Origin of the sequence: Ferrovibrio sp. (genome assembly GCF_002796975.1) — a bacterium.
Classification (GTDB): domain Bacteria; phylum Pseudomonadota; class Alphaproteobacteria; order Ferrovibrionales; family Ferrovibrionaceae; genus Ferrovibrio.
The window spans coordinates 54,605-99,232 of record NZ_PEKV01000008.1 but is presented as its reverse complement, the minus strand read 5'-3'; the positions used below and the strand labels follow the sequence as shown (position 1 = coordinate 99,232).

Genomic DNA, 44,628 nt, shown 5'->3' with positions numbered 1-44,628 from the left:
TTCGTTGCCTTCGGCGGCAAGCTGGCGCGCGATGGTGGACCCGACCAGGCCGGCGCCGCAGACAATGACTTTCATGGCGCGACCATTCCTAGCCGCCGTTGCGGTCGAGAGTGATCACTCCGAGCGCCTTCAGCTTGCGGTGCAGCGCCGAACGTTCCATGCCTATGAAGCTGGCGGTGCGCGAAACATTGCCGCCGAAACGGGTGATCTGCGCCAGCAGGTATTCGCGCTCGAACATCTCGCGTGCATCGCGCAGCGGCAGGCCCATCACCTCGGTAGTGGTTTCAGGCCGCAGCGCCACCGGCGGCGTGGCACCGAGATCGGACGGCATCATATCGGCATGGATCGCCGCGTTCTTCTGGTCGGCCGGCAGCATGATCAGCAGACGGGCGATGGCGTTACGCAGCTCGCGCACATTGCCGGGCCATTCGGCGGACTGCAGGGCGAGCAGTGCATCTTCGGCTAGCTCCCGCACCGAGACACCCTGACGCTGGGCCTCGATCAGGATGAACTGTCTGGCCAGCATCGGAATATCTTCGCGGCGGTCGCGCAATGCCGGCACTTTCAATGGGACGACATTAAGGCGATGGAACAGATCCTGCCGGAACTGGCTCTGCCCGACGCGCACCGTCAGATCATGCACCGTGCCAGATATAATGCGCACATCGACCTGCACTCGGGTGCGGCCGCCGACGCGCTCGAAGCTCTGCTCGGTCAGCACGCGCAGCAGCTTGGCCTGCGCCTCGGGCGACATCTCCGCCACTTCGTCGATGAACAGTGTGCCGCCATGCGCCTCTTCCAGCACACCGATCTTGTGCTGGCGCTGGCCATTGATCTGTTCTTCGATGCCAAACAGTTGACGCTCGATGCTGTCTGCCGTCATCGCAGCCACGTTCAGCAGCACGAAAGGCCCGCCGGCGCGGCGCGAGCGTTGATGCAGCAGCCGCGCGACCAGTTCCTTGCCCGCACCCGGCGGGCCGGAGATCAGTACGCGGCTATTGGTCGGCGCGATCCGTTCGATGGCCTGACGCAGGGCGACGATGGCCGGCGACGCACCGATCAGTTCGGCGATATTGCCTGAGCGCTGGCGCAAGTCTTCGTTCTCGCGCTTGAGGCGCGCCTGTTCCAGCGCGCGCTCGACCAGCAGCAGCAGGCGGTCGCTCTTGAAAGGCTTCTCGATATAGTCGTAGGCGCCACGTTTGATCGCCGATACGGCGGTTTCGATATTGCCGTGGCCCGAAATCATGATCACTGGCACACTGCTGTGATCCCGCATGATACGGTCGAGGATTTCCAGCCCGTCCATCTTGCTGCCCTGCAGCCAGATGTCGAGGATCACCGCACTCGGCCGCCGCGCTTCCAGTTCGCGCAACGCACCGTCGGAATCTCCCACCATACGGGTTTCGTAGCCCTCGTCCTGCAGGATACCTGCAATCAGATTACGAATGTCCGCTTCGTCATCGACGATGAGAATGTCACGCGCCATGACCGCCCGACCCTAACAACTTCCGCACTGTGGTTTGTGATTCCGCGCTAACAGAGGCTGCCGCGTTTTCCGCCGGCAGATCGCCGGACAGGACGCCCGGCAGGTGAATGCGCGCCAAGCTACCATTTTTCAGCGCCGGATCAAACAGCGTGGCATCGGTCAGCGCAATGGTGCCACCATGCTCCTCGATGATCTTTTTCACGATGGCAAGGCCAAGTCCGGTTCCCTTGGTACGCGTGGTGACATAAGGCTCGAACAGGCGATCGCGATTTTCGACCGGCAGACCGCGGCCATTGTCCAGCACCGTGATATCCGCCACGACGCCATTCACGCGCAGGCCGACGGAAATATGGCCGAGCGGCGGGGTCAAACCGGGCACGCGGTCGCGCCCGTCAATGGCATCCACCGCATTCTGCAGGATATTGGTGAACACCTGCGCCAGCTGGCGAGCATCCACATTCATACGCACCGGCGTCGACGGCAGGTCCATATCGAACTGGATATCCGAGCGAGCCACCTGCTGCAGGAACACGCCCTGGCGTAGCAGCTGGGTCAGGTCTTCCTCGCGATAGACTGGCCGCGGCATGCGCGCAAAGGTGGAAAATTCATCCACCATACGGCCGATATCGCCAACCTGGCGGATGATCGTATCCGTGCACTGGGCGAAGATTTCCGGATCGGTCTGCACTTCCTTCATGTACTTACGCTTCAGCCGCTCGGCCGAAAGCTGGATCGGAGTGAGCGGATTTTTGATTTCATGCGCAATGCGGCGCGCGATATCGGCCCAGGCTGCATTGCGCTGCGCCGCCACCAGTTCGGACACATCATCGAAAGTGGCGACATAGCCGAGCAGTTCGTTGTCGGTGACTTCGCGCGCAACACGCACCAGCAGCGTGCGCGCGCCATCGCCACGCTGCACCACCACCTGCCCGCGTTCGACACCTTCGGCCGGACGCTGCTCCAGCCGATTGAACAATTCCGCCATCTCCGGCGCGACTTCGACGAACGGCCGCCCGACCATATCGCCAAAGCTTTGCTGCAACATCATCTGCGCTGACGGATTGGGCAGTGTCACCATACCCTGCGGATCGACACCGATCACGCCGGCCGACACGCCGGACAATACGGTTTCGGTAAACCGGCGACGTTCATCCAGCTGGCGGTTCGCGGCGATCAGTTCCGCCTGCTGCGCGGCCAGCTGTCCGGTCATGCGATTGAAGGTACGGCCCAGTGTGGCAATTTCATCTTCATCGGCGCGCTCGGTGACACGCGCCGACAGATCGCCACCGCGGATGCGTTCGGCCGCAGTCACCACTTCGCCGATCGGTGTGACGAGGCGATTGGCGATCAGCAAGGCGAACCAGATGGCTGCCAGCAGCAGCAGCAGCGAAACCAGCAGGAACAGGATGGCGAAGTTAATCTCCAGCGTGGCACGGGCGCGTTCCAGACGGTTGTACTGCTGCGCCGCCTGCCGTGTGCGCTCCAGTTCCGCCTGCACCTTAGCATCGATGAAGCGACCAACATAAAGATAGGCATCGAGATAGCCGTCGAGTCGCACCAGCGCGCGCACACGATCATCGGTTTCGGCGGTAATGATCACCACCTGGCCGGCATTGGCATCCTCGATGGCGCGCGGCGGCACACGGTCGAATTCCATCAGCAGACTGAGCTCGTTACGAGCAAGGATTTCGCCTGTCGAAGTAAACACGATGGCCTCGCCCAGGCCGCGGATACGCGAGAGCTGGCGCACCGCCTGCTGGAAGGCATAGGGGTTGCGTGTCAGGTTCGGCGCGGCACGGTTAAGATCGACCGCCATGGCCAGTACGTCGGCGCGGATGGTCTTGCGGTGCTCCTGGATATAGGCCTCGGCAATCGCCACCGACGCGTTCACAGCAGCATTGACGCGTTCGCTGAACCAGGTCTGCAGGCCGAGATTGAAGAACAGCACGGCGAACAGTGTCATCAACACGGTCGGCAACGCCGTGACGCCGGCGAACAGCATCACCATGCGGGCGTGCAGGCGCGAGCCGGCCGCACCACGCCGGCGCTGCATCCACAGTACCACCATGCGACGGGCGACAAGGCTGGTCAGACTGAGCAGGATGATCAGGTCGGCCAGCAACAGGATCTGGACTTCGCGCGGCGTCAGGTCGCGGTTGGCGCCTGGTGTCATCGCCAGATAGGTCAGTGTACCGGCCACCAGCGCTGCAATGGCGAGCGCGATCTCAAGCTGGCGCAACAGGTGGTGTCGGCGCGACCAGTCGAGCAGACTACGCAGCAGCCGGCGGCCCGGCGTGACAGTCTCAACTGTCGCGCCAGAGGCGTCGCCGGAAGCGGGACTGGTCTCGCCTGCCCTGTCGGGGGTCATGCCCAGTGAGATATTCTGTGAATCGAATACGCGGCCATCGGCAGATCATAGCCTAGCTGCAGCCGGCCGGCACCCGTTCCGGGGCTGTCGCCTAACCGGTTTAAGGCCGGCTTTCCGGCCGATTCCCGAACCGGAATGCAACCGGGCCTATTTCAGGCCCCGGATCACCTGGATGTTATGGTCGCGGATCTTCTTGCGTAGCGTATTGCGGTTCAGGCCCAGCATATGCGCGGCCTTGATCTGGTTGCCCCGGGTCGCTGCCAGGCTGAGCGAGATCAACGGGATTTCCAGTTCGCGCAGCATACGGTCATACAGGCCCGGCGGCGGCAGGTCGTCGCCCTGGGCCGAGAAGAACGTGGTCAGGTGCCGCTCGATGCTGCCCGTGAGGGTTTCTTCCTCGCTCGGCTCGGCGCTGCGCGGCGCCTGCGGCGGCTCGGCCAGTTCGGTCTCGATCACCTCAAGGCCGATCACGTCGTCGGCATAGAGCGCGGCCAGGCGGCGGACCAGGTTTTCGAGTTCACGCACATTGCCGGGCCAGCGATAGCGGCGGATGCGCTCCATCGCATCGGCCGAGATCGTCTTGGTCGGCAAGCCCTGTGCGGCCGACTGATTCAGGAAATGGCGCACCAGATCCGCGATGTCGTCGCTGCGCTCGCGCAGCGGCGGCAGGCGCAGCGGCACAACGTTGAGGCGGTAGAACAGATCTTCGCGGAACAGGCCCTGGTTCACCGCCTGCCGCAGGTCGCGGTTGGTGGCGGCAACAATGCGTACATCGGTGCGGATCGGCGTGCGGCCACCTACCGTGGTGTATTCGCCCTGCTGCAGCACGCGCAACAGACGCGTCTGGGCTTCGATCGGCATGTCACCGATTTCATCAAGGAACAGTGTGCCGCCCTCGGCCTGTTCAAAACGGCCGGCATACCGATTGGCCGCGCCGGTGAAAGCGCCTTTTTCATGGCCGAACAATTCGGATTCAATCAGTTCGCGCGGGATCGCGGCCATGTTGAGGGCGACGAACGGCCCGTTGCGGCGCTTGCCGTAATCGTGCAGCGCACGCGCTACCAGCTCCTTGCCAGTGCCGCTCTCGCCATAGATCAGCACGGTGAGGTCGGTGCCCATCAGGCGCGCCATCACACGGTAGATTTCCTGCATTGCCGGCGAGCGGCCGATCAGCGGCAGCTTCTCTTCGTCCGCGGCCGCTTCGGCTTCTTCTGACAGCACCGGCTTGGGCTGGTTCATCGCGCGTTCGACCACGCGCAGCAGTTCTTTCAGGTCAAACGGCTTGGGCAGATAATCGTAGGCGCCGCGTTCGGCCGCCTTGACGGCGGTCAGCAGCGTCTTCTGCGCGCTCATCACGATGATCGGCAGTTCAGGGCGGATCCGCTTCAGGCGCGGTAGCAGGTCGAGGCCGTTCTCGTCGGGCATCACCACATCGGTGATGATCAGCTCGCCCTCGCCTTCCGACGCCCAGCGCCAGAGCGTGGCAGCATTGCCGGTCGAGCGCACCTGATAGCCGACGCGGCCCAGCGCCTGATCCAGGACGGTGCGGATCGAGCGATCATCGTCGGCAACGAGAATGGTGCCCTTGTTACTCATTCGTCAAACTCTCCGGCTTCATCCGCCCCCAGGCTGTGAACTGGCAGGCGGGCACTGAAAACTGTCCGGCGCGGGCGACTGTCACATTCGATGACGCCGCCGTGATCGCCAATGATCTTGGCAACCAATGCAAGACCGAGGCCAGAACCGCTGACCTTGGTGGAGACGAAAGGATCGAACAGGTAAGGGCGGATGTCCTCGGGCACGCCGGGGCCGTTATCCTGCACCGTCACCTCCAGTGGCAGGTGCAGACGCTCGCGCGACCCGCCCACAGCGAGTCGCACGCCATGGCGGTACGCCGTGGTGAGGATGATCTCCCCATTCGGATCGTCGCCCAGCGCCTCGGCCGCGTTTTTCACCAGATTGAGGAAGACCTGCACCAGCTGGTCGCGGCTGCCATTCACAGGTGGCAACGAGGGATCGTAGCGTTCGACAAAACGCACGGTCTTGCCGAAACCGGCCTGCGCCACCTTGCGCACATGTTCCAGCACCTGGTGGATGTTCACCGGACCGCGCTCAATGCGCTTGTCGGAAAACACTTCCATGCTGTCGACCAGCGCACAGATGCGGTCGGTCTCATCGCAGATCAGGCGCGTCAGTTCGCGGTCGGCCTGGCTGCAATTGGCTTCGAGCAATTGCGCCGCGCCTCGGATGCCGCTGAGCGGATTTTTCACTTCATGCGCCAGCACGGCGGCCATACCGGTAACAGACCGGGCTGCGCCGCGATGGGTCAGCGCGCGGTCGATCCTGGCCGCCATGGTGCGCTCGTCCAGCCGCACGATCACATGGTCCTGCGCTTCCGGCACCGGTGAAACCTGCACATCGACCAGCCGTTCGCCGATGCGTGGCGAGCCGAGGTCGACGTCGTATTCCGCCACGCTGTAGCGCTCGCGGAATACCTGCGCAAACAGCTGCAGCACCGGGCTGCCGAACGGCACCAGATCGCGCAGGTTCTGACGGCACAGCACGGCCGCGCCGCTGTCGAAGAACTGTTCCGCGGCAGGATTGGCGTAAGAGATGTCGCCCTGGCGGCCGACAACGAGGATGGGATTGGGAATGGCGCCCAGTACCTGGGCAGCGTCGATGGCGTTACTTTCGTAGCTGTCTGCCGACGCCATCATGCAGCCAGCCGGTCCAGCTGCGGCGCATAGAAATCATGGATCGCATCGCGGACCCGATGCGGCTCTTCCAGCTGCATGATGCGGGTGCGGAAGTCGGCCGAGCCCGGCAGGCCCTTGGAATACCAGGCGACATGCTTGCGGCCGATCTTCAGGCCGGTCGAGACGCCGTAATGAGCCAGCATGGCGTCGTAATGCTCCAGCACAGTGGTCTGCTGCTCGGCCAGCGCCGGGTCGGGCAGACGTTCGCCGGTCTTGAGGAATTCGATCACCTGGCGCAGGAACCACGGCCGACCATAGGCACCGCGGCCGATCATCACGCCATCGGCGCCTGAATGCTCCAGTGCAGTCTTGGCTTCGTCCAGCGTGGTGATATCGCCATTGACGATCACCGGCAGCTTGGTAGCTTCCTTCACCTTGCGCACGAAGGCCCAATCGGCATGGCCGTTATATAACTGATTGCGCGTGCGACCATGCACGGTGAGCATCCGGATGCCCTCGCCTTCAGCGATCTTCGCCAGTTCCGGCGCATTGCGGTTGGCATCGTCCCAGCCGGTACGCATCTTCAAGGTCACCGGCAGCTTCACGGCCTTCACGGTCGCGGTCAGCAGCGTCCTGGCATGCTCGAGGTCGCGCATCAGTGCGGAACCGGCATGGCCGTTGACCACCTTCTTCACCGGGCAGCCCATGTTGATGTCGATAATGGCGGCGCCGCTGTCTTCATTCAGCTTCGCAGCCTCGGCCATCACATGGCCTTCGCAGCCGGCAAGCTGCACCGACATCGGGAATTCTTCCGGCACATTCTCGGCCATCTTCAGCGACTGGCGCGAGGCGCGCACCATGGCTTCGGAAGCGATCATTTCAGAGACGACGAGGCCTGCACCGCTGCGTTTGACGAGGCGGCGGAACGGCAGGTCCGAGACTCCCGACATGGGAGCCAGGATGACCGGATCAGCGATGGTGACGGGACCGACGTGAATGCTCATTTTTTACACAATTCTTGGGATTGCCCAGTTGTTGGTCAGAATAATGAGTTTTTTACTGCGCTGCAACATCCTTCCGAATGCCGCCACACCCGGCCTTTGCCTCGCCGATCCGGCTCGGTTAGGTTGCCTGAGATGACAACCGCCGCGCTGATCGTTGCGGCCGGTCGCGGCAGCCGCGCCGGCGGAGAAAAACCCAAGCAGTACCAAATGCTTGGGGGAAAGCCCTTGTTGCGCTACAGCCTTGAGACCCTGCTGGGGTACGCGGCTGTAGCACGGGTCGCGGTTGTGATCCACCCCGATGATTCGCAGGCCTATGCCGAGGCCATCGGCGATCTGACCGGCCATCCCCGCCTCTCTCCGCCCAGCCTGGGTGGTGCCGCCCGGCAGGACAGCGTCCGGCTCGGCTTGGAGGCTTTGGCACAGGATCAGCCCAATCATGTGCTTATTCATGATGCAGCACGCCCATTTATTAGGCATATTCATATTGACCGCCTGATCGAGATGCTGGCCCAGGCTCCCGGCGCCGTGTTGGCCATCCCGGTGGTCGATACCTTGAAACGTGATGACGGCGGCTATGCCCGCAGCGGCGTGGAGCGTCAGGGCCTGTGGCGGGTTCAGACCCCGCAAGCGTTTCGCTTCGCCGATATCCTGACCGCGCATCGGCAATGCGCCGGCCTGGCGCTGACCGACGATGCCGCGGTCGCCGAACAGGCCGGCCTCGCTGTGAAGCTGGTGCCGGGCAGTGAGGAGAATTTCAAAGTGACCGAACCGGATGACTTCGCCCGTGCCGAACGCCAGCTGATGCAGCGGCTGGGCGATATCCGCACCGGCCAGGGGTTCGACGTGCATGCCTTCAGCGACGAGGCCGGTCGAAAGCTGACCATCGGCGGCCTGGTGATCCCGCATGACAAGGGCCTCGCCGGCCATTCCGATGCCGATGTCGCGCTGCATGCGCTGACCGATGCGATCCTCGGCGCATTGGGCGACGGCGATATCGGCCAGCATTTCCCACCGTCTGACTCGCGCTGGAAGAATGCTGACAGCGCTGCCTTCCTGAAATATGCCGTCGATCTGGTGACGAAGCGCGGCGGCATGCTGGCGCATTGCGATGTCACCATCATCTGCGAGGCACCGAAGATCGGGCCGCATCGCGACGCCATGCGCGCACGCATCGCGGTGATCGCCGGTGTCACGATCGACCGTGTCAGCGTGAAAGCGACGACGACGGAAAAACTCGGCTTCACCGGCCGGCGTGAAGGCATCGCCGCGCAGGCCATCGCAACCGTACGGCTGCCAGCATGAACATGTACGCGCTGCCCTTCGTACTCTGCACCTGGTTCGGCCTCGGCAAGATGAAGCCGGCGCCGGGCACCTGGGGCTCGGCCGGGGCGCTGCCGTTCGCGTGGTTCCTGCAGATCTATGGCGGCTGGTGGGCGGTTGCTGTTGCGGCCGCGGTGATCGCCCTGGTCGCACTCTGGGCGATCCGGCTGTTCCTCGTCCGCTGGCCCGGCGAGGATCCGGGCGAAGTGGTGATCGACGAAGTGGCCGGTCAGTGGCTGACACTGATCTTCGTGCCGCCCGATCCGGTACTGTATCTGATCGGCTTTGCTGTCTTCCGTTTCTTCGACACGACGAAAATCTGGCCGGCCTCCTGGGCCGATAACACCCTGACCGGCGCCCCGGGCGTGCTGATCGACGACCTCTTCGCCGGACTCTACGGCATGATCGTCATGCTGCTGGTCGTACATTTCTTCTGGGCCTGATCATGGACGACACTCTGCTTCGCCTCGCCGAAACCCTGCTGCAACGCTGCCGCGACGCGAAGGTGATGCTGGCCACGGCGGAATCCTGCACTGGCGGGCTGATCGCGGCCACGCTGACCGAGATCGCCGGCTCGTCGGATGTGGTCGAGCGCGGCTATGTCACCTACTCGAACGATGCCAAGATTTATGCGCTCGGCGTGCCGGCCGAGATCGTCGCCGGCCATGGCGCGGTTTCTGAACCTGTCGCGCGTGCGATGGCGGAAGGTGCCTTGCGCAAGAGTAATGCCGATATCGCGATTGCCTGCACCGGCATCGCCGGTCCCGGCGGCGGTACACCGACCAAGCCGGTCGGGCTGGTGCATATCGCAGTCGCCGCGCATGGCCAGGAAACCATGCATCAACGCATGACCTATGGCGAGACTGGCCGCAGCGCCGTACGCCTCGCCACGGTGGAAGACGCGCTCAACCTCGCTGGCGAAATGCTCTCGCAGATGATCGCCAGCAAAGACTGATCAGAAGTCAGCCTGGCGGCGCACCTCGCCCGAGGCGGCAATCGTGCCATCGTGCACGAAGCGCTCATGATTCTGGTCGATATCGTCCAGCCGGTAAAGATAGTTCACCATCAGGCCGGCCGACTGTTTCAGGCCGTTACGCGAACGGTCGCCCATCCAGTTAAGGCGATACACTTCGGCGCCGTTGCTCAAATGAAAACGCGCCACCGGATCGAGCGGCTTGTTCTTCTTGTCGGTGCTGAGCAGGTAGCGCGCACTCAGCCGCAGCAGAACCGGCTTCAGCGCATCGGTCAGCGCTGCATTGTCGGTCCAGGCGTGATCCTTCAGCAGCGTCGGCAGCATACCCTTGGCAAACCGCTGGCCCAGCGCATGGCTCAGATCGTCACGGGCGCGCCCATCGACCAGATCGGGTGTGCCCTCGGTTACCGTCTCTTCCAGCCATTTGCGGAAACCGGGGATCGGCGACAAGGTCGAGAACTGCTTCAGATTCGGCAGGTCGCGACTGAGATCATCCACCACGCGCTTGATCAGGAAGTTGCCAAACGAAATGCCGCGCAGGCCGGTCTGCGTGTTGGAAATCGAATAGAAGATCGCCGTGTCGGCCTCCTGCGGGTCCATCACCGGCTGCGCCTGATCAAGCAACGCCTGCACATTGCCGGCTATGCCCCTGACCAGCGCGACCTCGACGAAGATCAACGGCTCCAGCGGCATGCGTGGATGGAAGAAGGCGTAGCAGCGCCGGTCGGCATCGAGCCGGTTGCGCAGGTCGTCCCAGCTTTCGATGGCATGCACGGCTTCGTAGGCGATCAGCTTTTCCAGCAAAGCCGCAGGGCTATTCCACGAGATGCGCTGCAGTTCGAGGAAGCCAACATCGAACCAGCCCACGAACAGGTCTTCCAGACCAGCCTCGACGATGGCCAGCTCGGGTGCTTCCTTGCGGAAGCGCAGGGCGTCGGCGCGCATGTCGACCAGGAATTTCACGCCCTGCGGCAGCGCCGTGAACTGGGTGAGCAGCCGCTGTCGCGGCGGCGTCAGCGCCGCCCGCAACACGCGCTGCGCCTTGTGCCGGGTTGCCGGCTCGGCGGCACGCTGCACATCGGCGATGGCCTTGTCCAAGGCCACTTCATCGGCGGAGAAACCATTGGCCAGTGCCTGCAGGAAGGCCTTCTTGCCGGCATCGTCGAAACCCAGATAGAGCCGACCGAGCGCCGCCGCACGGGCGCGGGCCGACACTTCACCGCCCCGCGCTTCCAGACATTCGACGAACAATGCGCGCAGGCGTTCGACGCCTTTCGGATCGGTCAGGCCGTCACGGGCCAGTTGGGCAGTTTCGTCGCCGCCGGCAATACCGCGCCAGGCGCCGACCAGGCTGCGCAGGCCGCGCTCCAGCAACGTGCCGGAAATCGAGATATTGGGAAGCGTAGGCAAGGCCACCATACTGAACTCCTTCAAGGGTTCAGCAGTAACGGCCGAACCGGGTCAGAGTGCCGTGATCGTAGCATTGGGCGGCAGGGATAATCCATTCTCGCCGTAAAGCTGCTTCGCCCGCGTCTCAAAGGCGGCAACCATGCGTTTGACGGCTTCGTTGAACAGCAGCTCGATGGTTTTTTGCAGCAATTTCGAACGAAACTCGAAATCGACATAGAACTCGATCTCGCAGCCCTGCGGATGCGGGTGGAAGATCCAGTGATTCTTCAGGTATTTGAATGGCCCGTCGGTATATTCGACGTCGATCCGCCTGCCCTCGGGGTCGAGCGTCACCCGGCTGGTGAAGCGTTCGCGGAACACCTTGAAGCCGATGATCAGATCGGCCACCACCATATTGGTGGTGCGCTCACGAATGCGGGCACCGACACACCAGGGCAGGAATTTCGGATAGTGTTCAATCCCGGCAACCAGCGCATACAGCTGGTCGGGCCGATACGGCAGGATGCGTTTTTCGGCGTGGGTCGGCACAGGCTGCTTAAGCCGACTTGGCCGCGAACTTGGCTTCGCGAGCGGCGCGCAGACGGGCAAAGTCGTCGCCGGCGTGATGCGAAGAGCGCGTCAGCGGCGAGGCTGACACCATCAGAAAACCCTTGGCATTGGCGATCGTGGTATAGGTGGCGAACTCATCGGGCGTGACGAAGCTCTTCACCTCGGCATGCTTGCGGGTCGGCTGCAGATACTGGCCGATGGTGATGAAGTCGACATCGGCGGCGCGCATGTCATCCATGACCTGCATGATCTCGATCTTCTCTTCGCCCAGGCCCACCATCAAGCCAGACTTGGTGAACATCGCCGGATCGAGTTCCTTCACTCGCGCCAGCAGTTGCAGCGAATTGAAATAGCGCGCGCCCGGCCGGATGTTCGGATAGAGCCGCGGCACAGTCTCGAGATTGTGGTTGAAGACGTCCGGCCTGGCGGCGACCACCGCCTCGATGGCGCCGGGCTTGCGGATGAAATCGGGCGTGAGAATCTCAATCGTGGTGGTGGGCGAAGCCTTGCGGATTTCTTCGATGGTGCGGATGAACTGCATCGCACCGCCATCCTCCAGATCGTCGCGGTCGACCGAGGTGATCACCACATGATGCAGGCCGAGCTGGCCGACAGCCTCCGCGACATTCTTCGGCTCATCCGGGTCAGTCGGCAGCGGCTTGCCGGTGGCGACATTGCAGAAGGCGCAGGCCCGGGTGCAGATCGCGCCCAGGATCATGAAGGTGGCGTGTTTCTGCTTCCAGCATTCGCCCAGATTCGGACAGGCAGCTTCTTCGCAGACGGTATGCAGCTTCAGTTCGCGCATCAGCCGGCGCGTCTCGGCGGCTTCCGCCGAGGTTGGCGCTTTTACGCGGATCCAGTCCGGCTTGCGCAGCATCGGCGTGTCGGGCTTGTGAGCCTTCTCGGGATGGCGGACCGGCAGGGGATGAACGTTGATGGTCACGACTGAACCCTTTTACCTACCACTGGGACTGAGGTAGCGCCCAGGCAGTATACAGAAAAGCCCCCGCCTGGGCACCAGCCCGGGAATCCTAGAAATTCAGCGCCTTGCCGTAAGCGTCCAGCACCGATTCATGCATCATTTCCGACAGTGTCGGATGCGGGAAAATGGCATGCATCAGCTCGGCTTCCGTTGTTTCCAGCGTCTTGGCAATACCGAAACCCTGGATCATCTCGGTCACTTCGGCGCCGATCATATGGGCGCCGAGCAGCTCGCCGGTCTTCTTGTCGAACACCGTCTTGACCAGGCCTTCCGGCTCGCCCAGCGCGATGGCCTTGCCATTCGCCATGAAAGGATAGCGGCCGACGCGAACCTCGTGGCCCTTGGCCTTGGCCGCCGCCTCAGTCAGGCCGACGCTGGCGATCTGCGGCGTACAATACGTGCAGCCCGGAATGTTGGAGACGTTGAGCGGATGTACGTCCTTCTCGCCAGCGATCTTCTCGACGCAGATCACGCCTTCATGGCCAGCCTTGTGCGCCAGCCAGGGCGGGCCGGTCAGGTCGCCGATGGCATAGATGCCCGGCTCCGCCGTGCGGCTGTATTCATCCGTCACCACATGGGTCTTCTCGACCTTCACTTTGGTGGTCTCAAGCCCGATGTTTTCAACATTGCCGACAATACCGACGGCGAGGATCACGCGCTCGACCGTGATCTCGGATTCCTTGCCGGCCTTGTCCTTCAGCACGGCGGTGACGGTATCGATGCCCTTCTTGAGCGCCGTCACAGTCGTGCCGAGATGGATTTTCATACCCTGCTTCTCGAAAGCCTTTTTGGCCAGGCCCGAGATTTCCTCATCCTCGACCGGCAGCACGCGGTCCATCACTTCGACGACAGTGACGTCCGACCCAAGCTGGCGATAGAAGCTGGCGAATTCGATACCGATGGCGCCCGAGCCGATGACGAGCAGGCTCTTCGGCAGCGCCGGCGGCACCATGGCTTCCTTGTAGGTCCAGACCAGCTTGCCATCTGGCTCCAGGCCGGGCAGCGATCGCGCACGCGCGCCGGTGGCGAGGATGATGTGCTTGGCGGTCAGCTCGGCGACCGGCTTGTCATCCTTGGTGACTTTCACCTTGCCGGCACCATTGAGAATACCATGGCCGTCGAAGACCGTGATCTTGTTCTTCTTCATCAGGTGCTTCACGCCGCCCGACAGCTGCGCGGCCACCTTGCGCGACCGCTCGACCACCTTCTTGGTGTCGATGCTGACTTTGCCTTCGACGGTGAAACCGAAAGCTTCGGCATGTTTGATGTTCGAGTAAATCTCCGCCGAGCGCAGCAAAGCCTTGGTCGGGATACAACCCCAGTTCAGGCAGATGCCGCCAAGATGCTCGCGTTCGATGATCGCGGTCTTCATGCCGAGCTGGGCGCCGCGGATGGCGGTGGTGTAGCCGCCCGGGCCGCTGCCGACGACGATCAGATCGAAACTGGTATCAGCCATGGGAGCCTCTTCTCAAACAGACCGCGTGATGCCGCCGTCGACGCGGATATTCTGACCGGTGATGTAGCTTGCCTGCTCCGACAGCAGGAAGGCGACGGTGTCTGCGATCTCGCGCACCGTGCCGTAGCGTTTCATCGGAATGCGCGCGACGCGCTCGTCCTTGGCCGGCAGACTGTCGATGAAGCCGGGCAGCACATTGTTCATGCGAATGCCCTGCGCCGCATACTGGTCGGCATAGACTTTCGAGAATGCCGCCACCGCGGCGCGCACTGGGCCCGAGATCGGGAAATCGCTTTCAGGCTCAAACGTCGCGTAGGTCAGCAGGTTGACGAAAGCGCCGCCCGTCTTCTGCTGCAGCATCACTGGCGTCACCAGCCGCACCATGCGGATCACTGCCAGATGCACCAGTTCGAACCCGGTGGTCCAGGCAGCGTCATCTAGTTCGAGCAGCTTGCCCTTGGGCGGATGGCCGGTGTTGTTCACCACCGCATCGATCCGGCCGTATTTCGAGAGCGTGAGATCGACCAGCGCCTTGACGTCTTCCGCCCTGGCATTCGATCCCGCCGTGCCGACGCCACCGAGACTCTCGGCGAGAGTCTTGGCGGCGCCCGAGGGCGACATCGCCGCGACTTTATAGCCGTCAGCGGCGAGCTTCTTCAGGATGCCGGCGCCCATACCCTTGCCGGCGCCGGTAACGATTGCGACTTTCGCTTCAGCCATCGTCACTGCCTCACAGCAGCATGGTGAGCGGGTCGTCGATGAAGCCCTTGAAGGCCTGCAGGAACTGCGCGCCCACCGCGCCGTCCACCGCGCGATGATCGACCGACAGCGTGCAGGTCATGATCGTGGCGGGCACGATCTGGCCGTTCTTCACCACTGGACGCTGTTCGCCCATGCCGATGGCAAGGATGCAGCCCTGCGGCGGATTGATCACCGCCTCGAACTGCTTGATGCCGAACATGCCGAGATTCGAGATCGAGAAGGTGCCGCCCTGGAATTCGTCAGGCTTCAGCTTGCCATCGCGGGCGCGGGCAGCAAGGTCCTTCATCTCGCTCGCAATCTGCGTCAGGCCCTTGCCCTCTGCCTGCTTGATGATCGGGGTGATCAGGCCGTTCGGTGTCGCCACGGCGACGGAGATATCGGCATGTTCGTAATACATCATGCCGCTATCGTCATAAGAGGCATTGGCGGTCGGTACTTTCTTCAGGGCCAGCGCCACGGCACGGATGACAAAATCATTCACGCTGATCTTGGCATCGGTCTTGTCGTTGAGCCGCTTGCGAAGCGACAGCAGCTCGTCGATCTCGGTGTCGATGGTCAGATAGAAATGCGGCACCGTCTGCTTGGACTCGGTCAGGCGGCGCGCGATGGTCCTGCGCATCCCCGACAACGGTTCCAGCTTGTAGGGCATCTTGAGCAGGTCGGCGAGTTGACGCGCGCCGGGGCCGCTGGCCACCGGAGCCGCTGTCTTGCCGGCCGCAGCCGCCGGAGCTGCTGCGCTGCCTTTCGGGGCCTTCTCCACGTCGGCCTTGACGATGCGGCCATGCGGACCGCTGCCCTGCACGGCTTTCAGGTCGATGCCGGCCTGGTCGGCCATACGGCGGGCCAGCGGGGAGGCGAAGACGCGATCACCGCTTTTCGCAGCGGGCGCGGGAGCAGCAGCCGGTTTTTCGGCGGCCTTCGGTGCCTCGGCCTTCTTCTCTTCCTGCTTCGGAGCCTCAGCCTTGGGCTCAGGCTTCTTCTCTTCCTTCTTCGGTGCAGCCTTCACGTCAGAGGCGCTTTCGCCCTCTTCCAGCAGCACGGCAATCGGCGTGTTCACAGCAACGCCCTCAGAGCCTTCGGCGACCAGGATCTTGCCGAGCTTGCCCTCGTCGACGGCTTCGAATTCCATCGTCGCCTTGTCGGTCTCGATCTCGGCAATGATGTCACCGGCCTTGATCTCGTCGCCTTCCTGCTTGTGCCACTTGGCCAGCTTGCCCTCGGTCATCGTGGGCGAGAGGGCCGGCATCAGGATATCGATCGGCATCCTTCGGCCCTCCTTACTTGCGGTAGCAGACGGCTTTCGCCGCTGCGACGATTTCCGGCACCGTGACCAGCGCCAGCTTTTCCAGATTGGCGGCATAGGGCATCGGCACATCCTTGCCATGCACGCGCACCACCGGCGCATCGAGATGATCGAAGGCCTTTTCCATGATCACGGCGGCGATTTCGGCGCCGATGCCAGACTGCGGGAAGCCCTCCTCCACCGTGACGATGCGGTTGGTCTTCTGCACCGACCTGATGATGGTCTCGTGGTCCATCGGGCGGATGGTGCGCAGGTCGATCACCTCGGCCTCGATGCCCTCTTCCGCCAGCTTCTCGGCCGCCGCCAGCGCATGGCCGACCGCGATGGAATAACCCACCAGCGTGACATCCTTGCCTTCGCGAGCGACACGCGCCTTGCCGATCGGCACGACGTAATCGTCCAGTTTCGGCACCTCGAAGCTGCGACCGTAGAGGATTTCGTTTTCCAGGAAGATGACAGGATTCGGATCGCGGATCGCCGCCTTGATCAGGCCCTTGAAGTCGGCAGCAGAATATGGCGCCACCACTTTCAGGCCCGGGATATGCGAATACCAGGCAGCATAGCATTGCGAATGCTGCGCGCCGACGCGGGCCGCAGCGCCGTTCGGGCCGCGGAACACGATGGGGCTGCCCATCTGGCCACCCGACATATACAGCGTCTTGGCCGCCGAATTGACGATCTGGTCGATGGCCTGCATTGAGAAGTTAAACGTCATGAATTCGACGATCGGACGCAAGCCGCCGAAAGCGGCGCCGACACCGAGACCGGCAAAGCCCTGCTCGGTGATCGGCGTATCGATCACGCGGTCGGGGCCGAATTCATCCAGCATGCCTTGGCTGATCTTGTAGGCACCCTGATACTGCGCCACTTCCTCGCCCATCAGGAAAACCTTGGGGTCGCGGCGCATCTCTTCCGACATGCCTTCGCGGATCGCCTCGCGCACCGTCATCGACACGAACTGCGTGCCTTCGGGAATGGCGGGGTCTTTCAGCTCAGGTGCAGGCGTCTTTGCCGCGGTGACTGCGGACTCGACGGCCTTGGTTTCTTCCGGCTGCTTCTTTTCAGCCTTGGGAGCTTCGGCCTTTTTCTCTTCTTTCTTCGCCGGCGCAGCCTCTTCGCCTTCGCCACGGAGCGACGCAATCGGCGTATTCACGGCAACGCCTTCGCTGCCCTCGGCGACCAGGATCTTTTCCAGCACGCCTTCATCGACGGCTTCGAATTCCATCGTCGCCTTGTCGGTCTCGATCTCGGCGATGATGTCGCCGGCCTTGACCTCGTCGCCTTCTTTTTTATGCCACTTGGCCAGCTTGCCCTCGGTCATCGTGGGCGACAGGGCCGGCATCAGGATTTCAATCGACATCGTTTTCTCTCCCGGCCTTAAGCTTCGACGTAGACGTCAGTCCAGAGCTCCGACGGATCGGGCTCGGGGCTTTCCTGCGCGAAGTCGGCGGCCTGCTGGACGATGTCCTTGACCTGCTTGTCGATGGCTTTCAGCGCGTCTTCATCCACCATCTTGTTGCCGAGCAGCAACGCACGCACCTGGTCGATCGGATCATGCTCGGCGCGCATCTTGGTCACTTCATCCTTGCTGCGGTATTTCGCCGGATCGGACATCGAATGGCCGCGATAGCGATAGGTCATCATTTCGAGGATCACGGGCCCCTTGCCGGCGCGGCAATGCGCCACGGCCTCTTCGCCAGCTTCCTTCACCGCGACGACGCTCATGCCGTCGACCTGGCGACCCTGGATGCCGAAGCTTTCGCCGCGCTTGTGCAGCGCCGGCTGCGCCGAGGAGCGCGCCACCGAGGTGCCCATGGCATACTGGTTGTTCTCGATCACGTAGATGACCGGCAGCTTCCACAGCTCGGCCATATTGAAGCTTTCGTAGACCTGGCCCTGATTGGCCGAGCCGTCGCCGAAATAGCAGAAGGTGACGTTGTCGATCTTGTTGTAGCGCTGGGCGAAGGCGAGGCCGGTGCCGAGCGGCACCTGGGCGCCGACGATGCCGTGGCCGCCGTAGAAATGCTTCTCGCGGCTGAACATGTGCATCGAGCCGCCCTTGCCCCTGGAATAGCCGCCGGCACGACCGGTCAGTTCAGCCATCACGCCTTTCGGGTCCATGCCGGTCGCCAGCATGTGGCCGTGATCGCGGTAGGAGGTGATGACGGCATCGCCGAGCTTGGCGCAGGCCTGCAGGCCGACAACGACAGCTTCCTGGCCGATATAGAGATGGCAGAAGCCGCCGATCAGGCCCATGCCGTATAACTGGCCGGCCTTCTCTTCGAAGCGGCGGATCAGCAGCATGTCGCGGTAATACTGGAGCAGTTCCTTGGCCGGCGGCAGTTTGCCGCCCTTGGCCGCGTCCGCGGCTTTGCCCGGTTTCGCCATCGTTTCTCTCCCGACTGACCTTACGTCATTTGCCACAGCTAACACCGTCAGGCGTCGAATGGCGAGCGGAAGATTATGGCTAACTCTGGTTAAAACAAGGATTTTCTGGTAATTAACTGAACTTCAGTTAAATAGCGAAATTCCGTTGCGGGGAAGCCGGTATTTAGCGCCCGAGTATTACCCGGTCGCCCGGCTTGATCAGCCCCAGGATCTTTTTTCCCTGCTCTTCCAGCATATCGGCATCAAGGCCACTGGCGCGCAGCAGGCCGACCCGATGCTCCAGGGTCTGGCGCTCCGCCGTCACTTCGGCGAGGGCGGCCCTGGTGTCGCGGATCTGCAGGGTCAGGCGGGTATAGGCATTGATGCCGTGCTCGCCTTCCATCGCGTGGTAGGCGAAGTAGCCGATGGCGGCGAAACAGATCACCGGCACGATGGCGGCAAGGGAATGACGGCGAATTTCGCGGACAGCACTCATGGTGATTCGCAGGGAATCACAGCCGAGTCGCGGGGTCAAACCTTTTCCGAGTCGGTCGCAAGATTCTCACAGGAGAGTCAAAGGGCTAGGCGGGATTCCCGAGAGGCCGCGCCAGGCTGGGGTCAAAGCCGGCCCATGTGGCGGAATTCGGCCTTGAGCCGCGGCAGAGCGTAATCGACGAAGGCCCGCACTTTGGGTACCGCCAGCCGCCCCTCAGGGGTGATCAGATGCACCGGCCAGGCCGAGGCATCGGCCTGCGGCAGCACCGCAACCAGCCGGCCATCGGCGATCTCCCGGGCCACCTGATAGGAAAACACCCGGATCAGGCCTCGCCCCTCGATGGCGGAATCAGCCGCCGCCTCCACGGTGTTCACAATCAGGCGCGGCTGCATGCGCACCTGCTGCTGCACCCCGTCCGGGGTCTGGAAGCCCCAGAGCTCCTGCCCGAAGGCGGTCATGCAGATACAGTCCTGCTCGGCCAGATCCTCCAGCCCGCAGATCGGCGGGCGCGCCGCGAGATAGCCCGGCGATGCGCAGATCACACGGCGCACTTCACCCACCCGCAATGCGATCAGACTTGAATCCGGAAGATGCGCAATCCGCAGGCCGATATCGACGCCCTCATCCACCAGGTTCACCTGGCGATCGAGCAGCAGCAGTTTCGCCTTCACGGCCGGATAGGCATCCAGAAACCCGTCCAGGATCGGCCGCAGCACGCGCGCGCCGCTGACCAGCGGACCTGTCAGCGTCAGCAGGCCACGCGGCGCCGCGCCCTCGCCCGCTGCCGCCAGGTCGGCCTCCTCCAGATCGCTGAGCAGGCGGCGACAGGCCGCAGCATAGCGCTCGCCCGCCTCGCTGAGACGAATGGTGCGCGTCGTTCGGTGCAGCAGCTGGACGCCGACATGGGCTTCAAGATCATCAATGGCGCGCGATACCGCCGCCGGCGAGCGCCCCAGCTGGCGCGCGGCCGCGCTGAGGCTGCCGGCATCCAGCGCGGCGACGAAAGTCCGCATGGCGGAGAGCTGATCCATACTTTTGCGTATCATGCAAAAGTATATTTCGTACAGTGATTATTCTCCCAAATTCAGCAAAGGCCTACCTGTCCCTCACCGACGCCCGAACGGGGGCCGTCCCCAGACGAGAAAGAGAGACAGATGTCATGACTGCAGAGAACAAGGTCGCCATCATTACCGGCGCGTCCCAGGGTATCGGCGCCGGCCTGGTGCAGGGTTTCCGCGCGAAGGGCTACCGCGTGCTGGCCAATTCGCGCGGCATCACGCCGGCCTTCGCGAAGGGCGATGAGGGCATTGTCACGGTCGCCGGCGATATCGGCGACCCGCGCACCGCCGACCGGATCCTGCAGACCGCGATGGCGCAGTTCGGCCGCGTCGACACGCTGGTCAACAATGCCGGTATCTTCTTCTCCAAGCCCTTTACCGATTTCACGCTGCAGGATTACGAAACGATGCAGTCGGTGAATGTCGCCGGCTTCTGGCATGTCTCGCAGCGCGTGGCCGCGCAGATGCTGCGTCAGGGCAACGGTAATATGGGCAGCGGCCATATCGTCAGCATCACCACCAGCCTGGTCGACATGCCGGTGGCCGGCGTGCCGGCGGCGCTCACCGCCCTGACCAAGGGCGGACTGAATGCGGTGACGCAGGCGCTGGCGATCGAATATGCCGGCCGCGGCCTGCGCGTGAATGCGGTCTCGCCTGGCATCATCGACACGCCGATGCACACGCCGGACAGCCATGAATTCCTCGCCGCCATGCATCCGATCCGGCGGCTGGGCAAGGTGGAAGAGATCGTCGAGGCCGTGCTGTATCTTGAAGGCGCGCAGTTCGTTACCGGCGAGGTGCTTCATGTCGATGGCGGCGTTCAGGCCGGCCGCTGGTAACTTTGATCAGGGAGACAGAAAATGCCGTATGTGAATATCCAGATCACCCGCGAAGGTAACGCCAAAGCTTCGCATACCACGCCCGAGCAGAAGGCCGAGCTGATCAGGGGCGTCAGCCAGTTGCTCCTCGATGTGCTGAACAAGCCGCTGGACGCCACCTTCGTGGTGATCGACGAAGTCGAGATGGAGAACTGGGGTGTCGGTGGATTGCCGGTGGCGGAATACCGCAGGCAGCAGGCAGCGAAACGCGGCTAGTTTCACGTCCCCGCACGGGAGGAGCGAACTATCTTTCCGGCATGCGCTCCTCCCGCGCCTTCGCCAGCCGGACGCGGCCTGCAGCCTGATCGAGGATCAGCTTACTGGGTCTCTGGATCGTCGCCTCGCGCGCCTGCGGGCTGGACATCAGCGAGCATGACGAGACCGGCCCGCATTTCATGCCGCATATGTTTGAGTAAATACCTCAGCGGCACTTCACCAGACGACGGTCGGATTCAATCGTCTCGTCGAAGGCGACGAGGCGCGTCGGCGTATAATCGAGAATGATCAGTGCCAGTTCGCGATCCGGCTCCTGCTCGTCCAGCAGGATGATGCGGTCGCGGCCAGTGCGGTATTTGCCGCTACGCGGCTGGTTGTCGTCGAGCGTCGAGTTGAAGCTGCCATCGCTCTCAAAGGCGATGGCCTCGGTGTCGCAGCGGCTCTGGCTGACCGCCCATTTGCCGGCGACCGAAATAGACTGCGCCGCCGCGCCGGCCGAAACCAGCGCGACGGCGAGTGCGATGATGATTACCCCCCGGCTCACCATCGTCTGTCTGCTTAGCGGCCCTTCAGGACCGAGAGGCCCGGATATTTGGCGGCGACATCGAGCTGCTGCTCGATGCGGATCAGCTGGTTGTATTTCGCCATGCGATCCGAGCGCGCCAGCGAGCCGGTTTTGATCTGGCCGCAGTTGGTGGCCACGGCAAGGTCGGCAATCGTGTTGTCTTCGGTCTCGCCCGAGCGATGCGACATCACGGCACGATAGCCGTTCTTGTGCGCCAGCTCCACGGCTTCCAGCGTCTCCGACAGCGTGCCGATCTGGTTGACCTTCACGAGGATGGCGTTGCCGACACCCTGCCTGATGCCATCGGCGAGGCGCTTCGGGTTGGTCACGAACAGATCGTCGCCGACCAGCTGGCACTTGGCACCGATCGTGTCGGTCAGTTCCTTCCAGCCCTTCCAGTCGTCTTCGGCCATGCCGTCTTCGATCGAGACGATCGGATAGTCGCCGACCAGTTTGGCCCAGTACTTGACCATATCGCTCGGGGACAGCTTCAGGTTCTCGCCGTCGAGGTGATACTGGCCGTCCTTGAAGAATTCGGTGCTGGCGGCATCCAGAGCGATCATCACATCCTTGCCGGCCTTGTAACCGGCAGCCTCAATGGCCTGCATGATGAAGTCGAGCGCGCCGCGGGTGCTCGGCAGGTTCGGCGCAAAGCCGCCCTCGTCGCCCACATTGGTATTGTGGCCGGCATCCTTCAGCTTCTTCTTCAGCGTATGGAAGATTTCCGCGCCGGTGCGCACGGCATCGGCGAGGCTTGGCGCCGCCACCGGCATGATCATGAATTCCTGCACGTCGATGGGGTTATCAGCATGCGCGCCGCCATTGATGATATTCATCATCGGCACCGGCAGGATATGCGCGGCCGCGCCGCCCACGTAACGGTACAGCGGCAGGTCGGCTTCCTGGGCGGCCGCCTTGGCGACGGCCATCGACACGCCAAGGATCGCGTTGGCACCGAGGCGCGCCTTGTTCGGCGTGCCGTCGAGATCGATCATGGTGCGGTCGATCTTGAGCTGGTCGCTGGCCTCGAAGCCGGCGATGGCATCGAAGATTTCGACATTGGCGGCATCGACCGCCTTGAGCACGCCCTTGCCGAGATAGCGTTTCTTGTCGCCATCGCGCAGTTCGACGGCTTCATGCGCACCGGTCGAGGCACCCGAGGGAACGGCGGCACGGCCCATGGCGCCACTCTCCAGCACGACATCCACTTCCACGGTGGGATTGCCACGGCTGTCGAGAATTTCGCGCGCCAGGATATCGGTAATGCCGCTCATGTCCGGGGGTCCTCTTTAAGCTGAAATCGGGCAGAAAAGACGGGCCAAAGGGATAGCCCGGCGGGGGGCTTGGGGCAAGGGGTGCAGCACATCCCGGCGGTGGCAAGATGGGGATAAATGGCGGGGATTTCCTTTGTTCCGTCATGCCCGGGCTTGACCCGGGCATCCCATTTGCTCCCAAGGAAAATGGGGCCCGCGGATCAAGTCCGCGGGTGACAATTTTCGTGAACGAACCAACACCCCCACCACCGCCATGCTCGGGCTTGCCCCGAGCATCCATCTCCATTGCGGCTGGGTCATGGCCGGGCAGAACCGGCAGATGGACCCTCGGGTCAAGCCCGAGGGTGACGATCTGTGTGAGAAGTGCGCAACACCCAACTGTCATGGCCGGGCTTGACCCGGCCATCCACGTCTTGCTTACGACACGGTGAGAATTACACCAGCCGCGACTGCTTCAGTGCGGCCTCGATGAAGCTGGCGAACAGCGGGTGCGGCTCGAAGGGCTTTGACTTCAGTTCCGGGTGATACTGCACGCCGATGAACCACGGATGGTTCGGCAGTTCTACGATCTCGGGCAGCAACCCGTCCGGCGACATGCCGGAGAAGACCAGGCCGCAGCTTTCCAGCTTTTCGCGATACTTGGTGTTGACCTCGTAGCGATGGCGGTGGCGTTCCGAAATCTTGGTGCCGCCGTAAACTTCAGCGACATGGCTGCCCGGCTTCAGCGCGGCCTCGTAGGCACCCAGACGCATGGTGCCGCCGAGATCGCCGGCGGCCGAGCGCTGCTCCAGCTCGTTGCCGCGCATCCATTCGGTCATCATGCCGACGACCGGCTCATTCGTGGGGCCGAATTCGGTGCTGCTGGCCTTGGGGAAACCGCCCTTGGCGCGGGCATATTCGATCACCGCCATCTGCATGCCGAAGCAGATGCCGAAATACGGCACGTTGCGCTCGCGCGCGAAGGTGACAGCGCGGATCTTGCCTTCCGAGCCGCGTTCGCCGAAGCCGCCCGGCACCAGGATGGCGTGTACGCCATCCAGCGCCGCCAGTGCGGTTTCGTCCTTCTCGAATATCTCGGACTCGATCCATTCGATATCGACGCGCGCATTGTTGGCGATGCCGCCATGTGCCAGCGCTTCGGCCAGCGACTTATACGCATCCTTCAGGCCGGTATACTTGCCGACGATGGCGATCTTGACGCGGTTCTCCGGCGCCACCACGCGCTGCACGACATTCTTCCAGCGCGACACATCCGGTTCCTGGCTGGCATCGAGGCCGAAAGCCTTGAGCACCTGCACGTCGAGGCCGGCTTCGTGATAGGCCAGCGGCGCGGCATAGATCGTGTTCACGTCGAGCGCCGGGATCACGGCCTCTTCGCGCACGTTGCAGAACAGCGCCATCTTGCGGCGGTCGCCCTGCGGGATTTCGCGATCCGAGCGGCAGAGCAGGATGTCGGGCTGGATGCCAATGGAGCGCAGCTCCTTCACCGAATGCTGCGTCGGCTTGGTCTTGATCTCGCCCGAGGCGGCGATATAGGGCACCAGTGTGCAGTGAATGTAGATCGCCTGGCCCCGGCCCGCTTCAAGCCCGAACTGGCGGATCGCTTCGAGGAACGGCAGGCTTTCGATATCGCCCACGGTGCCGCCGACTTCCACCAGCATGAAGTCGGTGCCTTCGCGGTCGTCGGCGATGAAGTCCTTGATGGCGTCGGTGATATGCGGAATCACCTGCACGGTGCCACCCAGATAGTCGCCACGGCGTTCCTTGGCGATCACGGTCTGGTAGATGCGGCCGGTGGTGATGTTGTCGGTCTTGCGCCCGGGCACGCCGGTGAAGCGCTCGTAATGGCCGAGGTCGAGATCGGTCTCGGCACCGTCGTCGGTGACGAAGACCTCGCCATGCTGATACGGGCTCATGGTGCCCGGATCGACGTTGATATAGGGATCGAGCTTGCGCAGGCGGACGGTATGTCCACGGGCCTGCAGCAGCGCGCCGAGCGCCGCCGAAGCCAGACCTTTTCCAAGCGAGGAGACCACGCCGCCGGTGATGAAGATGTACCGCGTCATGGGAGCCCTGTTTAACCGATCCATTGCACACACAAAAGGGTTCGCTCGCGCCGACTCGCGCGATTTCACAAACTCGAAAACTTTGTTTTTAAATCAGTCGATTACGGCTGAGTTATTGGGAGAGCGGAACGGCAGGCTTGGCCGGTTCAGCCGGTGCGCTCGGAGTCGCCGTCGGCGCCGAATCGAGAATCGACGTGGGCCGCGAATGACCGCCGGCAAGAATCGCCAGCACGATGCTGGACAGGATGAACAGGGTCGCCAGGATCGCCGTCGTACGGGTCAGCAGGTTGGCCGAGCCGCGCGCAGTCATGAAACCGCCGCCACCGCCGCCCATGCCGAGTGCGCCGCCTTCCGAACGCTGCATCAGGATGACGCCGATCAGCGCCAGCGCCAGCAGGATATGCACCACCAGAAGGAAGGTCATCATGGCCCGAAATCTCCGTAAGTCCGGGGGCTTTTACACTGTGCAGGGAGATAGGGAAAGCCCTCCCCGGCAACAAGGTGCCATGTGCTGCCGCTGGCTTGACTTTTCGACAATGTTCGCATATTGTTCTCAGGCTGATTTCCGCCCGCTGGGCAGCGCGCTCGCCACGGCGGGACGAATCAGGATTCGGCTCCCTTACCTGCCACTGTCATGGCCGGGCTTGTCCCGGCCATCCACGTCTTTGCTCGTCGAAAAAAGAAAGGCGTGGATGGCCGGCACGAGGCCGGCCATGACAATCTTTTGAAAGGTCAGCCCCGCAATAAGCCCGCGCCAAGCCGGAATAAGACTCAAATAAGCAAAAATAAGCGCGTTATAAGCTCGAATTAAGGAGGGAATAAGCGCTGACAAGACCACCGAAGAATGACATAAGCCGCTGAAAGTCCAGACTATTCCCTCACCACCGGGTCGTCATAGCGGTGTCCGCAGCCCCAGGGGTCGGTGATCGCCCAGCTGCCATCCTCCTGCGGCTCCGCGTAAGCCGGCCCGACCGGGACTTTGCCGTGGCCACCGGGAATGTCGAGGATGTAAGTCGGCTGCAGCAGGCCCGAAGTATGCCCGCGCAGGCGGCGCATCAGCTTCTGACCCTCGGCAATCGACAGGCGGAAATGGCTGGTGCCGCGGGCCAGGTCGCCGTGATGCAGGTAATGCGGCTTGATCCGGTTGGCCACCATGGCGCGGAACAGATCGGTGAGCGCGGCCGGACTGTCGTTGACGCCTTTCAGTAGCACCGACTGGCCCAGCATCGGCACGCCGGCCTCGACCAGTTTGCGGATCGCCGCCGCCGCCTCCGGCACGAACTCACGGGCATGGTTGGCGTGCAGCAGCAGCCAGACGGCCTTCTCGCTGGACCTCAATGCGTCGATCATGGCGTCATTGATGCGCGCCGGATCGACCACCGGCACGCGGCTGTGGATACGGATCACGCCCAGATGCGGAATGGCGTTCAGCCGCGCAATCACCTCTTTCAGGCGGCGCGGCGAGACAATCAGCGGATCGCCGCCGGTGAGGATCACTTCCCAGATCGCCGGATGCTGCGCGATGTAATCGATCGCCGCATCGAGCTGCTCGGCGCTCAGGCCCTTGCTGCCCGGCCCGACCATCTCGCGGCGAAAACAGAAGCGGCAGTAGACCGGGCAGACGTTGACCAGCTTGAGCAGCACGCGGTCGGGATAGCGATGCACGATGCCCGGCACCGGACTGTGCGCCGTATCGCCAATCGGATCCTCGCGCTCGTGCGGCAGCGTCACCAGTTCGGCCGCATCCGGCAGGAACTGGCGCGCAATCGGGTCTTTCGGATCGCTCGGGTCGATCTGGGCCTGCAGATGCGGCGTGACGGCAACGGCAAACTGCGCGGCGACTTTTTTAAGCGCCGCGAGTGAGCCGTCCTCGTCCCGCTCGACCTTGCCCATGATGCTTATTTGAAGCCCTTGGCCTCAATGATCGGCCAGAAGTCATTCGCCTTCAGGCTGGCGCCGCCCACGAGAGCGCCATCCACATCGGCTACCGCCATGAGGGCCTTCGCGTTGTCGGGCTTCACCGAGCCGCCGTAGAGCAGGCGGAAACCGTCGCCGTCATCGAAACGCGCCTTCAGCTCCTGGCGCATGGCGGCATGCACTTCGGCGACCTGGGCTTCGGTCGGCGTGCGGCCGGTGCCGATGGCCCAGACCGGCTCGTAAGCCACCACGGTGTTCGCAGCACTGGCGTCGTCGGGCAGCGAGCCGCGCAGCTGGGCGGACACGACTTTCAGCGTCTCGCCGGCATCGCGCTGCGCCAGCGTCTCGCCGACACAGACGATGGCGATCAGCCCGGCGCGATGCGCCGCCTGCGCCTTGGCGCGCACGATGGCGTCGGTCTCGGCATGGTCGGTGCGGCGCTCGGAATGGCCGGCCAGCACATAGGTTGCGCCGGCGTCTTTCAGGGCCTCGGCACTGATGTCGCCGGTATGCGCACCGCTCGCCTTGCCATGGCAGTCCTGGCCGCCAACGCCAATGCCGGTGCCTTTCAGGGCAGCCGCCATGGCAGCGACCAGCGTGGCAGGCGGACAGAGGCCGAGTTCAGCCGTCGGGGCCTGGGCTTTCACCTTGCCGGCGAGCGCCGTCGCCTCGCCCAGACTCGCGGTCAGGCCGTTCATTTTCCAGTTGCCGACGATCAGGGGGCGACGGGCCGCCATGGGAACCTCTTGAATGGGTGCCGGGATGCACAAAAACCGCGCCTTCCCTAGCAAGTTCCGGCCGGAAAGGCAAAGCCGGCGCCTTGCCGCCCCCTGCCCCCGCCTTTAGTATGCCGGCCCGTTCCAGCCCGGCCGTCAAACCGCGCTGAGCCTTTGTTTCGCTTTGCTTTTTTAGGTGGATTTATGCTGCAGCAGATGCGCTCCGGCGCCGCGTCCTGGATTGCCAAGGGTCTGATGATCCTTCTGGTGTTTAGCTTCGCCATCTGGGGCATCGCCGATTATGTCCGCGGCTTCGGCAGCAGCGGCGACGTCGCCAAGGTCGGCTCGGTCACCATTGGCCAGGGCGAATACTCCGACGCGCTGCGCCGCCAGGTGAACCAGCTGCGCCGCCAGTTCGGCGCCGGCTTCAGCACCGAGCAGGCCAAGCAGCTCGGCCTCGACGAAACGACGCTGAACAGCCTGATCGAGAACAAGCTCTATGTGCAGGCGGCGCGCAACCTCGGCATCGGCGCCAGCGACGAGCAGGTGCGCGACATGATCATGAACGCGCCGGCCTTCAAGGGCATGGGCGGCCAGTTCGACCGCCTCGCCTACGAACAGTATCTGCGCAACGAGGGTTACAGCGAGGGCATGCTGGTGGCGGCGCTGCGCGAGGATGTGCTGCGCAGCCAGCTGCTCGGCAGCCTGTTCGGCAGCGTGGTGCAGGCGCCCGACGCGATGGTGAATGCCGTGCTGCAGTATCGTCTGCAGCGCCGCATGGCCGAGTACATCGTGATCGATCCCGCCAGGCTGCCCGCTCCCGCCGCGCCGACCGATGCGCAGATCGAGGAGTTCTACAAGGCGAACCCGGCCACCTTCACCGCGCCCGAGCGCCGCAACGTCGCCTGGTTCGACATCACCGCCGCGCAGCGCGCCAGCGTGATGAACGTGACCGACGAGGAAATGCGCGAGGAATATGACTCGCATCAGCAGGCCTATGTCACGCCGGAGAAGCGCAGCATCGAGCAGGTGGTGTTCACCACCGAGGCCGAAGCCAAGACGGCCCACGAGGCCATCGCCAAGGGCGAGAGCTTCGCCGCCATGGCCGCCCGCACCCAGAAGCTGAAGCCGGAAGATCTGTCGCTGGGTCTCGTGACCAAAAACGACCTGCCGGCCGCCATCGCCAACGCCGCCTTTGCGCTGGAAAAGGACAAGGTCAGCGAGCCGGTGATCTCGCCGTTTGGCTTCCACCTGCTGCGCGTCACCGACATCCAGGCCGGCACCACGCTCAGTTTCGAGGATGTGAAGACCGAACTGCGCAACCAGGTCGGCCTGCGCAAGGCCGCCGACGGCATGGTGAAACTGCGCCAGCAGATCGACGACCAGATCGCCGGCGGCGCGACGCTGGACGAGATCGCCAAGACCCAGAACCTGCCGACCAAGCAGGTCGAGGGCATCGATGCACAGGGTGCCGACAGCGCCGGCAAGAGGATCGAGGCACTGCCCAAGCTGCCTGCCTTCCTGAGCGAGGCCTTCCAGCTCGGCACCGAGGCCGAGCCGCAGATCGTCGACAGCACCGACGGCGGCCTGCTCGTGCTCAAGGTGCTGGCGATCCAGCCGGCAGCGCTCAAGCCGCTCGACGAAGTGAAGGCCCAGGTGACCGCAGCGCTGGTCGAGCGTGCGCGTGCCGAAGCCGCCAGCGAGCGCGCCAAGCAAATCGCCGAGCGCGTCCGCAGCGGCGGCGACCTCGCCCGCGAGGCTGCCGGCCTTGGCGCCGCAGTGCAGCTCAGTGCGCCACTCAGCCGCGGCGGTCAGCCGGCCGAACGCAGCTTCTCGCCTGCCGTGCTCAGCGCCCTGTTCAACGCCGCCAAGGTGGGCGATGTGGTGAACGGCCCGGCCGCGGCTCCGGCCGGTGGCGCCATCGTGGCGAAGCTGTCTGGCATCGAACAGCCCGATCCGGCGCTGGTGGCGCGCGAGCAGGAACGCACCGCGCAGCAGATTGCCGGCGGCATGACCCAGGATCTGGTGGCGCAGTACAAGCTGGTGCTGCAGAAGGAGATCGGCGTCAGCGTCAATACGGAAGCGCGCGCCCGCGCGGCCAACTTCTGAGGCCGTTGCGCAAGTCATGAAGATCACGCCCGACTATGCCAGCTTCGCCCAGCGATACATGGCGGGCGAAGCCCAGGTGCTCTCGACGCAGCTGGTCGCCGATCTGGAAACGCCGGTCTCGGCCTTCCTGAAACTGGCCGATACGCGGCCGTGGTCCTGCCTGCTGGAATCGATCGAGGGCGGCGCGGTACGCGGCCGCTACTCGATCATCGGGCTGAAGCCGGACCTGCTGTGGCGCAGTCGCGGCCAGAAGGCCGAGATCAATCGCAAGGCGCGCTTCGACCAGACCAGCTTCGAGCCCTGCCCCGAGCCGACGCTGGAATCCCTGCGTAAGCTGCTGGCCGAAAGCCATATCGACCTGCCTTCGCACCTGCCGCCGATGGCAGCCGGCATTGTCGGCTTCATGGGCTACGACATGGTGCGGCTGATCGAGCCGAAGGTGCCGGATACCAATCCCGACACGCTTGGCCTTCCCGATGGCCTGCTGATGCGGCCTACTGTCATGGCGATTTTCGATTCCGTGCTCGACGTGATCACAGTGGTGACGCCGGTACGACCGCAGAGCGGCATGGATGCGCGCGCGGCTTACGCGATGGCGAGCGAGCGGCTCTCTGACATCGTTTCCGATCTCGACCGGCCGCTGGGCGCGGTGCGCGACCAGATCGCCGATCTGGACTCGCTGCCCGAACCGCAGTCGAACATGTCGCCTGACGATTACATGGCAATGGTGCGCAAGGCGAAGGACTACATCGCTGCCGGCGATGTGTTCCAGGTCGTGGTCGGCCAGCGTTTCAGTCTGCCGTTCCGTCTGCCGCCATTTGCGCTCTATCGCGCGCTGCGGCGGACCAACCCCTCGCCTTTCATGTTCTACCTCAACCTCGGCGGGCCGTGTCTCGTAGGTTCCTCGCCCGAGATCCTCGTGCGCCTGCGCGACGACATCGTCACTGTCCGTCCCATCGCCGGCACGCGGAAACGCGGCGCCACGCCGGCCGAAGATCAGGCGCTGGCCGATGACCTGCTGAGCGATCCGAAGGAATGCGCCGAACATCTGATGCTGCTCGATCTCGGCCGCAACGATGTCGGCCGCGTCGCGCAGATCGGCACCGTGAAGGTGACCGAGCGCAACCAGGTCGAACGCTACAGCCATGTCATGCATATCGTGTCGAATGTCGAGGGCAAGATCCGCCCCGAATACGACGCACTGGATGCGCTGTTCGCCGGCTTCCCGGCCGGCACGGTGTCGGGTGCGCCAAAGGTGCGCGCGATGGAGATCATCGACGAACTGGAGCAGGTGCGCCGCAGCTTCTACGCCGGCGGCGTCGGCTATTTCTCGGCCAACGGCACGATGGATACCTGCATCACGCTGCGCACCGCGCTGGTGAAGGATGGCACCATGTATGTGCAGGCCGGCGCCGGCATCGTCGCCGACAGCGATCCGATGTCCGAGCATGTCGAGTGCGTGAACAAGGCCAAGGCGCTGATCCGCGCCGCCGAGGAAGCCGAGCGCTTCGCCTCGCAATCAGGCCGCGGGCAGTAATTTAAGCTGCGATCCGGCACTCCGCCGGGAAGACCAGCGTCACCACTGTGCCCTTCTGCCGGCTGGTGGTGATGGTCAGCCGGCCGCCATGCATCTCCACCAGTTTCTTCGCAATCGGCAGACCCAGCCCGATGCCGGCCGCCTGCTGCGCCAGTAGCGACTGACCGCTGCCGAATGGCTCGAACACATGCTTCAGCTTGTCCTTGTCGATGCCGGGGCCGCGATCCGACACCGTCACCACCACACCATTCTCGTCCGCACCGGACTCAACAACGACCGCTGCACCCGTCGGACTGAACTTCACGGCATTGGACACAAGGTTGAGCAGCATCTGCCGCAGCATCATCGGATCGGCGAGCAGCTGGCGCGCATCGGCTTCGAATTCGAATTTCACTTTCACCTTACGGCCGTCCGCCAGCGGGCGCAGGATCATCGCGACCTCGGCTGCGACAGCATCGATTTCGACCGGCTCGAGCTTCGGATGCAGGCTGCCGGTTTCAATCCGCGTGATATCCAGCACCTGGTTGATCATGTCGAGCAGATGTGCGCCGCTGCGGTGGATGTCGCGGCCATAATCCTGGTAGGTTTTCGGAACCGGGCCGAGCATGGCGCCGCCGATCAGTTCGGAGAAGCCGAGGATGGCATTCAGCGGCGTGCGCAGTTCGTGGCTCATGCGCGCCATGAAATCGCGCTTGGCGCGGTTGGCTGCTTCGAGTTCGACCAGCGCCTCCGTCACCCTGCGCATCGCGGCATCGCGGCGCGACATCAGCACCAGCAGCCAGGCCGCCAGCAAAATCACGATGATGCTGCCGACGAAAACGCCGGCCGCTTTCGGCCAGGCTTCCCGCAGCCAGACCTCCTGCAGGGCTTCGATCCGCAGCGCACCTCCGACGATCAAAGGATACGGATCGATCGTGGCATAACTGACCATGATCGGCATCTTGAGTTCGCCAATGCTATCGCGTTCAAATGCCGTCATCGGCGGATGTTCGCGGCTCAGCGTTGCCAGATCGAACCCCGGCAGATAGCTGCCGATCCGATCGCGCGGATCTGGCGTCAGATGCAACACCACGCCGTCATCACGCAGCAGGCCGATAGCCGAGGGGGCAGAAACCAGCAGATCGCGATAAGCCTCCTCGAAATTGCTTACCGGTATAGCGGCCAGAATGGCACCAATACCCGATGCATGTTGCCTGGTTTTCATCACCATGGGGATCACTGCCCGGCCGCTGATGCGGCTCGGCAGCGGTTTACCGATAAAGAAACTGCCGGGCGGGGAATTGCGGATCGCGTTCATATAGTCGCGATTGCTGACATCGACCTCGGGATCGCCGCTGCCGATGCGCGTCAAATGCTCGCTGGCGCTGATAATGGCGATGCCGATCGGATCTGCATCATTGCTCTGCATCTTCAGCGCCAGCATGCCCAGACGACGCAAGTCGACATCCGCGCCGCCGGTCTGCAGGGCTTCGTCGAGGGCAACCAGGATCGTATGCGCCGTATCGAAGCTGCGCCGCGCATGAACTTTCAGCACAGGAATCGCACCGGTCAGTTCGGTGGCGGCCGACCGATAGATGCGCTGCCGGTCGCCCATGATCCATACGCCGGTCACGGTCCAGGCAATTGCCGCCATTGCCACCACCAGCAGCACGACCAACCGGCGCGGCGACAGGTGGGCCCGGTCGGCACGGGCGGTTCTCGATATCAGATCGGCGGGCAAGCGGCGATTATCCAATAAGAAATGACAGTCTGTCAGGCTCAAAGTATGGTCGTTCACCCCTGATCACGCCAATATTATAATTTGGCAACCTGACCCCTATTCTGCAAATCGCCATGCCGACATCCTTCAAGACCATCCGCGCCCGGGCCGAAAAGCGCAAAGGTACTGCTGCGCTCAAGAAACTGTTGCCGGCAGTGCCCGATCAGAAGGCACTGGCGAAACTGAAGGACGACCGCGCGCTGGCCGAAATAGCCAAGCGGGTATTCTCCGCCGGCTTCGTCTGGAGCGTCATCGAAATAAAGTAAGATCAAAATTGTCTAGCAGAATTCGCTAGATGCACATGCGCTTGGCGCACTGTGCAGGATTTGTGCAGGAAAGTGGGGACGACTTTCCGAACAAATCGTCCCCTACTTCTTACTGCTTACCCTTCATATTGAGAGTAATCGCCGCGCCGTGCTCGGCAGTGTTCTGAATGGTGGTGTAGCCTTGCTCCACACTGAACACTTCGAGCTTGCCCGTGCTGCTATAGGTGACCTCAGCAGTGCCGCCATCCTTAAATTCCATGGTGTGCATGGTACGACCATCCATCACACTCATTTTGTAGGATTTCAGATCGAGAATATTGCCGATGGAAATCTTTTTGAGGTTTTCCAAATTGACGGTCGGCGTACCCGTAGTCGGGTCAATCGTGATCTTTGTTACCGGCTGCTTCTTCTCTTCCATACATCCTCACTTGGTTATGACGCGAGCTGTGAAGTAAGGGTTATCTCCACATGCATAACCAAAATTGGCCTTCTCTTTTCGGACTTCAAGTAGAGCGTTTGCGTTTTTACTTCGGCGTTTAAGAAGTCCCCCGACAATTTCGTCCGGCTCCAAATACCGACTAGTCAGGCAACGGAGTAATTCTTCCAGTTTGGCCGTGGTTATAGTGCCAGCCGGTATCTCTTTTCGGTAAATCTCATCGGTGCTGTCGTAGCCTTCTATGACCAAGTACGCCTTTGGCTTTGGCATTGTTCCCCCTCTTATCCACTGGATTCATACGCGGGTATGTCCGTTCCCACTTGCGAACGTTTCAGGAACATGGAATCAATCCGCCCATGCCGGATATCACCCTCCGCAGGCTAACCGACTATATCGCCAACAAGCACGGCTTGGAGGCCGTGTGCGATAATCGCAAATGCCGACGCCGCTGGGGCATAGCACTTCGGCAAGCGGTTCGTGCGCTGGGAGATACCGCCCGCCAGGACGATCTAGTTGGGAAGGCTCGTTGCCCTCATTGTGGGGTTGGTCGCGCTGCTCGTACCGATGTGGTTATCGAGGATCGGCAACGCCATAAGATTATCTACTTTGGGGGTATCTACGACGAGTACCAATGAAAATAGGAACCCGTATTACCGAGTTCCTATTATAGATTTGTAGTTTGGACAGATTCAAGTTTTCATACATAGCATGAGCAACCAAGGCGCAGCCATGTCAAATGTATTTATGTGAAAACACCGCAGCCGGTTTCAATCGCTGCGGTGTTCACTCTCTTAACTTAGGAAATTGCAACAGCGATGCCCACCGCTGTTACGCAGTTATTTATCTCTTTCGAGATACCCAAGCACTTTAGCGATTTCGGATCGCAGCGCATTTAGCGTGCGTTGCATTTCTCGCATATCGTCGCGCAGCTCTTTCTGCTGCTTCGTACATTCCGTTACATGGGCTTCTAGCTTGGTTTCGATAGCGGTGACTCTTTGCTCTTGCTTCTTTGCCTCTAGGTGGATCTTCCAGACCCACGCGGCAGCAAAAGCTAGGACACCGCCTATTATACTTAGCGTCTGGTAATCAAGGATCACTGTACGCTGCCTAATCGCAGCTCTAGTGTGCCTGCATCCAGTTGGGATTGCGCTATACCGATACGGTATTGCTCCCCATTCTCTACAACGTCCCTAGTGGTTTCTGTGACCGCTGTATAAGTCGCAACAGTGCGCCAGCTATCGCTAACACCAAATCTGCGTTGCAATGTCACCGTGTAGGTGGATGGCGAACCCGAAGCAATACGATTTGATACGTTGAACTTTCCGGGTCTTGGACTGAATACGTCTGAATAGACTGCGGCAGCCGATACATCGGTAGATGCGATTGACTTAGTGACTACATTACCCATGTGTCACCGGCCTTAAGCTACAATAGCGACTTTGCGGTCGTTGCCAGCAGCGTCTTTAATTGTGATGAAGCCAACTACTTCTTCTGCGTCTATTGCTGCATAGGTTCCAAACTGTACAGCGCCAGTTACTTCTAACGCGCCGGTTACAGTCACGTCGCCTGTAATAGCTGTTTCGCCAGTTACGGTACATGCCACCGATACGGCTCTTTATCGAGGTAGCAACATCATTTGCCACATCACGTTTTAACTCTTGATAGCCTGCGTCTGGCGCAGCTCTCATTATGTCTCTACTGGTTTCCTTCGGCGCGAACAGTTGACCGTTGCCGCGTGTTGATTGCAGCAAGAAGTTCTGTTGCAGCTCTTGCGGTGTTTGTGCCCCATAGTGCTGCATGAGTGTTTGCACCTGTTGCGGATTGTTCATGTTCACCGGCTCGAAATACTTGGCGACTAAGCCGCTGTTCTCGCGCTCAAGCTCGTATAGCAATTCCTTCGGTGAATTTGATGTACCGACCCTGCGGCGTGCAATGTCTGGGTAGTCGCGTTCCAATCGGGACTTCACTGCATCGAGGTTTGGTTGCCCTTCTAGCTTGGTGTCCACAATGTCTTTGTAGAGGCTCTTAACGTAGGTATCCATTTCGCGCTCTACAGCGATTGGGTCTGCGCCCTGCGCCAACATCTGTCCGCGCTTGGTTGATAATACCTTGTCAAACTCGGCTCCTGCCTCGCCTGCCTTTCCTCTTGCCAACAATGACTGGACAGAATTCAAGTCGTTGTCTCGGGCAAAGGCATACGGTCTGTAGTTGGGCCAGTTCTGATCGCTAAAGAATTCCTTGATCTTGCCTACGACCTTCTTTGTGTCCACAGCATCACTAGCTAATAGGTTGCCGTAGAATTCTTTGTCGGTTTGGACTGCCTTCTCCATTGGCGACATACCCGGACCGGGCCAATCCTTGGATGCCATCTTGCCCATCTTCTCGCCTATCCAGCGCGGCAATGATTCCAAGCTGTCGGCTAATCTCTCTGTGCTGTTGCCTATGGTCTTAAACGTACCTGCCGCAGCATCCCCTAGGTTTTTAACCATTGCTCCTGCTGGGGCACTAGCTGCACCGAGCCCTGCCCCCATAAGGGTGTTAAAAGCCCCTTGCGCTCCATCCTCGCCCCTCGAAGCACTACCCCCTGCAGACTGTGCTCCACCTATGAAAGCGCCCTGTGCGGCTTCCTTTGATAGCGCACCACCTGGGGTTAATGCAGCGACACCTTTAGCTAGCGGGCTGGCTAGCTGTAGTGTGTTGCCGAGCAAGTCGCTTGTGAAGCTGGTTGCTGGATTCTGGTCCCGGGCTACCGAGTTTTGATCATTAAACTGGCGCTTGTTATCCTGATATGCCTCTGCGAATGAGCGTTCATCCCCAGTCAGCTTTTCCACGGCCGTCTTACCGGCTGCGCCTATCATCGGCATGGTGCCTAGTGACAACGTATCGGCAAGGGCATTACCCATTGCGTCTATCGCATTGACTTTGACGCCGGCACGTTTGGCGAAGTCTGGGAAACTCTCCCCGTCTTTACTGCCACCGCGATCAAATAGCACTCGGGCTATCTGCACATCGTTTAGTGTCTTGGTCCTATCACCGAACTCTGACTTAAATTCATCAATCATACTCATTCTGGTTTACCTATTACTGCTGACTGCCTTTCTTCCACTTGTCGAGGAAACTGCCCAGCTCATTCCAATTAAAACCGAACATATCGCTTGGGCTTTGTTCTTGGTCCTCTGGCTTCGTATCGCCGCCTGTTACACGGTTCACGACCTTTGACGCACCGCCTTTAACTTGCTCTCCAAGGGTCGGCTTTTTGGTGTCGTCCTTTGGTGTGAAGTCTGGATTGAGTTTGTTATCTACAGGACGGATTGTCGGCTGCGGTATGTTCAATCCGAACGCAACATAACCACGGTCTTTCCAGTCCGTTGGCTTTGTGCCGGGCACGATAGCTGCGTTTAATTGATAGCGGTTGTAATAGTCCTGTGTGGTCTTGCGAGCCACTTTGTTCATGTTGTTGTCAACGATGTTAAGCGCCTGCTCAATCTCTTTACGCTGCTCCGGTGCAAACCCGCCCTCTCCTAACATCGTGACGCGGTTTATAAGCTGCGTCATAACGTCTAGGGATTGACCTAGGTATGCTCTGTTTTCTGAGTCCGTAGTGTTCTTTGCTTCGTTAGCGACACCCGCCATAAATTGACGCAGTGCTACTATGTCGCCGATACCTGTTCCCTGCTGCAATCCAGCTCTTGCATTCTCGATGTTGAGAAGCCCGGCTTGTGACAGCTTGTATATTGGGTTGTCGTCTCTCTGCTTGAGAGTGTCGTTAAGTGTCTTGGCGATACCTTCGTGCCCGTCCTTATACATATCGTATTGCATCTTTATGGCAGCGGAACGCTCTGCTGATTTCTTTGCCTCGTATGTGAGGCCCAGGTTTGTGAGAGCGAGAGCATTGGTAACGCGATTGGATTTGTCTTGCTTGTCCATCGTGTATTTCTGCAATGCGACTTGATCCTCTTTGTCCAGCAAGCCGCTTTGGAATTTGAAGTTCTCTCCTGCCATGCCTTGCTTTGCAGTAAGCCAGTCCTGCATCCCCTTTAGTGCGGAAGCGTTCCTAGCCCTGCGGTCTTTCTCGTCGTCTTTACGCAATGCAATGTCACGGTATACGTCTTGCCTATATGGCTGGGCATTTGCGCTAGGATACTTGCCTTGTAGATGTGACGAGTAAGCAAGACTTGCTCTGTCTGCGAGACTGTTTAACAGGTTCCATACGTCCGGTTTGTTGGACTCTGCGAACTTGTCGTAAGCCTGTTTCATCTGTTCCAGATAGGCAGTGTTGCCCTTCTGGTATTCCCCGAACATTTCCCTCTGCTTCTGCAAAGATTGTGGAAGGTTGTCCAATGGGTTTGGTGTCGGTGTCGGGTCTGTGAACTGCTTTAGTGCTTGAGCTAACCCTAGTTTCTCGAAATCAATTAAATTTGCCATACGCTACCTATTAGAACCAATCGAATATGCTGCCGATTGTATCGCCCAGCCAGCTACCGGCATCCATTGCCGCGCTGCCTACTGTGCCTGCCACATCTGCTATGTCAGAACCCTTTAGTCCAAATCCGTCTTTACCGAACAGCAATCCGGCTCCTTGCAATCCGAGTTTTGCTAAGTCCATGTTGAACTGATCGCCTGCCATTTCGCGGGTGTCGATTGCAGACTGTATTGCGTTGAGTGCGTTTGCATTGGCGGATGCCAATTGACCGGAGTTCGTAAAGTTCTTGTCTTGGAACTGGTTGTATCGGTCGAGATTCTTATTCGCTATGTCAACGTTAGCCCTGTCAATCGCGTCTTGGTTTCCGAGATTGTAAAGCGATGCTTGGTTCTGCATGTCGGCGCCATACTTGTTAGCGCCAGTTTGCAGTTGAAGCATGATCTGATTGAATGAATTGTTTAGTGCGGCCTGTTGAGCCGCTGTGTTGGCGTCTTGCCCTGCAAATGTGCCGAGCGTGCTACCGAGCAATGCTTGCCTCTGTAGGTCGGCTTTCTCGCTATCTTGGAACAGGCTCTCCCCTAAACCGTTAGCGGCGTTTGCTACTTGGGCATTGTTAGCTAGCTGCATAGCGAGTGAAGCACCCGCGCCGCCTTGCCCTCTGCTCTGTAGTTGGTTTTGCAGCGTGTTGCGGCCTGCATTCGCTGCCGTTACCTGTGACTGCGTGAGCTGGTTTAGCTTGCTCTGCTCGCCCGGTGTAAATCCTGTGTAGGATAATTGGTTCTTTAAGCTGCCGAGATAGTCTTGCTTTGCCTGCTTGTAGTATGGATCAACGTTGATGTTTGATGCTGAACCAGTCGCGGCATTATAAGTCGTCGGTGTCCAGTTACGCGGCGCGGTGTAATTTCCGTATGTCGTCGTGTTATAAACTGGAAGCTGTAAATTGTTAAATTGATCTAATGCTTGTTGTCTAAAGTCTGCCATTCACTTCCTAATTATGCCGCGTTGTATTTACCGGCTCCCTTCATAAGTCTGCTTGTGCGCGCGACTAGTCGGCATATTGGATATGCGACAGCCATAAGCGCCTTTCCGATGTAGTTTGGTTTGTCCGTAACACCCATTTCGTAAGCCATCTGTTTGGCCCAAGGTGTTGCTATGAGGTGCGCGAGCTTGGTTGCTGCTGCACTACGCTTCATTAAGCGAACGTATGGGATGCCCCATGCGTGATACCCATTCACTAAATCTGGGTCGTTGATCTTTGCTAGTTCGCCATACTCGGCGTCTGCTCTGTAGATTTCTTCCGACATTAAGCCTTGTCGGTATAGTTCGGTGCATATGACCGTGCCACTACCACCACCATCACCGCCACCGCCACCATCACCACCGACACCTGGCCCGCTCGGGCCGCCCTGCGCATTATTTGCAGCAGCATCGGCGTCTGTCCCAACACCAATGCCGGTGTTGCCGGACACCGCACCAGAGGAAGCCTCTGAATTGGAATCATCGTTGCCTTCATCTCCGGAATTTCCGCCGACGCCCGGGCCACTTGGACCGCCCTGTTCGTTGTTCTGCTGTGCGTCTGCGTCTGGTCCTACTGCGATACCTGTATTACCGGACACAGCTTGATTACCTGCAACGGCGTTCGAGTCGTCCTCTCCCTGATCTGCATCAGATGCAGAGCTGCCGTTAACAGCATTGTTGACCATGTTCATTACTTTTTGTGCAGTCGGCGTTCTGCCTGTGATCGCATTAGCAATAGCCATTGCGATTGCGGAGACTGGACTTAACCCTAATCCTGCTACTGCGGCTGCTGCTCCGGCTACTCCACCAATTCCGCCTGTGCCGGCTGTGCCAGATGCCGGACCAATACCTATGCCTACTGCACCGTTGTCGTTTACTCCTGCGGCAGCGTCTGGGCCTCCACCTGTTGCACCGGGGCCGCCGTCACCATCATAGAAAACGTCTTTGTATTGGAAATCTTCTGGCGCAGTCCAACGGTTGCTATTGCCTTGCGCTGCTAGTGCAGCATTGTGTGCTGTCTCAAGCTGCGCCTTCATGCCGTTTAAAGCATCAAGGTATGCAAGGTTTTGGTAGCCGATTTCGCTTGGATCTAGTTGCTCGTTAATTAGTCTCTGCGAATTGCCGAGTATGTCTTGTGAATTGTTAAACTGCGTTATCTGCTGATCCGTTGCGACGTTGTTTCTTGTCGCGGGACTGCCTGCTAACCATTCGAGATAGTCGAGTGGCTTTACCTTTTGATGGAAGTTCGCAAGGTCGGAGTCAAATGCTGCCGGCGCAAAGCTGCTGCCATATGCGTCGAAGTTGTATCGGTTCTGCGCTATGGAGTTGATTGGCGCTTGGTCCCTACGGACTAGCTCGTATTGTTGCTTTAGCGCAGCGTCCTGCGTGTTGTACTCGTTTATTGCTTGGTCAAGGAACGTGTTTATATCGTTCGCGTAGTTGTTCACAAATGCAGTGCTGCCAGTCCTTATGTCGTTTGCGTCCTGTGTTCTCTCAGCGACTAGGTTTGTTGCCCCCTGCTCCGAGGTCTTTTGGAAGTCCTGTAGGGTGTAAGCGTCTTTCAGGATATTGAGAGCGTCGGCTTTTACGTTCGGGTTGTTCTGGTAAACAATCGTGTTGAAGCGTCTTTCACCTGGGGAAAGAGTCGGCATGTATTGGGAGAAGTAATTGTTGATGCCCTGCTTTGTGTTCAGGTCTTTTGCGCCAGTCACATACCTATTGATGCTGGAATCATATAGGTTGTTGTCTAGCTGGCTGGGGCCTGTGTAGTTGAGAGCGAGCAAGTCTTTCGCTTGCTGTATCGGCTGGCTTCCGTTGATTGCCCCTGTGAGCAAATCGGTTTCGCCACTATCGAATATGTTTCTGTCGCCAATAGCAGTGTTGAAATTGTTGACTGCGGAATTAACCCCGCCTCTGCCTGCTTGTCCTACCTGCACTAGCGGGTTGAAGAAGTCGCTAGTGTCGATACCCTGATTGGCTTGTATGATCTTGTTGTAGTCGCCGCCTGTCGGGGCGTTGTTAGCTGTACTAGCTGGGTTGGTTGGCTGCTCTGCATTGGAGCTAAACCCGCTTGCTACGGCAGCGCCCGGCGCTGATCCAGATGTAGCTAATGTATTATTTTCTTCATCGTCTTTCTGTAGTGGTAATGCCATTAATTCCCTTCTGTTAGTTTCGTGTATTTACCGTTTAGGGCTCAAAACACACTGTCACTTTGATTTCCCCTGTGGGTGCCCCTTCAAAGAGCAACCGCACATCAACGGTGTTTGTCCCGTATCTCACAATCTGCGCGCCGACGACTACTTGCCCGCCTGCGTATCCTGTACGCATGAACCGCGGAAGCCGCTTTAGCTTGTTGAGCCTGACTGTTTTTGTCGTTGCGTGCTTTGCTGTGATGACTTGGACTTCTGCCTCTAGGTTGTCGTCTATGTTCAACCCGTTTGGCATTGACTGATTCATAAAGTCGATAATTGGATTGATGATCGACAGCACAGCATCAAACCATTTCGGTGCAGTACGAAAGTCGTCCTGGCTCATACGCTTGAGGATTGGAAACTTCACTGGACCACCCTGTATTCTACTGCTGTCTCGAACGTGAAGCTGACATAGCCTATGCGGTACACCTCGTTTGATACACTGTGCTTCCAGCCCATCATCAAGCTTTCGCCAGACATATCGGACGATGGAATAGTGATTGTGTAAGGGACGCTATAAACCGGGCTGACCGCATCGCCCCATTCGACAATACCCCATGCACTCTGGCCCCATCCAACGGATGAGGTATTCGGCATAACCTCGAACTCTCCTACCTGTCCCATTTCATTGGTTGCATATTGGATAGTGGCCTTGCTGACCTTACCTTGATCCAAGTAAACGGTGATGGATTGGAACAGCTTTGTTATGCCTGCTTCACCGCATGGATCGGCTGGGAATTGGAAGTGCGAGTAGATCGGCGTTCTTGCCTCTACTGTACCGACCGTGAATGTTATGTCTCGGTCTACCGTTACATCGTATGTGCTGCCGGTGACGAACTGGTAGTCTACTATCTTGGCGAAGCGACCGCTTTGATGAAGCGAATATCCTTCGTCAATCTGGAATAGCGGGTTAGCTGTCCAGTCCAGCCTAACGACACGGCCTGTTTGCTGAGTTAATGTCAGGTCGAATTGCTCATCGGAATAGTCGGATACTGCTGCGCCTGTTCGCAGCTTTAATAAGGCTTCTTCTCTGCCGCTGGTAATGAAGACGTTTCGGGTTTCACCAGACACGATGCTTGCGCCCGCTGGCTTATCCCATGTGGTCCATTCTTCTGGGATGATGTGATAGACGTATGCAATGGTCCCGTATGTGGCATTGCCATCGTCAGGGAGCCAGCAGACATATTGTCTCCTGAATTCATCGCCGTATGCGTGAGACACGCTCCTTACATTTCCCTGTGGCAATTTGCTCATTACATCGGGTTCAATATCAATCGAGATAATGACCGCGCCATTCTCGTTTAAGCGAATGAAGCCTTGGTTTGAGAACATATAGATATAGTTGGATAGGACCGCCGTACTCTCTGGCGCAGCAATGATTGCTGTGTTGTCCAGGGTAATAGCATTGCCGTATGTCGGCCCTGCTCCCTGTATCATGTAGACACCATCCTGCTTGAGAATGAACAGCGTAGACCTGAGAGCTACAATTCTCTCGATTGGTTTTGTTTCGCTGCCTACGTCAACATAGTTGAGCAACGGAACAGAGTCCGGTGCGTCTGGCTTGCTGTAGTAAACTCGGTTCTGCCTGCGGTCGTTCTGCGACAAGTAGTCTGTGCCAGTGGTCGGCAGCGATGGAAGGAAGTTATTTCCTGTGGTGCTATTGTTTGCTGAGACTGCAAACGAACCTGTTGCCTTGTCTCTTACCCATAGCCGAACCTTACCGGGATCGTCGCTTGGGCCGCTTAGGTACTCTGCATAGACTAACCCGTCTGCGTCTTGGTTCACGACGCGGCAGAATGACCGCATTGTGCTTTCTATGTTGGCGGATACATCGCCAGCCGTGTATCGCTTAAATCGTCTTGTGGCGACGTTCTCTGCTGTGTCGAAAACATAGTTCTGAGAAGTGCCGCCGTTTATTCTGGTAACTCTGATTGCCGATGTATTGTCAACAAGGCTTAGGACCGAGATAAGGTTGATAGTGGACTGATCGTCTATAGCTGTGTTGGCGTAAAATGTGATGCCATTAAACTGCTCAATGTCTGTGGCGAATGGCGGCCTATAATTGGCAGATGTTGCGCCCTCTCCGCTGTCTGGATTCGTGTATAGCGGTGTGTTTAAGAATTCATCGCCTATGCTATCGGTGAAACTAACTACTGTGCCGGGGGTGCCGGTAAAGGTGTCCTGCTCCACTAGGTAATATTCGTCGCCTGGTATTATGCTGGCGTCGCTTGTCTGGATGGTCCTGTAGACCTCGTACTTGTCGCCGCTCTTAACATCGAATGGCGCAGTAAATGTGACAACGGCGTCTAGCTGCTTTTCAACTGTGATAGTGCCTGTTGCCGGCGTAGTCGGTGACCCGCTAACCGTATAGTCGAAGGTGTTAGCCCCGACATTGGCAATAGCTACTTGTCCATTGTATTGGCTCTGATCGGCGCCACTCACTAGGACAGTGTCGCCATTGGAATAGCCGTGACTTGATGCAGTCGTTACCGTGGCTGTGGTGCTTGCGCGAGTAATGCTTGTTACTGATAACCGCGAGGCATTAGTCAGATCCACTCCGACTGTTGGCTTACCCCTAGTCACCAGCCCATTGGAGTCGGTCCTTACCCACACCATTTTGTAGGCGACTTTGGTAGACCCTGACAAAAATCCGCCGCCTATTCCATCTAGCTGGGCTTGTAGGTCTAGCGCCTCTGGTGTTCCTGCCTTGATGGGTTCCGATGTTGGGCTGTCCAATCGGAATATTCCTGCCGTCGTGCAGAAATAGAAATTCCGCTGCGTAGTCGTTCCGTGGATTTTGTAATTCGTCGGAGCAACGTAGGTGCCGGTATAGTTTACTCGGGTACTGCTTGATTGCGTCCGTCTGCCGAGCGTGTTGTCGTCCAGATGGTCGATAAGGTAATCGCTGTACTCAAGCATGTTGTTGATAGTGCCGTCTGTGTCGGGCACATAGTATTCAAACCCTGGGCGGTTCGACATAAGCCCCTTGCGGACTATGACGGTATTCACGGCAAGGCGGGTATCTCC

Annotated in this window: 38 protein-coding genes (1 of these 38 running past the window's edge); 8 read left to right on the top strand and 30 right to left on the bottom strand. The window is 60.2% G+C overall.

Translation table 11 applies throughout. The features are described from left to right. Positions 1–88: 88 nt before the first annotated feature. The 5 genes from CTR53_RS10680 to dusB all read right to left on the bottom strand — a co-directional run bounded on the left by CTR53_RS10680 (position 89) and on the right by dusB (position 7,554). Positions 89–1,486, bottom strand: coding sequence for a sigma-54 dependent transcriptional regulator (locus CTR53_RS10680; RefSeq protein ID WP_290812651.1), 1,398 nt, complete (start codon positions 1,484–1,486; stop codon positions 89–91). Then, the gene (locus CTR53_RS10675; protein ID WP_290812648.1) at positions 1,476–3,854 is read right to left on the bottom strand and encodes a PAS domain-containing sensor histidine kinase; all 2,379 of its coding nucleotides are present in this window, start codon (positions 3,852–3,854) and stop codon (positions 1,476–1,478) included. The genes CTR53_RS10680 and CTR53_RS10675 overlap by 11 nt, the downstream gene beginning before the upstream one ends. 147 nt (positions 3,855–4,001) lie before the next feature. After that, positions 4,002–5,450, bottom strand: coding sequence for a nitrogen regulation protein NR(I) (gene ntrC / locus CTR53_RS10670; protein ID WP_290812646.1), 1,449 nt, complete (start codon positions 5,448–5,450; stop codon positions 4,002–4,004). After that, on the bottom strand, positions 5,447–6,571 hold the full coding sequence (locus tag CTR53_RS10665; protein WP_290812643.1) for an ATP-binding protein: 1,125 nt from the start codon (positions 6,569–6,571) through the stop codon (positions 5,447–5,449). The genes ntrC and CTR53_RS10665 overlap by 4 nt, the downstream gene beginning before the upstream one ends. After that, entirely contained in the window at positions 6,568–7,554 is a 987-nt protein-coding gene (gene dusB, locus CTR53_RS10660; protein WP_290812640.1) for a tRNA dihydrouridine synthase DusB, read from the bottom strand. Before dusB ends, CTR53_RS10665 begins: the two co-directional genes overlap by 4 nt. Positions 7,555–7,686: 132 nt before the next feature. Between dusB and CTR53_RS10655 the strand changes: the two genes are divergently transcribed. The 3 genes from CTR53_RS10655 to CTR53_RS10645 are packed head-to-tail and all read left to right on the top strand — an operon-like array spanning position 7,687 to position 9,829. Further along, positions 7,687–8,856, top strand: coding sequence for a bifunctional 2-C-methyl-D-erythritol 4-phosphate cytidylyltransferase/2-C-methyl-D-erythritol 2,4-cyclodiphosphate synthase (locus CTR53_RS10655; RefSeq protein WP_290812638.1), 1,170 nt, complete (start codon positions 7,687–7,689; stop codon positions 8,854–8,856). Beyond that, positions 8,853–9,317 carry a phosphatidylglycerophosphatase A gene (locus CTR53_RS10650; RefSeq protein WP_290812634.1) on the top strand — a complete coding sequence of 155 codons (465 nt, stop codon included), beginning with the start codon at positions 8,853–8,855 and terminating at the stop codon, positions 9,315–9,317. Before CTR53_RS10655 ends, CTR53_RS10650 begins: the two co-directional genes overlap by 4 nt. Positions 9,318–9,319: 2 nt before the next feature. Further along, positions 9,320–9,829 (top strand): CinA family protein, encoded by a 510-nt coding sequence (locus CTR53_RS10645; protein WP_290812631.1) that lies wholly within the window; start codon positions 9,320–9,322, stop codon positions 9,827–9,829. Here the strand turns inward: CTR53_RS10645 and CTR53_RS10640 are convergent, their stop codons facing one another. The 10 genes from CTR53_RS10640 to CTR53_RS10595 form a co-directional block, all read right to left on the bottom strand. Continuing rightward, positions 9,830–11,266 (bottom strand): malonyl-CoA decarboxylase, encoded by a 1,437-nt coding sequence (locus CTR53_RS10640; protein WP_290812628.1) that lies wholly within the window; start codon positions 11,264–11,266, stop codon positions 9,830–9,832. Between the two features lie 42 nt (positions 11,267–11,308). Continuing rightward, complete coding sequence (locus CTR53_RS10635; RefSeq protein WP_290812625.1) at positions 11,309–11,785, bottom strand: type II toxin-antitoxin system RatA family toxin; 477 nt, start codon at positions 11,783–11,785, stop codon at positions 11,309–11,311. A 7-nt stretch (positions 11,786–11,792) separates the two neighbouring features. After that, positions 11,793–12,749: a lipoyl synthase gene (lipA, locus tag CTR53_RS10630; protein WP_290812622.1), complete on the bottom strand. Its 957-nt coding sequence runs from the start codon at positions 12,747–12,749 to the stop codon at positions 11,793–11,795. An 88-nt stretch (positions 12,750–12,837) separates the two neighbouring features. Further along, a complete protein-coding gene (lpdA, locus tag CTR53_RS10625) occupies positions 12,838–14,244 on the bottom strand; it encodes a dihydrolipoyl dehydrogenase (RefSeq protein ID WP_290812619.1) in 1,407 nt (468 codons plus the stop codon). A 12-nt stretch (positions 14,245–14,256) separates the two neighbouring features. Beyond that, positions 14,257–14,964 (bottom strand): SDR family oxidoreductase, encoded by a 708-nt coding sequence (locus CTR53_RS10620; RefSeq protein ID WP_290812616.1) that lies wholly within the window; start codon positions 14,962–14,964, stop codon positions 14,257–14,259. Positions 14,965–14,974: 10 nt separating this feature from the next. Further along, positions 14,975–16,270, bottom strand: a complete 1,296-nt coding sequence (locus CTR53_RS10615) for a pyruvate dehydrogenase complex dihydrolipoamide acetyltransferase (RefSeq protein WP_290812613.1) — start codon at positions 16,268–16,270, stop codon at positions 14,975–14,977. A 13-nt stretch (positions 16,271–16,283) separates the two neighbouring features. After that, the gene (locus CTR53_RS10610) at positions 16,284–17,669 is read right to left on the bottom strand and encodes a pyruvate dehydrogenase complex E1 component subunit beta (RefSeq protein WP_290812611.1); all 1,386 of its coding nucleotides are present in this window, start codon (positions 17,667–17,669) and stop codon (positions 16,284–16,286) included. A gap of 17 nt (positions 17,670–17,686) precedes the next feature. Beyond that, entirely contained in the window at positions 17,687–18,697 is a 1,011-nt protein-coding gene (pdhA, locus tag CTR53_RS10605; protein ID WP_290812608.1) for a pyruvate dehydrogenase (acetyl-transferring) E1 component subunit alpha, read from the bottom strand. 163 nt (positions 18,698–18,860) lie between these two features. Further along, positions 18,861–19,172 (bottom strand): septum formation initiator family protein, encoded by a 312-nt coding sequence (locus tag CTR53_RS10600; RefSeq protein WP_290812605.1) that lies wholly within the window; start codon positions 19,170–19,172, stop codon positions 18,861–18,863. A gap of 122 nt (positions 19,173–19,294) precedes the next feature. Continuing rightward, positions 19,295–20,203 carry a LysR family transcriptional regulator gene (locus CTR53_RS10595; protein WP_290812602.1) on the bottom strand — a complete coding sequence of 303 codons (909 nt, stop codon included), beginning with the start codon at positions 20,201–20,203 and terminating at the stop codon, positions 19,295–19,297. A 128-nt stretch (positions 20,204–20,331) separates the two neighbouring features. Between CTR53_RS10595 and CTR53_RS10590 the strand changes: the two genes are divergently transcribed. Continuing rightward, on the top strand, positions 20,332–21,069 hold the full coding sequence (locus CTR53_RS10590) for an SDR family oxidoreductase (RefSeq protein WP_290812599.1): 738 nt from the start codon (positions 20,332–20,334) through the stop codon (positions 21,067–21,069). A 21-nt stretch (positions 21,070–21,090) separates the two neighbouring features. Further along, positions 21,091–21,324, top strand: a complete 234-nt coding sequence (locus tag CTR53_RS10585; protein ID WP_290812596.1) for a 4-oxalocrotonate tautomerase family protein — start codon at positions 21,091–21,093, stop codon at positions 21,322–21,324. Between the two features lie 205 nt (positions 21,325–21,529). Here the strand turns inward: CTR53_RS10585 and CTR53_RS10580 are convergent, their stop codons facing one another. From CTR53_RS10580 to tpiA, 6 genes are all read right to left on the bottom strand, one after another. Continuing rightward, positions 21,530–21,871 carry a hypothetical protein gene (locus CTR53_RS10580; RefSeq protein ID WP_290812593.1) on the bottom strand — a complete coding sequence of 114 codons (342 nt, stop codon included), beginning with the start codon at positions 21,869–21,871 and terminating at the stop codon, positions 21,530–21,532. 11 nt (positions 21,872–21,882) lie between these two features. Then, complete coding sequence (gene eno / locus CTR53_RS10575) at positions 21,883–23,163, bottom strand: phosphopyruvate hydratase (protein ID WP_290812590.1); 1,281 nt, start codon at positions 23,161–23,163, stop codon at positions 21,883–21,885. Positions 23,164–23,597: 434 nt separating this feature from the next. Beyond that, positions 23,598–25,229 (bottom strand): CTP synthase, encoded by a 1,632-nt coding sequence (locus CTR53_RS10570; RefSeq protein ID WP_290812587.1) that lies wholly within the window; start codon positions 25,227–25,229, stop codon positions 23,598–23,600. Between the two features lie 112 nt (positions 25,230–25,341). After that, positions 25,342–25,656, bottom strand: a complete 315-nt coding sequence (gene secG, locus CTR53_RS10565) for a preprotein translocase subunit SecG (RefSeq protein ID WP_290812584.1) — start codon at positions 25,654–25,656, stop codon at positions 25,342–25,344. A 443-nt stretch (positions 25,657–26,099) separates the two neighbouring features. Beyond that, positions 26,100–27,122: a lysine-2,3-aminomutase-like protein gene (locus CTR53_RS10560; RefSeq protein ID WP_290812581.1), complete on the bottom strand. Its 1,023-nt coding sequence runs from the start codon at positions 27,120–27,122 to the stop codon at positions 26,100–26,102. A gap of 5 nt (positions 27,123–27,127) precedes the next feature. Then, positions 27,128–27,883, bottom strand: coding sequence for a triose-phosphate isomerase (tpiA, locus tag CTR53_RS10555; RefSeq protein WP_290812577.1), 756 nt, complete (start codon positions 27,881–27,883; stop codon positions 27,128–27,130). A 183-nt stretch (positions 27,884–28,066) separates the two neighbouring features. On the opposite strand from tpiA, the gene CTR53_RS10550 reads away from it, so the two are divergent. Beyond that, positions 28,067–29,971 (top strand): SurA N-terminal domain-containing protein, encoded by a 1,905-nt coding sequence (locus CTR53_RS10550; protein ID WP_290812575.1) that lies wholly within the window; start codon positions 28,067–28,069, stop codon positions 29,969–29,971. A 16-nt stretch (positions 29,972–29,987) separates the two neighbouring features. Continuing rightward, positions 29,988–31,508: an anthranilate synthase component I gene (gene trpE / locus CTR53_RS10545; RefSeq protein ID WP_290812573.1), complete on the top strand. Its 1,521-nt coding sequence runs from the start codon at positions 29,988–29,990 to the stop codon at positions 31,506–31,508. A gap of 1 nt (position 31,509) precedes the next feature. Here the strand turns inward: trpE and CTR53_RS10540 are convergent, their stop codons facing one another. After that, on the bottom strand, positions 31,510–33,228 hold the full coding sequence (locus tag CTR53_RS10540; RefSeq protein ID WP_290812571.1) for a sensor histidine kinase: 1,719 nt from the start codon (positions 33,226–33,228) through the stop codon (positions 31,510–31,512). 113 nt (positions 33,229–33,341) lie between these two features. Here CTR53_RS10540 and CTR53_RS10535 point away from each other — a divergent pair, with 113 nt between their 5' ends. Further along, the gene (locus CTR53_RS10535) at positions 33,342–33,533 is read left to right on the top strand and encodes a hypothetical protein (RefSeq protein WP_290812569.1); all 192 of its coding nucleotides are present in this window, start codon (positions 33,342–33,344) and stop codon (positions 33,531–33,533) included. A gap of 109 nt (positions 33,534–33,642) precedes the next feature. Here CTR53_RS10535 and CTR53_RS10530 read toward each other — a convergent pair whose 3' ends face one another. The 8 genes from CTR53_RS10530 to CTR53_RS10495 form a co-directional block, all read right to left on the bottom strand. Then, the gene (locus CTR53_RS10530) at positions 33,643–33,951 is read right to left on the bottom strand and encodes a hypothetical protein (protein ID WP_290812567.1); all 309 of its coding nucleotides are present in this window, start codon (positions 33,949–33,951) and stop codon (positions 33,643–33,645) included. Between the two features lie 854 nt (positions 33,952–34,805). Further along, positions 34,806–35,066 (bottom strand): hypothetical protein, encoded by a 261-nt coding sequence (locus CTR53_RS10525; RefSeq protein ID WP_290812565.1) that lies wholly within the window; start codon positions 35,064–35,066, stop codon positions 34,806–34,808. A gap of 366 nt (positions 35,067–35,432) precedes the next feature. Next, a complete protein-coding gene (locus CTR53_RS10520) occupies positions 35,433–37,037 on the bottom strand; it encodes a hypothetical protein (protein WP_290812563.1) in 1,605 nt (534 codons plus the stop codon). Between the two features lie 13 nt (positions 37,038–37,050). Next, positions 37,051–38,394 (bottom strand): hypothetical protein, encoded by a 1,344-nt coding sequence (locus CTR53_RS10515; RefSeq protein ID WP_290812561.1) that lies wholly within the window; start codon positions 38,392–38,394, stop codon positions 37,051–37,053. A gap of 10 nt (positions 38,395–38,404) precedes the next feature. Then, positions 38,405–39,373 (bottom strand): hypothetical protein, encoded by a 969-nt coding sequence (locus tag CTR53_RS10510; protein WP_290812559.1) that lies wholly within the window; start codon positions 39,371–39,373, stop codon positions 38,405–38,407. A gap of 11 nt (positions 39,374–39,384) precedes the next feature. Then, positions 39,385–41,562: a hypothetical protein gene (locus CTR53_RS10505; protein ID WP_290812557.1), complete on the bottom strand. Its 2,178-nt coding sequence runs from the start codon at positions 41,560–41,562 to the stop codon at positions 39,385–39,387. Positions 41,563–41,596: 34 nt separating this feature from the next. Beyond that, on the bottom strand, positions 41,597–41,968 hold the full coding sequence (locus CTR53_RS10500; RefSeq protein WP_290812555.1) for a hypothetical protein: 372 nt from the start codon (positions 41,966–41,968) through the stop codon (positions 41,597–41,599). Next, on the bottom strand, positions 41,965–44,628 hold the 3' portion of the coding sequence (locus CTR53_RS10495; RefSeq protein ID WP_290812553.1) for a hypothetical protein. 75 nt of this gene lie beyond the right edge of the window; the window shows 2,664 of its 2,739 coding nt (coding positions 76–2,739); its start codon lies beyond the right edge, outside the window — the gene reads right to left on this strand; the stop codon is at positions 41,965–41,967. Before CTR53_RS10495 ends, CTR53_RS10500 begins: the two co-directional genes overlap by 4 nt.

Bases quoted from the DNA above. Each gene is read 5' to 3' on its own strand.
- CTR53_RS10680 (WP_290812651.1), bottom strand. From the start codon at position 1,486: ATGGCGCGTGACATTCTCATCGTCGATGACGAAGCGGACATTCGTAAT.
- CTR53_RS10675 (WP_290812648.1), bottom strand. From the start codon at position 3,854: ATGACCCCCGACAGGGCAGGCGAGACCAGTCCCGCTTCCGGCGACGCC.
- ntrC (WP_290812646.1), bottom strand. From the start codon at position 5,450: ATGAGTAACAAGGGCACCATTCTCGTTGCCGACGATGATCGCTCGATC.
- CTR53_RS10665 (WP_290812643.1), bottom strand. From the start codon at position 6,571: ATGATGGCGTCGGCAGACAGCTACGAAAGTAACGCCATCGACGCTGCC.
- dusB (WP_290812640.1), bottom strand. From the start codon at position 7,554: ATGAGCATTCACGTCGGTCCCGTCACCATCGCTGATCCGGTCATCCTG.
- CTR53_RS10655 (WP_290812638.1), top strand. From the start codon at position 7,687: ATGACAACCGCCGCGCTGATCGTTGCGGCCGGTCGCGGCAGCCGCGCC.
- CTR53_RS10650 (WP_290812634.1), top strand. From the start codon at position 8,853: ATGAACATGTACGCGCTGCCCTTCGTACTCTGCACCTGGTTCGGCCTC.
- CTR53_RS10645 (WP_290812631.1), top strand. From the start codon at position 9,320: ATGGACGACACTCTGCTTCGCCTCGCCGAAACCCTGCTGCAACGCTGC.
- CTR53_RS10640 (WP_290812628.1), bottom strand. From the start codon at position 11,266: ATGGTGGCCTTGCCTACGCTTCCCAATATCTCGATTTCCGGCACGTTG.
- lpdA (WP_290812619.1), bottom strand. From the start codon at position 14,244: ATGGCTGATACCAGTTTCGATCTGATCGTCGTCGGCAGCGGCCCGGGC.
- CTR53_RS10620 (WP_290812616.1), bottom strand. From the start codon at position 14,964: ATGGCTGAAGCGAAAGTCGCAATCGTTACCGGCGCCGGCAAGGGTATG.
- CTR53_RS10615 (WP_290812613.1), bottom strand. From the start codon at position 16,270: ATGCCGATCGATATCCTGATGCCGGCCCTCTCGCCCACGATGACCGAG.
- CTR53_RS10610 (WP_290812611.1), bottom strand. From the start codon at position 17,669: ATGTCGATTGAAATCCTGATGCCGGCCCTGTCGCCCACGATGACCGAG.
- pdhA (WP_290812608.1), bottom strand. From the start codon at position 18,697: ATGGCGAAACCGGGCAAAGCCGCGGACGCGGCCAAGGGCGGCAAACTG.
- CTR53_RS10600 (WP_290812605.1), bottom strand. From the start codon at position 19,172: ATGAGTGCTGTCCGCGAAATTCGCCGTCATTCCCTTGCCGCCATCGTG.
- CTR53_RS10595 (WP_290812602.1), bottom strand. From the start codon at position 20,203: ATGGATCAGCTCTCCGCCATGCGGACTTTCGTCGCCGCGCTGGATGCC.
- CTR53_RS10590 (WP_290812599.1), top strand. From the start codon at position 20,332: ATGACTGCAGAGAACAAGGTCGCCATCATTACCGGCGCGTCCCAGGGT.
- CTR53_RS10585 (WP_290812596.1), top strand. From the start codon at position 21,091: ATGCCGTATGTGAATATCCAGATCACCCGCGAAGGTAACGCCAAAGCT.
- CTR53_RS10580 (WP_290812593.1), bottom strand. From the start codon at position 21,871: ATGGTGAGCCGGGGGGTAATCATCATCGCACTCGCCGTCGCGCTGGTT.
- eno (WP_290812590.1), bottom strand. From the start codon at position 23,163: ATGAGCGGCATTACCGATATCCTGGCGCGCGAAATTCTCGACAGCCGT.
- CTR53_RS10570 (WP_290812587.1), bottom strand. From the start codon at position 25,229: ATGACGCGGTACATCTTCATCACCGGCGGCGTGGTCTCCTCGCTTGGA.
- secG (WP_290812584.1), bottom strand. From the start codon at position 25,656: ATGATGACCTTCCTTCTGGTGGTGCATATCCTGCTGGCGCTGGCGCTG.
- CTR53_RS10560 (WP_290812581.1), bottom strand. From the start codon at position 27,122: ATGGGCAAGGTCGAGCGGGACGAGGACGGCTCACTCGCGGCGCTTAAA.
- tpiA (WP_290812577.1), bottom strand. From the start codon at position 27,883: ATGGCGGCCCGTCGCCCCCTGATCGTCGGCAACTGGAAAATGAACGGC.
- CTR53_RS10550 (WP_290812575.1), top strand. From the start codon at position 28,067: ATGCTGCAGCAGATGCGCTCCGGCGCCGCGTCCTGGATTGCCAAGGGT.
- trpE (WP_290812573.1), top strand. From the start codon at position 29,988: ATGAAGATCACGCCCGACTATGCCAGCTTCGCCCAGCGATACATGGCG.
- CTR53_RS10535 (WP_290812569.1), top strand. From the start codon at position 33,342: ATGCCGACATCCTTCAAGACCATCCGCGCCCGGGCCGAAAAGCGCAAA.
- CTR53_RS10530 (WP_290812567.1), bottom strand. From the start codon at position 33,951: ATGGAAGAGAAGAAGCAGCCGGTAACAAAGATCACGATTGACCCGACT.
- CTR53_RS10520 (WP_290812563.1), bottom strand. From the start codon at position 37,037: ATGAGTATGATTGATGAATTTAAGTCAGAGTTCGGTGATAGGACCAAG.
- CTR53_RS10515 (WP_290812561.1), bottom strand. From the start codon at position 38,394: ATGGCAAATTTAATTGATTTCGAGAAACTAGGGTTAGCTCAAGCACTA.
- CTR53_RS10510 (WP_290812559.1), bottom strand. From the start codon at position 39,373: ATGGCAGACTTTAGACAACAAGCATTAGATCAATTTAACAATTTACAG.
- CTR53_RS10505 (WP_290812557.1), bottom strand. From the start codon at position 41,562: ATGGCATTACCACTACAGAAAGACGATGAAGAAAATAATACATTAGCT.